This is a genomic window from Neorhizobium sp. JUb45 (genome assembly GCF_004343585.1).
Lineage (GTDB): Bacteria > Pseudomonadota > Alphaproteobacteria > Rhizobiales > Rhizobiaceae > Neorhizobium.
Genome location: NZ_SLYW01000002.1, coordinates 731,104 through 787,337, shown reverse-complemented (window position 1 = coordinate 787,337; position 56,234 = coordinate 731,104). Strand labels below are relative to the sequence as shown.

General features: G+C 59.7%; 56 protein-coding genes and 4 tRNA genes (2 of these 60 only partly in view). 29 read left to right on the top strand and 31 right to left on the bottom strand.

Annotation, left to right across the window (positions count from 1 at the left end):
- The 11 genes from rpoB to EDF70_RS10550 form a co-directional block, all read right to left on the bottom strand.
- Positions 1-2,505, bottom strand: partial view of a DNA-directed RNA polymerase subunit beta gene (rpoB, locus tag EDF70_RS10605; protein WP_132273287.1) — the 5' portion only. It extends 1,632 nt beyond the left edge of the window; the window shows 2,505 of its 4,137 coding nt (coding positions 1-2,505); its start codon is at positions 2,503-2,505; its stop codon lies off the left edge, out of view.
- 246 nt (positions 2,506-2,751) lie between these two features.
- The gene (gene rplL, locus EDF70_RS10600) at positions 2,752-3,123 is read right to left on the bottom strand and encodes a 50S ribosomal protein L7/L12 (RefSeq protein WP_132273286.1); all 372 of its coding nucleotides are present in this window, start codon (positions 3,121-3,123) and stop codon (positions 2,752-2,754) included.
- A 54-nt stretch (positions 3,124-3,177) separates the two neighbouring features.
- Positions 3,178-3,696 carry a 50S ribosomal protein L10 gene (gene rplJ / locus EDF70_RS10595; RefSeq protein ID WP_132273751.1) on the bottom strand — a complete coding sequence of 173 codons (519 nt, stop codon included), beginning with the start codon at positions 3,694-3,696 and terminating at the stop codon, positions 3,178-3,180.
- A gap of 360 nt (positions 3,697-4,056) precedes the next feature.
- Positions 4,057-4,749: a 50S ribosomal protein L1 gene (rplA, locus tag EDF70_RS10590; protein WP_132273285.1), complete on the bottom strand. Its 693-nt coding sequence runs from the start codon at positions 4,747-4,749 to the stop codon at positions 4,057-4,059.
- 1 nt (position 4,750) lies between these two features.
- The gene (rplK, locus tag EDF70_RS10585; RefSeq protein WP_112730803.1) at positions 4,751-5,182 is read right to left on the bottom strand and encodes a 50S ribosomal protein L11; all 432 of its coding nucleotides are present in this window, start codon (positions 5,180-5,182) and stop codon (positions 4,751-4,753) included.
- 181 nt (positions 5,183-5,363) lie between these two features.
- Complete coding sequence (gene nusG / locus EDF70_RS10580) at positions 5,364-5,894, bottom strand: transcription termination/antitermination protein NusG (protein WP_132273284.1); 531 nt, start codon at positions 5,892-5,894, stop codon at positions 5,364-5,366.
- Positions 5,895-5,909: 15 nt separating this feature from the next.
- A complete protein-coding gene (secE, locus tag EDF70_RS10575) occupies positions 5,910-6,110 on the bottom strand; it encodes a preprotein translocase subunit SecE (RefSeq protein ID WP_132273283.1) in 201 nt (66 codons plus the stop codon).
- 197 nt (positions 6,111-6,307) lie between these two features.
- Positions 6,308-6,383 (bottom strand) — tRNA-Trp (locus tag EDF70_RS10570).
- A gap of 499 nt (positions 6,384-6,882) precedes the next feature.
- Positions 6,883-8,058, bottom strand: a complete 1,176-nt coding sequence (tuf, locus tag EDF70_RS10560) for an elongation factor Tu (RefSeq protein ID WP_132273282.1) — start codon at positions 8,056-8,058, stop codon at positions 6,883-6,885.
- Positions 8,059-8,407: 349 nt separating this feature from the next.
- Positions 8,408-8,481 (bottom strand) — tRNA-Gly (locus tag EDF70_RS10555).
- 28 nt (positions 8,482-8,509) lie between these two features.
- Positions 8,510-8,594 (bottom strand) — tRNA-Tyr (locus EDF70_RS10550).
- 256 nt (positions 8,595-8,850) lie between these two features.
- On the opposite strand from EDF70_RS10550, the gene EDF70_RS10545 reads away from it, so the two are divergent.
- A complete protein-coding gene (locus tag EDF70_RS10545) occupies positions 8,851-9,732 on the top strand; it encodes an RNA methyltransferase (protein WP_132273281.1) in 882 nt (293 codons plus the stop codon).
- 7 nt (positions 9,733-9,739) lie between these two features.
- Here the strand turns inward: EDF70_RS10545 and EDF70_RS10540 are convergent, their stop codons facing one another.
- On the bottom strand, positions 9,740-10,156 hold the full coding sequence (locus EDF70_RS10540) for a response regulator (RefSeq protein WP_132273280.1): 417 nt from the start codon (positions 10,154-10,156) through the stop codon (positions 9,740-9,742).
- A 167-nt stretch (positions 10,157-10,323) separates the two neighbouring features.
- Between EDF70_RS10540 and EDF70_RS10535 the strand changes: the two genes are divergently transcribed.
- On the top strand, positions 10,324-12,393 hold the full coding sequence (locus EDF70_RS10535; protein ID WP_132273279.1) for an ATP-dependent helicase: 2,070 nt from the start codon (positions 10,324-10,326) through the stop codon (positions 12,391-12,393).
- 177 nt (positions 12,394-12,570) lie between these two features.
- On the opposite strand, the gene EDF70_RS10530 is transcribed toward EDF70_RS10535, so the two are convergent.
- Together EDF70_RS10530 and EDF70_RS10525 are read right to left on the bottom strand one after the other, a co-directional pair.
- Positions 12,571-14,616: an NAD(+) synthase gene (locus EDF70_RS10530; RefSeq protein WP_132273278.1), complete on the bottom strand. Its 2,046-nt coding sequence runs from the start codon at positions 14,614-14,616 to the stop codon at positions 12,571-12,573.
- Positions 14,617-14,632: 16 nt separating this feature from the next.
- Complete coding sequence (locus EDF70_RS10525) at positions 14,633-14,893, bottom strand: hypothetical protein (protein WP_132273277.1); 261 nt, start codon at positions 14,891-14,893, stop codon at positions 14,633-14,635.
- On the opposite strand from EDF70_RS10525, the gene EDF70_RS10520 reads away from it, so the two are divergent.
- Both EDF70_RS10520 and EDF70_RS10515 read left to right on the top strand, forming a co-directional pair.
- Positions 14,867-14,942: transfer RNA gene (locus EDF70_RS10520), tRNA-Thr, on the top strand. The genes EDF70_RS10525 and EDF70_RS10520 overlap by 27 nt on opposite strands.
- Positions 14,943-15,200: 258 nt before the next feature.
- Positions 15,201-15,971 carry an NAD kinase gene (locus EDF70_RS10515; RefSeq protein WP_132273276.1) on the top strand — a complete coding sequence of 257 codons (771 nt, stop codon included), beginning with the start codon at positions 15,201-15,203 and terminating at the stop codon, positions 15,969-15,971.
- 73 nt (positions 15,972-16,044) lie between these two features.
- Here EDF70_RS10515 and prfB read toward each other — a convergent pair.
- From prfB to EDF70_RS10500, 3 genes are all read right to left on the bottom strand, one after another.
- Positions 16,045-17,176, bottom strand: a protein-coding gene (gene prfB / locus EDF70_RS10510) for a peptide chain release factor 2 (RefSeq protein ID WP_132273275.1) whose coding sequence is annotated in 2 segments (ribosomal slippage) — positions 16,045-17,106 and positions 17,108-17,176 — 1,131 coding nt in all. Because the reading frame shifts where the segments join, the coding sequence is not laid out codon by codon here.
- A 106-nt stretch (positions 17,177-17,282) separates the two neighbouring features.
- The gene (locus EDF70_RS10505; protein ID WP_132273274.1) at positions 17,283-19,742 is read right to left on the bottom strand and encodes a penicillin-binding protein 1A; all 2,460 of its coding nucleotides are present in this window, start codon (positions 19,740-19,742) and stop codon (positions 17,283-17,285) included.
- 295 nt (positions 19,743-20,037) lie between these two features.
- Positions 20,038-21,315 carry an N-acetylmuramoyl-L-alanine amidase gene (locus tag EDF70_RS10500; RefSeq protein ID WP_245519112.1) on the bottom strand — a complete coding sequence of 426 codons (1,278 nt, stop codon included), beginning with the start codon at positions 21,313-21,315 and terminating at the stop codon, positions 20,038-20,040.
- Positions 21,316-22,082: 767 nt separating this feature from the next.
- Between EDF70_RS10500 and EDF70_RS10495 the strand changes: the two genes are divergently transcribed.
- The 6 genes from EDF70_RS10495 (at position 22,083) to aat (ending at position 29,064) form a co-directional block, all read left to right on the top strand.
- On the top strand, positions 22,083-25,052 hold the full coding sequence (locus tag EDF70_RS10495; RefSeq protein WP_132273273.1) for a ribonuclease E/G: 2,970 nt from the start codon (positions 22,083-22,085) through the stop codon (positions 25,050-25,052).
- Between the two features lie 165 nt (positions 25,053-25,217).
- On the top strand, positions 25,218-26,006 hold the full coding sequence (locus tag EDF70_RS10490; RefSeq protein WP_132273272.1) for a DsbA family protein: 789 nt from the start codon (positions 25,218-25,220) through the stop codon (positions 26,004-26,006).
- Positions 26,007-26,138: 132 nt separating this feature from the next.
- The gene (gene aroQ / locus EDF70_RS10485; RefSeq protein WP_132273271.1) at positions 26,139-26,576 is read left to right on the top strand and encodes a type II 3-dehydroquinate dehydratase; all 438 of its coding nucleotides are present in this window, start codon (positions 26,139-26,141) and stop codon (positions 26,574-26,576) included.
- 28 nt (positions 26,577-26,604) lie between these two features.
- Complete coding sequence (gene accB, locus EDF70_RS10480) at positions 26,605-27,072, top strand: acetyl-CoA carboxylase biotin carboxyl carrier protein (protein ID WP_132273270.1); 468 nt, start codon at positions 26,605-26,607, stop codon at positions 27,070-27,072.
- A 16-nt stretch (positions 27,073-27,088) separates the two neighbouring features.
- Positions 27,089-28,441: an acetyl-CoA carboxylase biotin carboxylase subunit gene (accC, locus tag EDF70_RS10475; RefSeq protein WP_132273269.1), complete on the top strand. Its 1,353-nt coding sequence runs from the start codon at positions 27,089-27,091 to the stop codon at positions 28,439-28,441.
- Positions 28,442-28,446: 5 nt separating this feature from the next.
- Positions 28,447-29,064 carry a leucyl/phenylalanyl-tRNA--protein transferase gene (aat, locus tag EDF70_RS10470; protein WP_132273268.1) on the top strand — a complete coding sequence of 206 codons (618 nt, stop codon included), beginning with the start codon at positions 28,447-28,449 and terminating at the stop codon, positions 29,062-29,064.
- Positions 29,065-29,094: 30 nt separating this feature from the next.
- Here aat and EDF70_RS10465 read toward each other — a convergent pair whose 3' ends face one another.
- The 5 genes from EDF70_RS10465 to gatB form a co-directional block, all read right to left on the bottom strand.
- A complete protein-coding gene (locus tag EDF70_RS10465) occupies positions 29,095-29,511 on the bottom strand; it encodes a DUF2155 domain-containing protein (RefSeq protein WP_132273747.1) in 417 nt (138 codons plus the stop codon).
- 156 nt (positions 29,512-29,667) lie between these two features.
- On the bottom strand, positions 29,668-30,066 hold the full coding sequence (locus EDF70_RS10460) for an NADH:ubiquinone oxidoreductase subunit NDUFA12 (RefSeq protein WP_132273267.1): 399 nt from the start codon (positions 30,064-30,066) through the stop codon (positions 29,668-29,670).
- Between the two features lie 96 nt (positions 30,067-30,162).
- Positions 30,163-30,630 (bottom strand): GNAT family N-acetyltransferase, encoded by a 468-nt coding sequence (locus EDF70_RS10455; protein ID WP_132273266.1) that lies wholly within the window; start codon positions 30,628-30,630, stop codon positions 30,163-30,165.
- Between the two features lie 35 nt (positions 30,631-30,665).
- Positions 30,666-31,169: a GNAT family N-acetyltransferase gene (locus EDF70_RS10450; RefSeq protein ID WP_132273265.1), complete on the bottom strand. Its 504-nt coding sequence runs from the start codon at positions 31,167-31,169 to the stop codon at positions 30,666-30,668.
- A 6-nt stretch (positions 31,170-31,175) separates the two neighbouring features.
- Positions 31,176-32,678 carry an Asp-tRNA(Asn)/Glu-tRNA(Gln) amidotransferase subunit GatB gene (gene gatB, locus EDF70_RS10445; protein WP_132273264.1) on the bottom strand — a complete coding sequence of 501 codons (1,503 nt, stop codon included), beginning with the start codon at positions 32,676-32,678 and terminating at the stop codon, positions 31,176-31,178.
- 143 nt (positions 32,679-32,821) lie between these two features.
- On the opposite strand from gatB, the gene EDF70_RS10440 reads away from it, so the two are divergent.
- A complete protein-coding gene (locus tag EDF70_RS10440; protein WP_132273263.1) occupies positions 32,822-33,139 on the top strand; it encodes a DUF1294 domain-containing protein in 318 nt (105 codons plus the stop codon).
- Here the strand turns inward: EDF70_RS10440 and EDF70_RS10435 are convergent, their stop codons facing one another.
- A complete protein-coding gene (locus tag EDF70_RS10435; RefSeq protein WP_132273262.1) occupies positions 33,140-33,649 on the bottom strand; it encodes a GNAT family N-acetyltransferase in 510 nt (169 codons plus the stop codon).
- Between the two features lie 273 nt (positions 33,650-33,922).
- On the opposite strand from EDF70_RS10435, the gene EDF70_RS10430 reads away from it, so the two are divergent.
- The 3 genes from EDF70_RS10430 to EDF70_RS10420 all read left to right on the top strand — a co-directional run bounded on the left by EDF70_RS10430 (position 33,923) and on the right by EDF70_RS10420 (position 34,728).
- Positions 33,923-34,180 carry a YjhX family toxin gene (locus EDF70_RS10430; protein WP_132273261.1) on the top strand — a complete coding sequence of 86 codons (258 nt, stop codon included), beginning with the start codon at positions 33,923-33,925 and terminating at the stop codon, positions 34,178-34,180.
- A 73-nt stretch (positions 34,181-34,253) separates the two neighbouring features.
- Entirely contained in the window at positions 34,254-34,448 is a 195-nt protein-coding gene (locus EDF70_RS10425; RefSeq protein WP_132273260.1) for a hypothetical protein, read from the top strand.
- Entirely contained in the window at positions 34,432-34,728 is a 297-nt protein-coding gene (locus EDF70_RS10420) for a type II toxin-antitoxin system RelE/ParE family toxin (RefSeq protein ID WP_348639718.1), read from the top strand. The genes EDF70_RS10425 and EDF70_RS10420 overlap by 17 nt, the downstream gene beginning before the upstream one ends.
- A gap of 4 nt (positions 34,729-34,732) precedes the next feature.
- Here the strand turns inward: EDF70_RS10420 and EDF70_RS10415 are convergent, their stop codons facing one another.
- From EDF70_RS10415 to gatC, 3 genes are all read right to left on the bottom strand, one after another.
- On the bottom strand, positions 34,733-35,005 hold the full coding sequence (locus tag EDF70_RS10415; protein WP_132273743.1) for a hypothetical protein: 273 nt from the start codon (positions 35,003-35,005) through the stop codon (positions 34,733-34,735).
- A gap of 82 nt (positions 35,006-35,087) precedes the next feature.
- A complete protein-coding gene (gene gatA, locus EDF70_RS10410; protein ID WP_132273259.1) occupies positions 35,088-36,569 on the bottom strand; it encodes an Asp-tRNA(Asn)/Glu-tRNA(Gln) amidotransferase subunit GatA in 1,482 nt (493 codons plus the stop codon).
- A gap of 62 nt (positions 36,570-36,631) precedes the next feature.
- A complete protein-coding gene (gatC, locus tag EDF70_RS10405; RefSeq protein ID WP_132273258.1) occupies positions 36,632-36,919 on the bottom strand; it encodes an Asp-tRNA(Asn)/Glu-tRNA(Gln) amidotransferase subunit GatC in 288 nt (95 codons plus the stop codon).
- A 256-nt stretch (positions 36,920-37,175) separates the two neighbouring features.
- Between gatC and EDF70_RS10400 the strand changes: the two genes are divergently transcribed.
- Complete coding sequence (locus EDF70_RS10400; protein WP_132273257.1) at positions 37,176-38,033, top strand: M48 family metallopeptidase; 858 nt, start codon at positions 37,176-37,178, stop codon at positions 38,031-38,033.
- Between the two features lie 53 nt (positions 38,034-38,086).
- Here the strand turns inward: EDF70_RS10400 and EDF70_RS10395 are convergent, their stop codons facing one another.
- Positions 38,087-38,794 (bottom strand): metal-dependent hydrolase, encoded by a 708-nt coding sequence (locus EDF70_RS10395; protein ID WP_132273256.1) that lies wholly within the window; start codon positions 38,792-38,794, stop codon positions 38,087-38,089.
- A 227-nt stretch (positions 38,795-39,021) separates the two neighbouring features.
- Between EDF70_RS10395 and EDF70_RS10390 the strand changes: the two genes are divergently transcribed.
- Positions 39,022-39,327 (top strand): alkylphosphonate utilization protein, encoded by a 306-nt coding sequence (locus EDF70_RS10390; RefSeq protein WP_132273255.1) that lies wholly within the window; start codon positions 39,022-39,024, stop codon positions 39,325-39,327.
- Positions 39,328-39,341: 14 nt separating this feature from the next.
- On the top strand, positions 39,342-39,827 hold the full coding sequence (ruvX, locus tag EDF70_RS10385; protein WP_132273254.1) for a Holliday junction resolvase RuvX: 486 nt from the start codon (positions 39,342-39,344) through the stop codon (positions 39,825-39,827).
- Here the strand turns inward: ruvX and EDF70_RS10380 are convergent.
- Positions 39,773-40,096: a DUF6105 family protein gene (locus EDF70_RS10380; RefSeq protein WP_132273253.1), complete on the bottom strand. Its 324-nt coding sequence runs from the start codon at positions 40,094-40,096 to the stop codon at positions 39,773-39,775. The two genes, ruvX and EDF70_RS10380, sit on opposite strands and share 55 nt — an antisense overlap.
- A 304-nt stretch (positions 40,097-40,400) precedes the next feature.
- The gene (locus EDF70_RS10375; protein ID WP_132273252.1) at positions 40,401-42,053 is read right to left on the bottom strand and encodes an acyl-CoA dehydrogenase family protein; all 1,653 of its coding nucleotides are present in this window, start codon (positions 42,051-42,053) and stop codon (positions 40,401-40,403) included.
- 157 nt (positions 42,054-42,210) lie between these two features.
- Between EDF70_RS10375 and EDF70_RS10370 the strand changes: the two genes are divergently transcribed.
- From EDF70_RS10370 to dprA, 6 genes are all read left to right on the top strand, one after another.
- Entirely contained in the window at positions 42,211-42,477 is a 267-nt protein-coding gene (locus tag EDF70_RS10370; RefSeq protein ID WP_132273251.1) for a type II toxin-antitoxin system ParD family antitoxin, read from the top strand.
- Between the two features lie 5 nt (positions 42,478-42,482).
- Positions 42,483-42,797: a type II toxin-antitoxin system RelE/ParE family toxin gene (locus tag EDF70_RS10365; RefSeq protein ID WP_132273250.1), complete on the top strand. Its 315-nt coding sequence runs from the start codon at positions 42,483-42,485 to the stop codon at positions 42,795-42,797.
- A gap of 74 nt (positions 42,798-42,871) precedes the next feature.
- On the top strand, positions 42,872-43,813 hold the full coding sequence (locus tag EDF70_RS10360; protein ID WP_132273249.1) for an aspartate carbamoyltransferase catalytic subunit: 942 nt from the start codon (positions 42,872-42,874) through the stop codon (positions 43,811-43,813).
- Positions 43,810-45,114, top strand: coding sequence for a dihydroorotase (locus EDF70_RS10355; protein WP_132273248.1), 1,305 nt, complete (start codon positions 43,810-43,812; stop codon positions 45,112-45,114). Before EDF70_RS10360 ends, EDF70_RS10355 begins: the two co-directional genes overlap by 4 nt.
- 12 nt (positions 45,115-45,126) lie before the next feature.
- Entirely contained in the window at positions 45,127-45,744 is a 618-nt protein-coding gene (gene plsY, locus EDF70_RS10350; RefSeq protein ID WP_132273247.1) for a glycerol-3-phosphate 1-O-acyltransferase PlsY, read from the top strand.
- 18 nt (positions 45,745-45,762) lie between these two features.
- Complete coding sequence (gene dprA / locus EDF70_RS10345; protein ID WP_132273246.1) at positions 45,763-46,905, top strand: DNA-processing protein DprA; 1,143 nt, start codon at positions 45,763-45,765, stop codon at positions 46,903-46,905.
- A gap of 51 nt (positions 46,906-46,956) precedes the next feature.
- Here dprA and EDF70_RS10340 read toward each other — a convergent pair whose 3' ends face one another.
- Positions 46,957-47,178: a hypothetical protein gene (locus EDF70_RS10340; RefSeq protein ID WP_132273245.1), complete on the bottom strand. Its 222-nt coding sequence runs from the start codon at positions 47,176-47,178 to the stop codon at positions 46,957-46,959.
- Between the two features lie 261 nt (positions 47,179-47,439).
- Here EDF70_RS10340 and topA point away from each other — a divergent pair, with 261 nt between their 5' ends.
- The 6 genes from topA to rpmG all read left to right on the top strand — a co-directional run bounded on the left by topA (position 47,440) and on the right by rpmG (position 55,121).
- Positions 47,440-50,130 (top strand): type I DNA topoisomerase, encoded by a 2,691-nt coding sequence (topA, locus tag EDF70_RS10335; protein WP_132273244.1) that lies wholly within the window; start codon positions 47,440-47,442, stop codon positions 50,128-50,130.
- A gap of 89 nt (positions 50,131-50,219) precedes the next feature.
- Entirely contained in the window at positions 50,220-52,496 is a 2,277-nt protein-coding gene (gene rnr / locus EDF70_RS10330; protein WP_245519144.1) for a ribonuclease R, read from the top strand.
- 9 nt (positions 52,497-52,505) lie between these two features.
- Positions 52,506-52,979 (top strand): DUF983 domain-containing protein, encoded by a 474-nt coding sequence (locus tag EDF70_RS10325; RefSeq protein WP_132273242.1) that lies wholly within the window; start codon positions 52,506-52,508, stop codon positions 52,977-52,979.
- The gene (locus tag EDF70_RS10320; protein ID WP_165931986.1) at positions 52,976-53,665 is read left to right on the top strand and encodes an NUDIX hydrolase; all 690 of its coding nucleotides are present in this window, start codon (positions 52,976-52,978) and stop codon (positions 53,663-53,665) included. Before EDF70_RS10325 ends, EDF70_RS10320 begins: the two co-directional genes overlap by 4 nt.
- A gap of 10 nt (positions 53,666-53,675) precedes the next feature.
- Positions 53,676-54,860, top strand: coding sequence for an MFS transporter (locus EDF70_RS10315; protein ID WP_132273241.1), 1,185 nt, complete (start codon positions 53,676-53,678; stop codon positions 54,858-54,860).
- A 93-nt stretch (positions 54,861-54,953) separates the two neighbouring features.
- The gene (gene rpmG, locus EDF70_RS10310) at positions 54,954-55,121 is read left to right on the top strand and encodes a 50S ribosomal protein L33 (RefSeq protein ID WP_052637931.1); all 168 of its coding nucleotides are present in this window, start codon (positions 54,954-54,956) and stop codon (positions 55,119-55,121) included.
- A 747-nt stretch (positions 55,122-55,868) separates the two neighbouring features.
- On the opposite strand, the gene EDF70_RS10305 is transcribed toward rpmG, so the two are convergent.
- Positions 55,869-56,234 carry the end of a PleD family two-component system response regulator gene (locus EDF70_RS10305; protein WP_132273240.1) on the bottom strand. The gene runs 1,002 nt beyond the window's last position, so the window shows 366 of its 1,368 coding nt (coding positions 1,003-1,368); its start codon lies off the right edge, out of view; it ends in the stop codon at positions 55,869-55,871.

Sequence of the window (56,234 nt, the reverse complement as noted above, 5' to 3'; positions counted from 1 at the left end):
GTCGTCCGACACGATACGCTCGGAGAGCAGGATCGAGTCTTCGTAGTTGTAACCGTTCCAGGGCATGAACGCGACGAGCGCGTTGCGGCCGAGTGCCAAGTCACCCAGGTCCGTCGACGGACCGTCGGCGATGATGTCGCCCTTGTTCAGAATGTCACCGACGGCGACGAGCGGACGCTGGTTGACGCAGGTGTTCTGGTTCGAACGCTGGAACTTCATCAGGCGGTAGATATCGACGCCGGACTTGCCGGATTCGAGGTCTTCCGTGGCGCGGATAACGATACGTGTCGCGTCGACCTGGTCGACCACGCCGCCACGACGGGCAGCGATGGCAGCACCGGAGTCACGGGCAACGACCGGTTCCATGCCGGTACCGACGAACGGCGCTTCAGCGCGAACGAGCGGAACGGCCTGACGCTGCATGTTCGAGCCCATGAGAGCGCGGTTGGCGTCGTCGTTTTCGAGGAACGGTATCAGAGCCGCGGCAACCGAAACCAGCTGCTTCGGCGAAACGTCCATCAGGTTGATGGTGTCGCGCGGGGACAGCATGACTTCGCCGGCATGACGGCAGACGACGAACTCTTCGACGAACAGGCCGTCCGTGGTCAGCTCGGAGTTTGCCTGGGCAACGTAGTACTTCGCTTCTTCCATTGCGGAGAGATAAACGACGTCCTTCGTGACCTTGCCGTCAACGATCTTGCGGTACGGGCTTTCGATGAAGCCGTACTTGTTGACGCGGGCAAAGGTGGCCAGCGAGTTGATCAGACCGATGTTCGGGCCTTCCGGCGTTTCGATCGGGCAAATACGGCCGTAGTGGGTCGGGTGAACGTCGCGGACTTCGAAGCCTGCGCGCTCGCGGGTCAGACCACCCGGTCCAAGAGCCGAAAGACGGCGCTTGTGGGTGATTTCCGACAGCGGGTTCACCTGGTCCATGAACTGCGACAGCTGCGAGGAACCGAAGAACTCGCGAACGGCGGCAGCTGCCGGCTTCGCGTTGATCAGGTCCTGCGGCATCACGGTGTCGATTTCGATCGAGGACATACGTTCCTTGATCGCGCGTTCCATACGCAGGAGACCCAGACGGTACTGGTTTTCCATGAGCTCGCCGACCGAACGAACACGGCGGTTGCCGAGGTTGTCGATGTCGTCGATTTCGCCCTTGCCGTCGCGCAGCTCGACCAGCATCTTGACCACGGCCAGGATGTCGTCCTTGCGGAGTGTACGAACGGTGTCTTCGACCTGCAGGTCGAGGCGCATGTTCATCTTCACGCGGCCAACGGCGGAGAGGTCGTAACGCTCCGCATCGAAGAACAGCGAGTTGAACATGGCTTCGGCGGAATCCATGGTCGGCGGTTCACCCGGACGCATGACGCGGTAGATATCGAACAGAGCGTCCTGACGGTTCTCGTTCTTGTCGACCGAAATCGTGTTGCGGATGTAGGCGCCGACATTGATATGGTCGATGCCGAGAACCGGGATCTCGTCGAAACCGTTCTTGAGAATGATCCCGAGGGTCTTCTCGTCGATTTCGTCGCCGGCTTCGAGATAGATCTCACCGGTTTCGTAGTTGACGACGTCTTCGGCAAGATAGTTGCCGTACAGATCGTCATTGCTGGCCTTGAGAGCCTTGAGGCCCTTTTCGGTCAGCGTGCGAAGCAGACGCGGGGTCAGCTTCTTGCCGGATTCGACAACGACTTCGCCGGTATCGGCGTCGATCATGTCGGACAGCGTCTTGGCACCCTTGAGGGTTTCCGCGTTGAACGGAATGCGCCAGCCGTCACCGTCGCGTTCGTAGTTCGACTTCGAATAGAAGGTCGACAGGATTTCTTCGCCATCCATGCCGAGGGCCATCAGCAGCGAAGAAACCGGGATCTTGCGACGACGGTCGATACGGGCGTAAACGATGTCCTTGGCGTCGAATTCGATATCGAGCCAGGAACCGCGGTAAGGAATAACGCGAGCAGCGAAGAGCAGCTTGCCGGAAGAATGGCTCTTGCCCTTGTCGTGGTCGAAGAAGACGCCCGGCGAACGGTGCATCTGCGACACGATAACGCGCTCGGTGCCGTTCACGATGAACGTACCGTTATTGGTCATGAGCGGCATGTCGCCCATGTAGACAGACTGTTCCTTGATGTCCTTGATGGACTTCGCGCCTGTATCCTCGTCGATATCGAACACGATGAGGCGCAGCGTCACTTTCAGCGGCGCTGCGTAGGTCAGATCGCGCTGACGGCATTCATCAACGTCGAACTTCGGCGGTTCGAATTCGTAGGACACGAATTCGAGCATCGAGGCACCGGAAAAATCGGTGATCGGGAAGACGGAGCGGAAAACCGCCTGCAGCCCCTCGTCGGGGCGGCCGCCTTGCGGCTCGTCTACCATAAGAAACTGATCGTAGGACGCCTTCTGAACCTCGATGAGGTTCGGCATCTGCGTAACTTCAGGAATTTTTCCGAAAAACTTGCGTACGCGCCTGCGACCGTTGAACGAAAGGGTCTGAGCCATCGTCGCTCCTTCAAAATTGCATCCGGGCCTGCAACGGACGGGTGTCGATGGCCAGTCGATCCCGTCGAACATGGGTGATCTCAAACTCGTCCCACTTCCCAATGCCGCAGGCCGGATTGCCATGGCGGTCTCGGTTCGGGACTATCCTCTTGAGAACCCATTACCCAGGAACCGTTTTTGCGGTTCCTGGGTAATACGTTCCAAAGAAACGGGTGGGGAAGCAAGCTTCCCCACCACATTCCGATATTACTTAACGTCGACCTTAGCGCCGGCGTCTTCGAGCTTCTTCTTGAGGTCAGCAGCTTCAGCCTTCGAAACAGCTTCCTTGACAGCCTTCGGAGCGCCTTCAACGAGGTCCTTGGCTTCCTTCAGGCCGAGACCTGTGATTGCGCGGACTTCCTTGATGACGTTGATCTTGTTTGCGCCGGCATCCGTGAGGATGACGTCAAATTCGGTCTTTTCTTCTTCAGCGGCAGCAGCCGGGCCAGCAGCAGCAGCAACAGCTACCGGAGCAGCGGCGGAAACGCCCCACTTTTCTTCAAGAAGCTTGGAAAGCTCAGCAGCTTCCAGAACGGTCAGAGCCGAGAGGTCGTCTACGATCTTTGCGAGATCAGCCATTTTCATAGTTCCTTATATAGGTTCGAACTTGGTTTTGAACAGCGAAAAACCGCCTTAAGCGGCTTCGTCCTTCTTTGCATAGGCCGCGAACACGCGGGCAAGCTGGCTTGCCGGTGCTGCAACAACCCCTGCGATACGGGTAGCCGGCGTCTGGATCATGCCCAGAAGCTTTGCACGAAGCTCGTCGAGCGAAGGCAGGGTCGCAAGCGACTTGACTGCATCTGCTGTGAGCGTCGTGGAACCCATGGCACCACCGAGAACAACGACCTTGTCGTTGGTCTTGGCAAATTCCATGACGACCTTCGGTGCCGTGATCGGGTCGGCGCTATATGCGATAAGCGTCTGACCCTTGAAGAGATCGATGATCCCTTCCGACTCCGTACCCTGAAGAGCGATCTTGGCCAGGCGGTTCTTCGCGACTTTGACGGTGCCGCCAGCAGCACGCATTTTCGAACGAAAATCGTTCATCTGCGCAACTGTGACACCAGCATAGTGGGCCACGACAACCGAACCGGAAGCCTTGAAGACTTCGTTCAGCTCCGTGACGAATTCGCGTTTTTCCGCTCTTTCCACTGTCTGTCTCCAGTTGACGGGACCGCAATCCTGCAGGCCCCATCGGTTTGCCTTTGCCATTCAGGATCTTCGAAAAGACCATGTCTGGCGTTTGAGGATCCTGCCCCCCTGCTCTACAGTTTGACTGCAGGCACAAGGCATTCCAGGCTCGAACCAACACTTAAGGGGATGCATCACGCATCTCAAAAACCTTGGGTCTTACCAGTCTCATGCAGGTCATACGATTAAGGTTTCGATCTCAAGAGACCTAGACCACCCACAATCTCGGACAGGAGTTCCGGATTTCTCCGGAAATCTCCGGCTCCTTGCGGAACCGGAAATCAGTGCGGCCGGACTGACGAGCAGCCCGGCAAACTTGTCTTAGAGAACCGACGACGGCTCGATGCGAACGCCCGGACCCATGGTCGAGGAGATTGCAACGCGCTTGACGTAGTTGCCCTTGGCGCCAGCCGGCTTGGCCTTGACGACCGCATCGGCGAAAGCCTTGATGTTTTCTTCCAGAGCCTTGGCGTCGAAGGAAGCCTTGCCGATGCCGGCGTGGACGATACCAGCCTTCTCGACGCGGAATTCGACTGCACCGCCCTTGGATGCCTTGACGGCGCCGGCGACGTCCATGGTCACGGTACCGACCTTCGGGTTCGGCATCATGCCACGCGGGCCGAGAACCTTACCGAGACGACCGACCAGCGGCATCATGTCCGGGGTAGCGATGCAACGATCGAAGTCGATCTTGCCGCCCTGAACGATTTCCAGCAGGTCTTCTGCGCCGACGATGTCTGCGCCAGCAGCCTTGGCTTCATCAGCCTTGGCGCCACGTGCGAAGACGGCAACGCGAACGTCGCGGCCGGTGCCGTTCGGCAGGTTGACAACGCCGCGGACCATCTGGTCTGCGTGACGCGGGTCAACGCCGAGGTTCATCGAGATTTCGATGGTTTCGTCGAACTTCGCGATAGCGCGTTCCTTGACAGCCGAGATGGCATCGGAAAGTGCGATCAGCTTGGTCGGATCGATGCCTTCACGGATCTTCTGGAGACGCTTTGCAACTTTTGCCATGTTACGCCACCACTTCCAGGCCCATGGAGCGGGCAGAGCCCTCAACCATCAGCATTGCGCCTTCGATATCGGCTGCGTTGAGATCCTTCATCTTACCTTCGGCGATCGCACGGACCTGAGCCTTGGTGATGGTGCCGGCCTTGCCGCCCTTACCAGGCGTCTTGGAACCGGACGTGATCTTCGCTTCCTTCTTCAGCCAGTAGGTAACCGGCGGCTGCTTCATTGCGAAGGTGAAGGACTTGTCCTGGTAATAGGTGATGACGACCGGGATCGGCATACCCTTTTCCATTTCCTGCGTGGCGGCATTGAACGCCTTGCAGAATTCCATGATGTTGATGCCACGCTGACCAAGCGCCGGGCCGATCGGCGGGGACGGGTTAGCCGATCCTGCCTTGACCTGAAGCTTGAGCTGGCCTGCTACTTTCTTAGCCATTTCTCTGCCTTTCGTTATGGACCGAATGTCGGCCCGATATGCCGACCCGAAGGATCGACGGCTGCGGTTGCGTGGTACGGTCGGGACATCCGGCTAAGACGCCTCCCCTCCCACGCGGTTGCGGCAAACGCCGCGCGAGGCCGACCACATCAAGCGGTCGACCCCAATTCGAAACAAATGTTCAGACCTTCTCGACCTGAGCGTATTCGAGCTCCACCGGAGTGGCGCGACCAAAGATCGAAACTTCGACCTTGAGGCGCGAACGCTCTTCATCGACATCCTGCACCACACCGTTGAACGATGCGAACGGACCGTCGGAAACACGAACCTGTTCACCGATCTCGTAGGAGATCGAGGACTTCGGACGCTCGACACCTTCCTGGACCTGACCTAGGATACGGTCGGCTTCAAAGTCCGGGATCGGAACCGGCTTGTTGTCGGAACCAAGGAAACCGGTGACCTTCGGCGTATTCTTGATCAGGTGATAGGCTTCGTCGGTCAGGTTCGCACGAACCAGAACGTAGCCGGGGAAGAACTTGCGCTCGCTGTCGACCTTGCGGCCGCGACGCACTTCCGTCACCTTCTCTGTCGGCACCAGAATACGTTCGAACAGATGCTCAAGCCCTTTCTGGCGAGCCTTGTTCTCGATATCCTCAGCGACCTTCTTTTCGAAGTTCGAATATGCGTGGACGATGTACCAACGTGCCGCCATCTTCATACCAACCAATCAAACGCCGAAATTCATAACGAAGCCGAGGAGCCAGCCGATAAGCTGGTCAGCGGCGAAAAAGAACAGGGCAGCCACAACAACCATGACCAGGACCATCGCGGTCGAGATCATTGTTTCACGACGCGAAGGCCAGGTGACCTTCTTCGTCTCGGTGCGCACCTGTCGCAGGAACGTAATCGGGTTGGTTTTGGATGCCATAACTGTCCACGCAATTACGGCACGTAAAGCTGATCTTATTCAGCCCCACGCACCGCGTGTCTGTTCTTACCCTACATAGACACCGATTTCAGCTTTCACAAGAGGAAATCGATATCCGATGAAGCCGGACTACCGGCAGACCAATTTTCTTCGGCGACCATGCTGCGAAACAACCGCGCGTATCAACCTCAAGAAAATGGCAGGGGCGGCCGGGCTCGAACCGACGACCTGCGGTTTTGGAGACCGCCGCTCTACCAACTGAGCTACACCCCTAAACCCTTTTTGGACCTGCGCCGAAGCGCTGTCCGTGAAGGACGTGTGCGCTCTTTAAGGCGATGAACCGGAGTTGGCAAGTGGGTTTCTGCAAGAGATGCGACACTTTTATGGATGAACGGTGGAAAGCCCATTCAAGCCGCCGGCTTTTCAGACCCATCACCAAATGCGCATTCACGATTCTGCCCGGTACCGGGCGCATTTTCGAAGGTACAGCGCGCTTCGGGCGGCGTGCCGCAGACCTTGGACAGTTGCTTGAAGCCGACGCAGCGACCATCCGGCCACGATAGCCGGGGCCGCCCTTGCATCCACAGCCCTTGCAGGCCGGCCGCTCCGGACAGCGCGCCTCTGCCGGTACTGGCAGAATCATGGAAGAGGACAGAATCACAATTGCAACAATGAGATACCGAATCAAAGGTGCCCCCTCCCCGACAGAATCACCAACGAAAAAGGCCTCGCCGTTGCCGGCGAGGCCTATCTTATTCAATTCGATCGAGGATTACTCGACGATCGAGGCAACGATGCCGGCGCCGACGGTACGGCCGCCTTCGCGGATAGCGAAGCGCAGCTTTTCTTCCATCGCGATCGGAACGATCAGTTCAACAGCAACCGTGACGTTGTCGCCCGGCATAACCATTTCCGTGCCTTCCGGCAGCGAAACGATACCGGTCACGTCCGTCGTGCGGAAGTAGAACTGCGGACGGTAGTTGGTGAAGAACGGCGTATGACGGCCGCCTTCTTCCTTCGTCAGGATGTAGGCTTCTGCCATGAACTTCTTGTGCGGCTTGACCGAACCCGGCTTGCACAGGATCTGACCACGCTCGACGCCGTCACGCTGTACGCCACGGATCAGCGCGCCAACGTTGTCGCCGGCCTGGCCCTGATCGAGCAGCTTGCGGAACATTTCAACGCCGGTAACCGTCGTCTTGGTCGTGTCGCGGATGCCGACGATTTCGACTTCTTCGCCAACCTTGACGATACCACGCTCGACGCGGCCGGTCACAACCGTACCACGACCCGAGATCGAGAACACGTCTTCGATCGGCATCAGGAACGGCTGGTCGATCGGACGCTCAGGCGTCGGGATGTAGGCGTCGACCTGAGCCATCAGCTCGCGGATCGCGTCTTCACCGATCTTCTTGTCCGAATCGTTCAGAGCGGCCAGAGCCGAACCCTTGACAACCGGAACGTCGTCGCCCGGGAAGTCGTAGGACGACAGAAGTTCGCGAACTTCCATTTCCACGAGTTCCAGCAGCTCTTCGTCGTCGACCTGGTCGACCTTGTTGAGGAACACGACCAGAGCCGGAACGCCAACCTGACGAGCAAGCAGGATGTGCTCGCGGGTCTGCGGCATGGGGCCATCGGCAGCCGAGCAAACCAGGATAGCGCCGTCCATCTGGGCAGCACCGGTGATCATGTTCTTGACGTAGTCGGCGTGGCCGGGGCAGTCGACGTGCGCGTAGTGGCGGTTCGGCGTCTCATACTCGACGTGTGCCGTCGAGATGGTGATGCCGCGTGCCTTTTCTTCCGGTGCAGCGTCGATCTGGTCGTACGCCTTGAACTCGCCGAAATACTTCGTGATCGCTGCCGTCAGAGACGTCTTGCCGTGGTCGACGTGGCCGATCGTGCCGATGTTCACGTGCGGCTTGTTACGCTCAAACTTGCTCTTTGCCATTGATGCTTCCTATAATCTGTAGGGATGATAGATCCGCAGTGAACGGATTTGGTGTCGCCGTTTAAGGCTTTCGCTACGAATGCGCAAGACTTAATTGCTGGGCCCTATTTAGGTGCGCGCTTGCAGAACACCAAGCCCTGCGAAGCGACTGTTTTCCCATTTGCTTATAAAGTGCGGATCACCGGCCACCCGGCTCATCCGCGATCCCCTCACCGGCTCATCGCGAATATGGCGAAGTTCACGGCCAGCAGCAGAACGATCGTGGCTACGAAGCCGCCGACGAAATAAAACATGCGCCGACCAAATGGCTTGGCGCTGTTGAAGACAGGAATATAGAGGAGAGAAAATCTGGAGCGGGTAGCGGGAATCGAACCCGCGTATTCAGCTTGGAAGGCTGCTGCTCTACCATTGAGCTATACCCGCGGGGTCTGGTTCGATCCATGCAACGAAATGGTGGAGGGAGTTGGATTTGAACCAACGTAGGCTGAGCCAACGGATTTACAGTCCGTCCCCTTTAACCACTCGGGCATCCCTCCAGTATTTCGTCTGGATCGAGAACCAAGCTCTTCAGAACGTTCAGCGAAACCGCGTCTCGTTCTGTGCGGCGTATATGACGGGCACTTTCGCTGCTGTCAACACGGGTCAAAACGAAAACTTCAGAAAAAACACAGATTGATATGTCAGGCTGATGAATGTGCCCTCACCCTGTGGATAGAGTGAACGGCGACCAAAGCTCTGCAAACCAGCGGATACGGGGCTTTGCCGGAACCGCGCCTGCCGTTATAAGGCGGCATGAGCAAAAATGATCAAAACGACAAATCCGGGCGTGACAGCCATTACGCCACCCTGCGCCGCAATGTGCGCGATGCCAAACGCGAGCGCGGCGACATTCCGACGCCGGATCCGCGCAAGCGACCGAAACCCGCGCATGAAAACTGGAAGGCGCCGCAGCTGCAGCCTGACCAGGTCTTTCTCTATGGCCTGCACACCGTGCGCGCCGTCATAGACAATCCCGAGCGCAAGATCGTCAAACTGACGGTGACGCAGAACGCCTTCGTGCGTCTCGATATCGGCGAATCCCACGCCCTGCCCTTCCCTGTCGAATTCGTCTCGCCGCAGGATATCGACAAACATCTCGGCCCCGACGCCATTCATCAGGGCGCTATGATCGAGACGAAACCGCTGCCGGTTCGCCGTCTGGAAGCGCTGAAGGAAAGCAATCTCATTCTCGTGCTCGATCAGGTTACCGATCCGCACAATGTCGGCGCCATCATGCGCTCCGCCGTCGCCTTCGAGGCAGGCGCTCTGATCACCACCCAGCGTCACAGCCCGACCGAATCGGGCGTCATGGCCAAGTCGGCCTCCGGCGCGCTGGAAATGATACCCTATATCCAGATCGGCAATCTGGCCGATGCACTGGCCGAGTTGCAGAAACTCGGGTTCCAGACGATTGGTCTCGATTCGGAAGGCCCGGCCCCGCTGGAAGGCACGTTCGCTGCGGGCAAGGTTGCGCTCGTGCTCGGTTCCGAGGGCAAGGGCCTGCGCCAGAAGACGCGCGAAACCGTCGATGCGCTGGCGCGTCTCGACATGCCGGGCGCGATCAAATCGCTCAATGTGTCGAATGCGGCAGCGATCGCGCTTTACGCAGCACGTCAGCATCTGGCCAAGGCGTAATCAACCGTCAGTGCAGCGCCGTCGCCCGCTTGTCGAAACAACGCATGCGTTCGGGCGGCGTCGCATTGCGGCCATCCCGCACCTCGGCGGCGAACTGGATCGAGCCGATCAGTTCGAGATCGAACAGTGGTTTCGAGATGACGCCGAGCGTTCCGGGTATGCCGCTGGCAATTGCCTCTGGGTTGGCGGTCATGAAAATGACTGTCAGCCCGCGTGCCGCAAGCTCCCGGCCGATATCCGGGCCGGTGGCGCCATCCTGCAGGTGAACATCGACAAGGGCGATGTCGGCATCATCGCCGGCATCCAGGGCATCGGCGGTATTGGCCGCAATGCCGGCAACTTCATGACCCAGGGCCAGCACCGCATCTTCGATATGCAATGCGATCAGCAGCTGGTCTTCTACCACGAGAATCCGATGCGGCATGTGGCCCTCTTCGTTTTATGACTGGATATAATGGCGCGCACGCAGTTTTGTTCCACAACCTCTAATATTTGATGCAGGCGTGAACCACCGCCGCCACAACCGTTCGCAAAAATCTGCGCCTGACCAAGAGAATCAGTTAGAAATCACCGCATGATTCGGAAAAGCCCATGAGCCTCGCCTATCTCGAAACACTCAACGACGCTCAGCGTCGCGCAGTCGAGCACGGTGCGACGGCCGCCAAGACCGGCGACAGCGGCCCGCTGCTGGTCATCGCCGGGGCAGGATCCGGCAAGACCAACACGCTGGCGCATCGCGTTGCCCACCTGATCGTCAATGGTGCCGATCCGCGCCGTATCCTGCTGATGACATTTTCCCGACGGGCCGCCTCAGAGATGGGCAAACGCGTCGAGCGCATCTGCGGTCAGGTTCTCGGCGCCAATGCCGGCGTCATGACCGATGCGATGGCCTGGGCCGGCACATTCCACGGCATCGGCGCGCGACTGATGCGCATGTATGCCGAACAGATCGGCCTCGACCCGGATTTCACCATCCACGACCGCGAAGACTCAGCCGACCTGATGAACCTCATCCGGCACGAACTGGGTTTCTCCAAAACGGAAAGCCGGTTTCCGACAAAGGGCACCTGCCTTGCCATCTATTCACGCGTGGTGAATTCGGAAGCAGCACTCGGCGAGGTGCTGAAGACAAATTTTCCATGGTGTGCCGCCTGGGAAGCGCAACTGCGTGACCTGTTCGGCTCCTATGTCGAAGCCAAGCAGGCCCAGAACGTTCTCGATTACGACGATCTTCTGCTCTACTGGGCGCAGACCATGTCCGAGCCGCAGCTGGCCACCGATATCGGCGCGCGTTTCGATCATGTTCTGGTCGATGAATATCAGGACACCAATCGGCTGCAATCGACCATCCTGATGGGCTTGAAACCCGGCGGCCGCGGCCTGACCGTGGTCGGCGACGACGCCCAGTCGATCTATTCGTTTCGCGCCGCCACAATCCGCAACATTCTGGATTTTCCAAAATCCTTCGAACCGCCGGCCGATATCATCACGCTCGACCGCAATTACCGCTCCACGAATACTATCCTGGCCGCCGCCAATGGCGTCATCGATCTGGCCCGCGAACGCTTCACCAAGAACCTGTGGACCGAGAGGCAATCGGCGGAACGGCCTCGCCTCGTCGCCGTGCGCGATGAAAACGAGCAGGCCAATTACATCTGCGAAAAAATTCTGGAGAACCGCGAAACCGGCATGCCCCTGAAAAACCAGGCCGTGCTGTTCCGCTCCTCCAACCATTCCGGCCCGCTGGAAGTGGAACTCACCCGCCGCAACATTCCCTTCGTGAAATTCGGCGGCCTGAAATTTTTGGACAGCGCGCATGTGAAGGACCTGCTGGCCGCACTGCGTTTTGCCCAGAACCCACGTGACCGCGTCGCCGGTTTCCGGCTGATGCAGCTCATCCCCGGTGTCGGCCCGCAGACGGCCGGCAAAATTCTGGATGCCATCGCAACCGATCCCGAGCCACTCGCGGCTTTGCAGGAAATCCCCGCCCCGCCCCGCAGCGGCGAGGACTGGATGCGATTCGTCGAGATGTTATCGTCCGTAAGGCGCGGCGAAGGCTGGCCATCGGAAATCGGCACGGCCCGTAACTGGTACGAACCGCATCTGGAGCGCATCCATGAGGATGCCGAGACCCGCAAGGCCGATCTTCTGCAACTGGAACAGATTGCCTCGGGATATGCCTCACGCGAACGGTTCCTCACCGAACTGACGCTCGACCCGCCCAGCGCCACCAGCGATCAGGCCGGCGTGCCGCTGCTAGACGACGATTACCTGATCCTCTCGACCATCCATTCGGCCAAGGGGCAGGAATGGCGCTCGGTCTTCGTGCTGAACTGCGTCGATGGCTGCATTCCCTCCGATCTCGGTGTCGGCACCAGCGCCGAAGTCGAGGAAGAACGCCGCCTGCTCTACGTGGCGATGACGCGCGCCAAGGACAGCCTCGACCTCATCACCCCGCAACGTTTCTTCACCCACGGCCAGCACTCTCAGGGCGACCGGCATGTCTATGCCGCCCGCACCCGCTTCATTCCGGCAACGTTGCTGCAGTTTTTCGAAACGGCGGCTTGGCCGGTGGTGGAGCCGATGTCGGAAGCGGAAAAGGCGGCCCGCAAGCAGGTGCGCATCGACGTGACGGCGCGTATGCGTGGGATGTGGCGGTAAACGCGGCCTCAGATAAAGAAAGGCCCCCTCTGGCCTGCCGGCCATCTCCCCCACAAGGGGGGAGAAAACTCGCGGCAACCGACTTGCCTCAAACAGATCTCGGCGGTGAGGCTGGGTTAAGCCCTCCCCCTTGTGGGGAGGCTTGGGAGGGGTCTTTTTTCCTCATGTCCTGACGCCTCACCCCTCCGGCACATTCTCCTCCAGTTCTTTCAACCACACCCGAGCATTGCCATCCGACGGCGCGCGCCAGTCGCCACGCGGCGACAGCGAACCACCGGACGTAACCTTCGGGCCGTTCGGCGAGGCCGAGCGCTTGAACTGGCTGATGGTGAAGAAGCGGAACAGAAATGTCTGCATCCATTTCCTGATGGTGGCGAGATCGTATGCGCGGCGCTTTTCATCCGGGAAATGCGAAGGCCATGCGCCGGCGGCCACATCGCTCCAGGCATGATGCGCCAGATAGGCAATCTTCGACGGTTTCAGGCCATACCGCGTCAGGTAATAGAGCGTGAAATCGTGCAGGTCGTAAGGACCGATCTTGTCCTCGGTGCTCTGGATGACGCCGTCCGCGCCCGCCGGCACCAGTTCCGGCGAGATGATCGTGCCGAGCACGCGCTCCAGCGTCGCATTCGCCTCGGCATCAAAACTGCCGCTCTCGATCACCCAGCGGATCAGATGCTGGATCAACGTCTTCGAGACCGAGCCATTGACATTGTAATGGCTCATCTGGTCGCCGACACCATAGGTGGACCAGCCAAGACCGATTTCCGAAAGGTCGCCGGTGCCGAGCACCAGCGCGTTGCGCTGATTGGCGGCGCGGAACAGAAAATCGGTGCGCAGACCCGCCTGCACGTTTTCAAACGTCACATCATAAACCGGCTCGCCGCCCGAAAACGGATGGCCGAGATCTTTCAGAAGCTGCAGCGCCAGCGGCTTGATATCCACCTCTTCCGCCGTAATTCCGATGCTGCGCATCAGCGACCAGGCATTGCCGAGCGTTTCGTCGCCGGTGGCGAAACCCGGCATGGTGAAGCCGAGAATATCGGTGCGCGGCCAGCCCAGTCTGTCAAAGGCGCGCGCCGCCACCAGCAGCGCATGGGTGGAATCCAGCCCGCCGGAAATGCCGATGCAGAGACGCTTGATGCCGGTTGCCCGCAGGCGCTTCATCAGGCCCTGCACCTGAATGTTGAAGGTCTCGTAACAATCCTGATCCAGACGGGCCGGATCGGATGGCACGAAAGGATACCGCGCAACGGATCGCTTCAGGCCGATATTGCCTTCGGGCGCCGCGAACTCGAAACCGACGCGGCGGAATGGCTGGTCTGCCCGCAACACACGCTCGGCCGCATCTTCGAAAGTGACGGTGCGCAGCCGCTCCAGCGCCAGGCGCTCGACATCGATATCGGCAACGCACATCTGCGACGCATCCGGGAACCGTTCGGTTTCGGCCAGCAGATCGCCAAGTTCATAGATGCAGGCCTGCCCGTCCCAGGCGAGATCGGTGGTCGATTCGCCCGGCCCCGCCGCCGAATAGAGATAGGCGGCAATGTTACGCGACGACTGGTTGGCGCAGAGCTGTTTTCGCACATCCGCCTTGCCGACCGTGACATTGCTGGCCGACAGGTTGGTGAGGATGGTCGCGCCTGCCATAGCGCCAAAATCGCTCGGCGGTGCCGGCACCCATACATCCTCGCAGATTTCCACATGGAAAACGAAATCGGCGATGCGGCGGTCCTCGAACAGAAGATCGATGCCGAAGGGCACGACCTGTCCAGCAACCGAAATCTCCTGTCCGCGCACCGTGCGGCCCGAAGCGAACCAGCGTTTTTCGTAGAACTCGCGGTAGTTGGGCAGATGCGCTTTCGGCACCACGCCGAGAATTTGGCCCGCATGAATGACGATGGCGCAATTATAAAGCCGGCCGCGATGGCGAAGCGGCGCCCCCACCAGCAGCACGGGAATGAGCGCGCGGCTCACTTCGACCAGCGTCTTCAGCGCAGTTTCGACGGAATCGAGAAGTGCAGCCTGCCCCAGCAGATCATCGATCGAATAACCGGAGATGCCAAGTTCGGGAAACACCATCAGCGCCACGCCCTGATCATGGCCCTGACGCGCCAGCTCCAGCACCGCCTGTGCATTGAAGGCCGGATCACCGATCTCGCAGGCCGGCGTGGCTGTGGCGACGCGCACAAAACCGTGGGCATAGGCAGAATGAAAATTCATCGGGCACTCCGTCTTCTCAGATGCGCCATAAGTAATGCTGCGGCGCGGCGCGGTCGAGAGCGTTTTGGTGATTCTCGGCAAAGCAGATGGTCATGGTGTCATTGGCGGGTCCGCCCGCCGGATCATCGCGCCTCGTCCGGCGAAAATGCACAGGAATGGCCAAATTATCAGTCGTCAAATCCGCTTCTTGCGCCTTCGCGCCAATTTCCTCTTTACAGCCAATCAAAATATGGTAACTCCCCTCTCCATTGCCCTTGTAGCTCAGTTGGTAGAGCACCTGATTTGTAATCAGGGGGTCACGAGTTCGAACCTTGTCGGGGGCACCACTTTTCGAATTTCCGACTTCCGGCCTTTGCGCTCTGGAAGTCGGAAATCTCGCAAAGCCTTGAATTCACTCTTCCGCTATCGACATCAGTCCCGCCGCCTGCTTCAGGCACGGCAAGGCTATTCTTTTCCACAGTCTTTGACATTTCTGCGTATGCCGCGCCACCAATGGTGCTTGGCTCCGCTCAAGCCGTTCAGCGGCCTTGTCGCCCTCCTCGCTTTTCATGTACCAAGGACGGCCATTGCAGAAGGTGCCGTTGATGTCTCAAAAGAAAAGCCTCGCATTCCTGGCGTCCATCGCGCCCGAGGCGCAGGCCGCGCTCGAAGAACTCACACGCCTTTACGGTCAGACACCGGCGGATGAGGCCGATGTGATCGTGGCGCTCGGCGGTGACGGCTTCATGCTGCAGACGCTGCATGACAGCATCAATTCGGGAAAACGTGTCTATGGCATGAACTGCGGTTCGGTCGGCTTTCTGATGAACGACTACCGTTCTGACAATCTGCACGAACGCGTGTCGGCCTCGGTCGAAAACGCCATACATCCATTGCGCATGACCACCACCAATACCGACGGCACCTCTTCCGTGGCGCTCGCCATCAATGAGGTCTATCTGTTTCGCCAGAGTTATCAGGCCGCAAAACTGCGTGTCGAGATCGACGGCAAGACGCGGCTGGAAGAACTGATCTGCGACGGCCTGATGGTGGCGACCCCTGCCGGCTCCACCGCCTACAATCTGTCCGCCCACGGGCCGATCCTGCCGCTGGAAGCGCCGCTGCTTGCCATGACGCCGGTCAGCGCGTTCCGGCCGCGTCGCTGGCGCGGTGCGCTGCTTCCCAACCGCGTCTGTGTCGATATCCATATCCTCGAAGCCGAAAAACGCCCGGTCAATGCGGTGGCAGACAATACCGAGGTGAAATCGGTACTGCATATCCGCGTCGCCCAGCTGAAGGACATGAAGGCGCATATCCTTTCCGATCCCGATCATTCCTGGTCCGATCGCATTCTGGCGGAACAGTTTGCGGATTGATTTCAAACGAACGACACGAAAAAGGCGGCCTCCGAAGAAGCCGCCTTTTCCATTTCCTGCGATATGACGCCAATCAGTCGATGTCGCCGCCGGCAACGTCCGCCTTGCCGCTGATACGGTGGGCAAGCGCGGCTTCCATGAACGCATTTAGATCGCCGTCGAGCACATCGCCCGGAGCCGTGCTTTCGACACCGGTACGCGTATCCTTGACCAACTGATACGGCTGCAGAACGTAGGAACGGATCTGGTGACCCCAACCGATGTCGCTCTTGGAGGCGGCTTCCGCGTTGGCGGCCGCTTCGCGCTTCATCAATTCGGCTTCGTACATACGGGCGCGCAGCATGTCCCACGCCTTGGCGCGGTTCTTGTGCTGCGAACGTTCCTGCTGGCAGGACACGACGATGCCGGTCGGAATATGAGTGATACGCACGGCCGAGTCGGTGGTGTTGACGTGCTGACCACCCGCACCCGAAGCGCGGTAGGTGTCGATACGGCAATCGCTTTCGTTCACCTCGATATTGATCGAGTCGTCGACGACCGGATAAACCCAGATCGACGAGAAAGACGTGTGGCGACGCGCGTTCGAATCGTAAGGCGAGATACGCACGAGACGATGCACACCCGATTCGGTCTTCAGCCAGCCAAAGGCGTTGTGGCCCTTGACGAGAATGGTCGCCGATTTGATGCCGGCTTCTTCGCCGTCATGCATTTCGAGGATCTCGACCTTGTAACCCTGACGCTCGGCCCAGCGCGTGTACATGCGCAGCAGAATGTTCGCCCAGTCCTGGCTTTCCGTGCCGCCGGCACCGGAATGCACTTCGACATAGGTGTCGTTGCTGTCGGCTTCACCGGACAGCATGGCTTCGACCTGACGGCGGTTTGCCTCGGCACGCAATGCTCGCAGAGCATCCTCGGCGTCCTTGATGATCGCTTCGTCGCCCTCGTCCTCACCCATTTCGATGAGTTCGATATTGTCGTTGAGCTGCTGCTCCAGCGATTTCACGCCGTTGATGCTGTCATCCAGCTGCTGGCGCTCGCGCATCAGCTTCTGGGCTTCCTGGGCATCGTTCCAGAGGTTGGGATCCTCTGACTTGTTGTTCAACCAGTCCAGTCGTCTTACCGCCTGATCCCAGTCAAAGATGCCTCCTCAGCAGGCTTATGGCCTGCTTGATTTCGTCGGTGACGTTGATCATTTCGTTGCGCATATGCGTGCAAACTTCCCGTCTTTTACTTGGAAATGAGGCCTGACATAGAGACGGCGGGCGAGGATGTAAACCCCGCCCGCCGCTTCGAACCTAAGCCATGAATGGATCAGAACAAACCGCCGGCACCCGAGGTGACCGCCTGCTGCGCCTGCGGCGACGTGCGCAGGATTTCCTCGGCCGGCATCGTGTCTTCCATGCCGATCACGCTGAACGTGTCGGACGGGCCGGTGCCGGGTTTGAAGGCTTCGACGATCGTGTCCGGCTCGCCTTCGTTGGCGAACATGCCGGTCTTGCGGTTGACGGCGATGAACTGCATGCCCTGCGGCACCTGGAATTTTCCGGCTTCACGGGTCTTTTCGGCCTTTTCGATAAAGTCCGCGAAGATCGGTGCGGCGAGGCTGCCGCCGGTCGCGCCGCGTCCGAGCGTCGCCGGGTTGTCGAAACCGATATAAAGTCCGGCAACGAGATCCGGCGAGAAGCCGACGAACCATGTGTCCTTGCTGTCGTTGGTCGTGCCGGTCTTGCCGGCGATCGGACGGTCGGCAACATGGATCTTGCCGGCAGCCGAACCACGGATCACCACGCCTTCGAGCATGGACGTCACCTGATAGGCGGTCATCGGGTCGAGAACCTGCTCGCGATTGTCGGCCAGAACAGGCTCTTCCTGATTTGCCCAGCTGTTGGCGTTGCAGCCTTCGCAAGTGCGCTCCTCGTGACGGAAGATCGTCTTGCCGTAACGGTCCTGAATACGGTCGACCAGCGTCGGCTTGATCTGCTTGCCGCCATTGGCGATGACCGAATAGGCCGAAACCATGCGCAGCACGGTGGTTTCGCCGGACCCCAGCGCCATCGGCAGGTAAGGCGCCATCTTGTCGTAGATGCCGAAACGCTCGGCATATTCGGCGACCAGATCCATGCCCATGTCCTGCGCCAGACGAACGGTCATCTGGTTGCGGGATTTTTCGATACCGGTGCGCAGCGTAGAAGGACCACCGCCATCTTCGCCACCATAGTTGGTCGGGCGCCAGACCTGATTGCCGGACACGACCTCGATCGGCGCATCCATGATCACGGAGGCCGGCGTATAACCATTGTCCATGGCGGCCGCATAAACGAACGGCTTGAACGACGAACCGGGCTGGCGCATTGCCTGCGTGGCGCGGTTGAATTCGGACTGGGCGTAGGAGAAGCCGCCGACCATGGCCAGAACGCGGCCGGTATGCGGATCCATCGCCACCAGCGCGCCCTGCACCTTCGGCGGCTGGCGCAGACGGTAGAAGCCCTGCTTGCCGGTAAGCGGCTCAACATAGATGACATCGCCGGCCTTCAGCACACCTTCGGGCGAACGCGCCGTCTTGCGCTCGCCGGCTGCGTCACGATAGGCCCATTTCATGTTTTCGGCGTCGATATGACCGCGCTCGCGCTCATCGACCACCTTGCCGCCGGCTGCCGTTTCAGGCTGCAGGCCGATGTCGACACCGGTGGCCGAAACCGCCGTCACGACAGCAAGCTTCCATTCAGGCACGTCACGCAGCGAGGGCAGCTTGGCCAGTTCCGGGCCCCAGTCGCCGCTGGCGGCAATCTGCTTGACCGGACCATGGAAACCGCGGCGCTCGTCATAATCGACCAGACCACGCTGCAAGGCGGCACGCGCCTGCAGCTGCATATTCGGATCGATGGAGGTGCGCACCGACAGGCCACTCTCGTAAAGGGCCTTGTCGCCATACTTGCCGATGATCTGGCGGCGGACTTCCTCGGCAAAGAAATCGGTACCAAGCAGCGACGGGCCGCTCCGGCGCAGGGTAACGCCCAGCGGATGGGTCTTCGCCTCGGTCGCGTCTTCGACGGTAATGTAGCCATTTTCGGCCATGCGATCGATCACCCAGTTGCGGCGCTCGACGGCGGCCTTCTCGTGGCGGAACGGGTGATAGTTGGCGGGGCCTTTCGGCAACGAGGCGAGATAGGCCGATTCGGCGATCGTCAGCTCGGTCACCGACTTGTCGAAATAGGTGAGTGCTGCGCCGGCAATGCCGTAGGAGTTCATGCCGAAAAAGATCTCGTTCAGATAAAGCTCGAGAATCTTGTCCTTGGAATAGGTCTGCTCGATACGGAAGGAGAGAATGGCTTCCTTGACCTTACGGTCCATCGTCTGGTCGGCAGAAAGAAGGAAGTTTTTCGCGACCTGCTGGGTGATGGTCGAAGCGCCTTCAGGACGACGGCCGGAGCCGATATTCTGCAGGTTATTGACGACGGCACGGCCGAGACCGGTGATATCGACACCCGGATGATTGTAGAAATTCTTGTCTTCGGCCGAAAGAAACGCCGCCTTGACGCGATCCGGCACGGCCTGGATCGGCAGGAACAACCGGCGTTCGCGGGCATATTCCGCCATCAGCGCGCCGTTGCCGGCATGAACGCGGGTGGCGACCGGCGGCTCGTAGGAATTCAGGACTTCATAATCCGGCAGATCGCGGGTCACGCCGACCAGATAAACGGCCGCTGCGGCCGCAACTGCGAGAAAGAGCACGCAGCCCAGTCCGAACATGTATCCAATCAATCTGATCATCAGGCGCTACCGTCTATCATCGTAGGGTGCAAAAAAGCACAATCGCATATTTTCTGGCGTTTTGCACGGAGAGGCCGAGAGTACAAGCCTTTGCGCGCATTCGCGACTTCTGCGCCCTCAAGCATTACGGGCACACTCAAAATCGTCGCTATTCGTATGGCGTCGAATAACCGTTCGAATGTGCGTAAAATAGGGCTTGGCCACGTTAATCCCATGACATCCCGACAGAACAGGCTGTCCGGCGCGCCACATGTTGCAAACTCATCACGATCGCGGCACCGATAAACTTCGTCTATCAGCCGCCGTCCGCCATGGCGCGCCCGCGATATTGCAGAACGGCATCGGCAATCAGCCCGGTCACCTTTTCCCGCCATTTCTCATCCAGCAACAGTTTCTCGTCATCGGCGTTCGACAGAAAGCCCAGCTCCAACAGCACGGAAGGAATGTCGGGCGCGCGCAAAACCTGGAAACCGGCCGAACGACGCGGATTGTTGATAAGCCCCACCTGCCCCTCGAAAGACGTCACAACCCGGTCGGCAAGCGAAATCGAAAAAGCCTGGGTTTCGCGGCGCGTCAGGTCCATCAGGATATCGGCCACCTCGGGCGGTCCATCCTGCAGGCTGTAACCGGCCAGCTGGTCGGAGAGATTTTCGCGCGCCGCAAGGTTTTCCGCCATGCGGTCGGAAGCCTTGTCGGACAGCGTATAGACCGTCGCGCCGCGAATATCCTTTTCGCGCAGCGTGTCGGCATGCAGCGAGATGAACAGGTCGGCCTTGCCCTGGCGCGCGCGCGTCACCCGCTCCGAGAGCGACAGGAAATGATCGTCCTCGCGCGTCAAGAATGCCTTCATGCCGGCCTTGCCATCGAGCTTGGCCTGCAAATCCTGCGCAAAGGCAAGCGTAATGGCTTTTTCCTGAACCTTGCCGTCGGCGCCCGTCGCACCCGCATCAATGCCGCCGTGCCCCGCGTCGATGGCGATCGTAAAAACGTCGTCCTTCGGCTCGATTGTTGAAACCGCGTTGATATCGCCGGGCGCGTCCCATACCTGCTTGCGCACCATCTCGACAAATGCCTTGTCGGTGGTCATCTCGGCGTCGAGCACAAGACGGTAGCCGTGATCGTCGTTTTTCTGCACTTCGGCCATGACGAGCTTGACCGGACGTATGGCAGTCAGCACGAGGCGGGCATTCGCCTCCCCCATCGCGCCATATCGGATATCCTTGAACAGGCCGCGCGCCGTCAGATCCTGGGGCGAAAAACCAAAGGCGGTTGCCGGCAGATCGATGACCACCCGGTCGGGATTGGAAACGTAGTGCACGGAAAAGGTCGGCTTTCCGTCGAAATCCAGCACGACACGGGTGCGGGCATCGTCACCGGCAATGCGGGCGCCGAACGCGAGCAATGGCTGCGCGGCTGGCTGATCGGTCGCTGCGGCCCGCGCCTGAGGCACGCCCACCGCCAAAAACCCGCCGCAAACAACAGCGGCCAGTGAAATCATGGAGGCCAAGCCAGCACGGCGAATCACCGCGCCGCAGCCAAACAATCCGCCAACGCGCGACATGTCAGTTTTCATTCTCGCCGCCAATGCTGCTCCAAACTTCCGAATGAGCGCTCGAAGCGCCTTTCCACAGCCTGCTGATACCACGTCGGGTGTTGCCCTCGATACAGTCAGATCAGCTCTACCAAGAGTGGCAAAATCGATATTCCGCACGATATCTGGAGTTTTTTGTTCGACTTCGATGTTTTTTCGCCGATTCCGCTCGCCGAATGCGAGGGTTGCACCATATTTCACGCGCCTTAGCCCTGTCACGAATCATGATCCATGGCTGTCATATAACAAGGCGTAGGAATTGATCTACAATAAGGCGCGGCCGGCTTTTCCCTTGCCATAGCAACAATTAAAACATAAAAGACAAAGAAGGGTCAAAGTGTTGACGGGATAGGACTGCCACGGGCAGCCAGCCGATAAGGACCTGGCGCCATACACGGGCATACATCCGTCGTCGCTGCACTTTGCCTCTGAAACACTATCCGCACCGGCGGTGGCCGGAACAGTACCCAGTCGCGGGCATCGTATCGCTCGCACGGAGCATATTCATCGGACCCGCATGGGTCTTCACGTATCGTCATTCTCGTCTGGTCTTAGATGTCGCGGCACGTTTTTCAAAACCTGGAGATGCTGAGGGAGCCGAAAGCTCCGCCGGCTATCGGGTTGCGGTCGCCACGGAAGCGCCTTGCGGGAATCATCTTATCCGGCGCAACAACCGCGACGCATGATCGGCCTGCCCTTGCGGCAGGCATCCGTGCCCCTGCGCGCTTGCGCCGAGGAGCACATATTCAATGGCAGACAAAATGCTCATCGACGCGTCTCACGAAGAGGAGACGCGGGTCGTAGTCGTCCGGGGTAACCGGATTGAAGAATTCGACTTCGAATCGCAACACAAGAAGCAGATCCGCGGCAATATCTATCTCGCCAAGGTGACCCGCGTAGAGCCGTCGCTTCAGGCAGCCTTCGTGGATTACGGCGGCAACCGTCACGGTTTCCTCGCTTTTGCTGAGATCCATCCTGATTATTACCAGATCCCGCTGGCTGACCGTCAGGCCCTGAAACAGGCCGAAGCGGAAGAGCAGCAGCGCATCGCCGATGCTGATGCCGTCGATCCGATCGTTGACAACGTTGTCGACCCTGGCCTGCAGGATCAGCCGGATGTCGGCGTGCCGGCAGCTGTGGTCGAGCAGGTTGAAGCCGCGCTCGGCGAAGAACCCGCCGCAGAAGAAGCGCAGCCGGAAGCCGCAGCCGAGGTTGTTGCCGAAGAAAAGCCGAAAAAGCCGCGCCGCAGCCGCGCTCGCAAGAAGGTTGCTGAAGAAGCACCGGCGGATGCAGAAGCCAGCGCTGAAGGCAATGACGACGACAGCACGCCGGGTGAAATGGCTGCCATGGTCGAGACCGATTCGATTTCGGAAGAAGTCGAAACCCGCGGTCGCCGTCGCGACGACGACGATGATGACGACGATGACAATCACGAGAAGGAAGAAATCGAATCCGTCGGCGCTGAAGACGCCATGGAAGAGGTTCCGGATCGCATCCAGCGCAAGCCGCGCAAGCAGTACCGCATTCAGGAAGTCATCAAGCGTCGCCAGATCCTGCTCGTTCAGGTCGCCAAGGAAGAACGCGGTAACAAGGGCGCAGCGCTCACCACCTATCTGTCGCTGGCCGGCCGTTATTCTGTCCTGATGCCGAACACGGCACGTGGCGGCGGCATTTCCCGCAAGATCACCCAGCCGACCGACCGCAAGCGTCTGAAGGAAATCGCACGCGATCTCGAAGTGCCGCAGGGCATGGGCGTGATCCTGCGCACCGCCGGCGCCAACCGCACCCGCGTCGAAATCAAGCGCGACTTCGAATACCTGATGCGCCTGTGGGAAAACGTCCGCACGCTGACGCTGCAGTCGACCGCACCCTGCCTGGTTTACGAAGAAGGTTCGCTGATCAAGCGGTCTATCCGCGACCTGTATAACAAGGACATCAACGAGGTCATCGTTTCCGGCGAAGAAGGCTATCGTGAAGCGAAAGACTTCATGAAGATGCTGATGCCGAGCCATGCCCGCGTCGTTCAGCCTTACCGCGACATGCACCCGATCTTCTCGCGCTCCGGTATCGAAGCGCAGCTCGATCGCATGCTGCAGCCGCAGGTGACCCTGAAGTCCGGTGGCTACCTGATCATCAACCAGACGGAAGCGCTGGTTGCCGTCGACGTCAACTCCGGTCGCTCCACCCGCGAGCACTCGATCGAAGACACTGCTCTGCAGACCAACCTGGAAGCGGCTGAAGAAGTTGCCCGCCAGCTGCGCCTGCGCGACCTTGCAGGCCTGATCGTCATCGACTTCATCGACATGGAAGAAAAGCGCAATAACCGCGCTGTCGAGAAGAAGCTGAAGGATTGCCTGAAAAACGACCGCGCCCGCATCCAGGTCGGCCGCATCTCGCATTTCGGCCTTCTGGAAATGTCGCGCCAGCGCATCCGCGCTTCGGTTCTGGAATCGACGACGCAGGTCTGCTCGCATTGCGGCGGCACCGGCCACGTCCGTTCGCAGTCTTCCGTTGCCCTGCACGTCCTGCGCGGCATCGAAGAGTATCTGCTCAAGAACACCACGCACGACATCACCGTGCGCACCACGCCGGATATCGCGCTCTACCTTCTGAACCACAAGCGTCAGACGGTTATGGATTACGAGAAGCGCTTCGGCGTCTCGATCTTCATCGAATCCGACCACAATGTCGGCGCAACGCATTTTGCCATCGATCGTGGCGAACCGGTGGAAAACCCGGTCAAGATCGAAAGCCTGATGCAGTTTGCGTCCATCCCGGTCGAGGACGAGGATGACGATATCGTCATCGAGGACGAGATCGACGAGGACGAAGAAGATATCGTTGAAGTCACCAGCGCGCCCGCCGCTCCGGCGCAGGCCCGTAATGACGACGACCAGAACGGCCGCAAGCGCAAGCGCCGCCGCCGCCGCCGCAACAAGAACGGCGAACGCAATGGCGATGCGCAGGCGCAGTCTGCCGACGACGACAGCATTTCCGGTGATGCCGATGAAGACGGCGAAGAAGGTGACGACGACGCCACCGAAGGTCAGTCTTCTGCCGACGCAGCCGAAGGTGATGAAGGCGCACGCCGCAAGCGTCGCCGTCGTGGCAAGCGTGGCGGTCGTCGCAACCGCACGGACGAAGACGGCAATGTCGTCGAAGGCTCCGGCGAGGATGATGGCGATAGCGAAGCTGCCGTGATCGCAGCAACCGGCGAACAGTCCGACGATGCAGCAACGGCTGCTGTCGAAACGCAGGTCGCTGAAGCTCCGGTTGCCGAGGTTGAGGCGGAAGCCCCGGCCGACGCCAAGAAGCCGCGCCGCACGCGTCGTGGCAAGGCTGCCGCGTCTCCGGCCGAAGAAGTCGCTGTCGCAGAAGTCGCGGTCGTAGAAACCATCGTCGAAAGCGAACCGGCTCCGGCTGCTCCGAAGGCACGCGCTTCCCGCAAGAAGGCTGCTCCCAAGGCGGATGCCGTTGTCGAAGCTCCGGTCGCAGTGACCGAAGAAGCCAAGCCTGCAGACGTCACGCCTGTTGCAGCCGTTGAGGAAGCGCCTGCAGTGGTCGAAGAAGCCGAACCGGCCAAGCCCGCCCGTGCGAACCGTGGCGACGCAGTGTCCTCTTCCGATCCGGTGATCAAATCCACCGCCCCGGAAAAGCCTGCGGAAGGCGACGACAAGCCGAAGAAAGCCGGCTGGTGGCAGCGCCGCGGCTTTTTCTAAGCCGTAAAAATCAAACATCTGAAACGGCCGCCATCGTGCGGCCGTTTTTGCATCTTCATAGGCCTTTTACGGTACAGGCGGAAACGCGCCGTTTTTGCGGTTTCCACATGGGCGGCGCTGGCTTACTCTTGCCGACCACGAACATTGATTTGAGACAGGACGAAGATGACCATCAAGGCCCCTACTCTCCGCACGACCGTTTTTGCGCTCATGGGTGCCACGGTGCTGGCGACATCAACGCTTATCAGCGTCAAGCCGGCTGCCGCCGAAATGACCGAAGCACAGAAGACGGAAATGGGCGCCTTCGTTCGCGAATACCTGATCGCCAACCCGGAAGTCCTGATCGAGGTCCAGCAGGCCTATGAGAAGAAGCAGTACGAAAGCCGCCTCAGCCAGGCCGGCGCGGGTATTGCCGAAAACAAGGACGCGATCTTCTCCGACAAGAACGACATCGTGCTGGGCAATCCGAAGGGTGACGTCACCGTCGTCGAGTTCTTCGATTACAATTGCGGTTACTGCAAACACGCGCTCGAGGACATGGACGCCATTCTGGAGAAGGACAAGGATGTCCGCTTCGTGTTGAAGGAGTTTCCGATCCTCGGGCCTGAATCCGTTGCCGCGCATCAGGTGGCCAATGCCGTGCGCCTGACCGCACCTGAAAAATATCCGGATTTCCATCGCAAACTGCTCGGCGGCGAGACACGCGCCACGGAAGAGACGGCAATGGAAGTCGCGACCTCGCTGGGTCTCGATGAGGCGAAACTGCGCCAGTCGATGAAGGACCAGCCGAACGACAACAACGTCAAGACGACCTACCGTCTGGCCAACGCGCTCGGCATTACCGGCACGCCCTATTATGTCGTCGGCAATGAAGCGCTGATCGGCGCCCAGGGTGCCGATGCCATCGAGGAGAAGATCGCCAACATCCGCAAGTGCGGCAAGGCAAGCTGCTAATCGCAGCCTGCCGCCGTTTTCGCGCCCCTTGAAAGGCCGGATGCCCGGTTATGCACGGGTTTCATGGCCGGGGGCTTTCCCTTGACGTTTCAGCGGTCTATAGGTGGCCCAGATTTTTCGACGGAACACTTGATGAGCAAGACGATTTTCGTCCTCAATGGGCCCAATCTCAACATGCTTGGAAAGCGTGAACCCGGCATCTATGGCGCCGGCACGCTGAAGGATGTTGAAAACCGTTGTATTGCGGTCGGCAAGGATCTCGGTTTCGACATCGATTTCCGCCAGAGCAATCATGAAGGCGTTCTGATCGACTGGATCCACGAGGCAGGCGAGAAGGCTGCGGGCGTCGCATTTAATGCCGGTGCCTACACACACACTTCGCTCGCTCTCCATGACGCCATCAAGGCCATCACCGTTCCGGTGGTCGAAGTGCATATCTCGAACGTGCATGCCCGCGAGGAAATCCGGCATCATTCGATGATTGCGCCGGCTGCCAAGGGCGTCATCTGCGGCTTCGGCCCGACGAGCTACATTCTCGCGCTGCATGCCTTAAAAGACATAACCAGCTGAAAAAAGACAACTACGTATAGGGTTTGCCATGTCTGAAAAGAAAAGCGGTATCGACAAGGTACTGATCCGCGATCTCGCCAACATCCTCAACGACACCGATCTCACCGAGATCGAAATCGAACAGGACGATATGCGTATCCGCGTTTCGCGTTCCGCTCCGCAATATGTCCAGGCACCGGTCATGGCCGCTGCTCCGGCCGCCGCTCCTGTTGCTGCAGCCCCGGCTGCTGCCGCTGCGCCTGCCGCATCGCCGCGTGACAACAAGAACGCCGTCACTGCCCCGATGGTTGGCACCGTATATCTGTCGCCGGCACCGGGTGCTGCCGCCTTCATCCAAGTCGGCGCCACCGTCAAGGAAGGCCAGACACTCCTGATCATCGAAGCGATGAAGACGATGAACCAGATCCCGTCGCCGCGTTCGGGCGTCGTCAAGGAAATCATCGTCAACGACGCACAGCCCGTCGAATACGGCGAACCGCTCGTCATCGTCGAATAACGCATAGGTCAGCCTGATGGTTTCCAAGGTCCTCATAGCCAATCGCGGCGAAATCGCGCTTCGCGTTCTTCGCGCCTGCAAGGAACTCGGCATCGCGACCGTTGCCGTGCATTCGACGGCCGACAGCGATGCCATGCACGTCCGCCTCGCCGACGAGAGCGTCTGCATCGGCCCGCCGCCGTCGCGTGACAGCTACCTCAACATCCACCAGATCGTCGCCGCCTGCGAGATCACCGGAGCGGACGCTGTCCATCCCGGTTACGGCTTCCTGTCGGAAAATGCCAAGTTCGCCGATATTCTCGACGCGCACGGCATCACCTTCATCGGACCGACCGCCGATCACATCCGCATCATGGGCGACAAGATCACCGCCAAGAAGACGGCGCAGGAACTCGGCATCCCCGTCGTTCCGGGTTCCGATGGCGAAGTTCTGCCGGAAAATGCGCTGGAAGTTGCCCGCAAGATCGGTTTCCCGGTCCTGATCAAGGCGACGGCCGGCGGTGGTGGCCGCGGCATGAAGCTTGCCCAGAGCGAAGCCGATCTGGACGAAGCCGTATCGTCGGCCCGTTCCGAAGCGCTTGCCGCTTTCGGCAACGATGCCGTCTACATGGAAAAGTATCTCGGCAAGCCGCGCCACATCGAAATCCAGGTTCTGGGCGACGGTGAAGGCAATGCGGTGCATCTGGGTGAACGTGACTGCTCGCTGCAGCGCCGCCACCAGAAGGTCTGGGAAGAAGCAAACTCCCCTGCCCTGACGGTCGAGCAGCGCATGAAGATCGGCGAAATCTGCGCGGATGCCATGCGCAAGCTGAAATACCGCGGTGCCGGCACGGTCGAATTCCTCTACGAAAACGGCGAGTTCTATTTCATCGAAATGAACACCCGCCTGCAGGTGGAGCACACGATCACCGAAGCCATCACCGGCATCGACCTGGTGCATGAGCAGATCCACATTGCCTCCGGCAAGGGTCTGTCCGTCACTCAGGAAGACGTGGTGTTTTCCGGCCATGCCATCGAGTGCCGCATCAATGCCGAGGATCCGCGCACGTTCGTGCCGTCGCCCGGCACGATCACCTATTACCACGCACCGGGTGGTCTGGGCGTTCGCGTCGATTCGGGCGCTTATGCCGGCTACAAGATCCCGCCTTTCTATGACAGCATGATCGGCAAGCTGATCGTGCATGGTCGCACCCGCGACGAATGCATGATGCGCCTGCGTCGCGTGCTCGACGAATTTGTCGTCGATGGCATCAAGACGACGATCCCGTTGTTCCAGGATCTGGTCGACAACCCGGATATCGCCGCTGGCGATTACGACATTCACTGGCTGGAAAACTATCTGGCCGGTGGCGCAGACAAGGCGCACTGATCACAATGGCAGGCGGCCGCAGGAGAAAAGATCCGACCATTACCGCGGATATTCTCCTGCGAGCCTATTCCATAGGCCTGTTTCCCATGGCCGATTCGGCAGACGACCCGGAAATCTTCTGGGTCGAGCCTGACCTGAGGGGCATTATCCCCCTCGACACGTTTCACGTCTCGAAAAGCCTTTCCAAAGCCATCCGCAAGGCGCCGTTCGAAATCCGTTTCGACACTGCCTTTGCTGCCGTCATGGACGGCTGCGCCGAAGCCGTCGAGGATCGGCCGAGCACCTGGATCAACTCTACCATCCGCGCGCTCTATACCGAGCTCCACGGCCTCGGACACGCCCATAGCGTCGAAGCGTGGGAAGGTGGCGAACTGGTAGGCGGACTTTACGGCGTTTCGCTGGGAGCGGCCTTCTTCGGCGAGAGCATGTTCTCCCGCCGCACCAATGCATCGAAGATTTGCCTCGTGCATCTGGTCGAGCGTCTGCGCCGCAATGGTTTTCGACTGCTGGACACGCAATTCACCACCGATCACCTCAAGACATTTGGCGCGATCGACGTGCCCAAGGCGGAATATCTGGTGATGCTGCAGGCGGCCGTCGAGCCGCCGCATCTGGCGTTTTGATAATTTTAAAGTGAGTTGCCGGCCGCGCGATCAGTTGCCCGGCGTCGGCGCCGGCACGTCGGACTTGTCCTTGCAGCCCGTCAGCCAGATATCATAGATCGGGTGTTCGACGGCGTTGAGACCGGGGCTGTCGGCAAACATCCAGCCGGTAAAAATGCGGCGGATCTTGCGGTCGAGCGTGATTTCATCGACTTCGACAAAACCGTCGATCTTCTGCGCTTCGGTATCGTCGCGCGAATAACAGACCTTTGGGGTCACCTGAAGCGCACCATATTGTACCGTCTCGTTGACATAGACATCGAACGAGGTGATGCGGCCGGTGATCTTGTCGATGCCGGCAAAGACCGCGACCGGGTTCTCAAGGCGCGCTGCATCCGCCGTTTGCGGCGCGATCAACGGCAAGGCGCCGAACAACACACCGGCCAACAGCTTTTGCGAAAACTTCATCGACAAAGACAATCTCATCAATCTACTCGTGGGACGCCCCCTCTTTTCCGGAGGCATACGCTCACGCGTAGTCAGGGATTATGGCCAAAAGCCGAAGGCAGTGGCCGTTTGCAGACCCGGCACTTGGGCCGGGTCGCGTAGATCAGCCCGACAGGCTCAGTTGCCCGGCGTCCAGGCGTCATAGTCGCCGGTGACGCGCGGACGTTCGCCAGCGCCCGAAAGCGAGCCCTGCGGACGGTAAGCGGCAGCCGAACCGGTCAGGTTGGGCTGATGCGGCTTTTGCCATTCGCGCGGCTTGTAGTCTTCCTTGGTCGGCGGGGTGTCGGTGCGGTAATGCATCCAGCCGTGCCAGCCCGGAGGAATGGCCGAGGCTTCGGCATAACCCTTATAGATCACCCAGCGACGCGGCATGCCCCAGGAGGTCATGGTGCCTTCGTAATAGACATTGCCGAGCTCGTCTTCACCGACGCGCTTGCCGTGTTTCCAGGTGAAGAAGCGCGTCCCGATCGTCTGACCGTTCCACCAGGTAAAAATCTGCAGAAGAAGAGTTTTCATTGTTTCCGTCGGCCTCAAACGAGAGAGGGAATTTCAGGTGTGAGCTTATGCAATCTCAAGCCGCTTATGTCCAGAGATTCCAAACTGGCATCACTTCTATTTCAGCTTCATCTTGAATCCGGCATGGGTCTTTTCGAAGCCATGGCGTTCATAGAAGCGGTGCGCATCACTGCGGGTGGCATTGCTGGTCAGTTGAGCCAGACGGCAATCGCGCCGGCGCGCCTCTTCCACCGCATATTCGACCATCGCCTTGCCTATGCCACGACCGCGCACATCGGGTCGCGTCTGCACGGCTTCAAGGATCATCGTCAGTGAGCCGCGACCGGTCAGCGTGCGGGTAAACAGCAGCTCGAACGTGCCGACCACCTCGCCACCAAGCTCGGCCACAAACAGGTTTTCGTTCTGGGAGGCGTCGATGACATAAAAGGCCTTCAGGTAATCCTCGAAGGCTTCAGGGTCGGTGGTATCGCCATGGCCGCCCTTGTCGTCGGCTGCGAACATCGCGATGATATCCGGCAGATCGGTTTCGCGCGCCCTGCGAATGATCAGGTCCGTTTCGCCCATGACAGTATCCTCCCTCGCCTGCGCATCGCTGCCGGTTATTGCGGCAGCCGCTTTTCCATCACCACGGCCGGCAGACCGGAATTCGGCCCACCGAACTCCTCCATACGATCGACTTCGACAAATCCAAGCCGGCTGTAGAAGGATATGGCGCGTTCGTTCTGGAGGGCCACCTCGACACGCATGATTTCCGCATCGGGAAAGCAGGTTTCGAGTTCGGCGAAGAGATCGCGGCCAACGCCATCGCCCTGCGCGGACGGTTTGACGTAGAGCTGATGCAGCATCACCGTCTTGTCCATCTTGGGATAAGGTGCCGCAAAACCCATGCCACCGATGTCGCGTCCGCTGTCGGCCACCACATACTCACCGCCCTTGCGGCCTATCCGTTCCGTGATGGCGGAAGGCGAGTTCCAAGCCTTCAGCAGCTTTTCCACGGCATCGACACCGTAAAGTCCGTCATAGGTGGCGTGAAAGGTCTCGATCAGGAGCTTGTGCACCTGATCGACGTCCTTTGGGCCAGCGGTTCGAACGAAGTAGACCATCAGGTCTTACTCCTCGATGCCGAGCTTTGCCTTCACCAGCGCCTGAACGGCCTGCGGGTTGGCCTTGCCGCCGGTGGACTTCATCACCTGACCGACGAACCAGCCGGCAAGCGTCGGCTTGGCCTTGACCTTCTCGACCTGATCCGGGTTGGCAGCAATGATTTCGTCCACAGCCTTTTCGATGGCACCGGTGTCAGTCACCTGCTTCATGCCGCGGGCTTCGACGATTTCCGCCGGATCACCACCTTCGGTCAGCACGATTTCGAAGAGGTCCTTCGCGATCTTGCCGGAAATGGTTTCGGACTTGATCAGATCGATAATGCCACCGAGCTGAGCGGGCGAAACCGGAGTCTCTTCAATGTCTTTGCCGATTCTGTTCAAGGCACCCAGCAGGTCGTTGATGACCCAGTTGGCGGCAATCTTGCCATCACGGCCTTCGGCGACGGCTTCGAAATAATCGGCAATCGCCTTTTCCGAAACCAGAACCGAGGCGTCGTAGATCGAAAGGCCGAGTTCAGCGACGAAACGCGCCTTCTTGTCGTCCGGCAGTTCGGTCAGGTCGGCGCGCATCGCGTCGATGAAGGCATCGTCGAATTCCAGCGGCAGCAGGTCCGGGTCGGGGAAATAACGGTAGTCGTGTGCATCTTCCTTCGAGCGCATCGACCGCGTTTCGCCCTTTCCCGGATCGAACAGGCGGGTTTCCTGATCGATCACGCCACCGTCTTCCAGAATTCCGATCTGGCGGCGCGCTTCATATTCGATTGCCTGACCGATGAAGCGGATGGAGTTGACGTTCTTGATTTCGCAACGCGTGCCAAAACCTTCGCCCGGACGGCGTACGGAAACGTTAACGTCGGCGCGCATCGAACCCTCGTCCATGTTGCCGTCGCAGGTGCCGAGGTAACGCACGATCGAGCGCAGCTTGGTCATATAGGCCTTGGCTTCGTCGGACGAACGCATGTCGGGCTTCGACACGATTTCCATCAGCGCCACGCCGGAACGGTTCAGGTCGACGAAGGACATGGTCGGATGCTGGTCATGCATCGACTTGCCGGCATCCTGCTCCAGATGCAGACGCTCGATGCCGATCTCGATATCCTCGAACTGGCCCTGACGGTCCGGACCAAGCGAGATGACGATCTGGCCTTCGCCGACGATCGGGTCCTTGAACTGCGAGATCTGGTAGCCCTGCGGCAGGTCGGGATAGAAATAGTTCTTGCGGTCGAAGATCGAGCGCTTGTTGATCTGCGCCTTGAGACCGAGACCGGTACGCACGGCCTGGCGCACACATTCCTCGTTGATGACCGGCAGCATGCCCGGCATGGCGGCATCGACCAGCGAGACGTTGGCATTGGCCGGCTTGCCGAATTCGGTCGAAGCGCCGGAGAACAATTTCGAATTCGACAGGACCTGCGCATGCACCTCCATGCCGATGATCACTTCCCAATCACCGGTAGCACCGGGAATGAAGCGTTTCGGGTCGGGGGTACGGACGTCGACTAGGGTCATCTTATGCTCGTCAATTGGTCTCTGAGATAGTTTCTGGAGGTAGAGCATATGACGCCAAGGCGCAAGCACATGCCCTCTCCTAGCGGCAAAACAGCATCGAAGAATGCGACAGAAACTTAACCGGCAAAGGTCATCATGCGCAAATGCAACTCGGACAGCCCTTCACTCTCTTCCTGATCTACCTGCTCTTCAACGTCATCGTCTTCTGCGTCTACTGGTGGGACAAGCAGGCGGCGATCGAAGGCGAATGGCGGGTGAGCGAAAACACCCTGCTGACACTCGCATTTCTGGGTGGAAGCCTTGGCGCCGTTTCCGCGCAACGGCTTTTGCGGCACAAGACGCGCAAGGAACCGTTTCGATCAATCCTGATGACAATCGTCGGACTACATGTCGTCATCGCAGCCTTTTGGCTGTTTGCGCCGGCCGGCACGCTGGCGAGACTGCTTACCCTGATGGAATGATCAGAAGCTCGGCCCGTAAGTGCTCGGCTCTTCGATGGCCAACTGTTTGGACAGGCCGACGGACTGAACATCCTGATCGATCTTCGGTGAATAGGCGACCGACAGCCAATTGACGGCATAACCGTTCTTTTCGAAAAACCCGACGGCATCGGTATTACGGGCATGGGTTTCGAGCCTTGCAACGACAAATCCCTGCCGCAGGATTTCCTGCTCGACCTCTTCCAGCAATGCCGTTCCGACGCCCTGCCGCTGATAGGCGGGATCCACCCAGAAATCGGTCACGGTCTCATCCAGCCCTTCACGCGCCGCCCAACCCGCGACTGCGCCATCCAGTTCTGCCACCGTGATTGTCAGCCACGAAGACCGGGTAAAGTTTTCAAAGGCGATTTCGGCATTGGCGTGCATTTCGGCAGTAGCGCCAATCGGCGCCACCGCCTGCTCCCAGGCGCGAACACCGATTTCCCTCAAGATTGCTGTTTCGTCGTCACGCGCATTGCGAATGCTGATCATGGCGGCCCCTGCTACAATGACGAGTAGACCACCGCGATACCCGTTTGGCCAGCGCAACATGTCTTGACGATCCGCAACCCGGCTTGACGGCAGTGGAAAACCTGTAAAAATGCCATCATCGTTCCAGGAGTTTTGATGTCCTCGAAAGAGACCCGGTAAGGGGCCGGCCCGCTTCGCTGCCGCCGGCCCAGACAAAAACGATCCACACCGACGCACATTCGCGCCGGCAACGTTTTTGCATGCCTTCTCAAAGGCATTCCCGGACATCACATCATGGATATTTCCCGCGCCGAACAGCGCATTCTCCACCTGCTTGCCCAGGGCGGACGGATCGAGATTACCCGCGACGACGATCGCAAAATCGAGAAACTGAAACTCATCACCCGCGAGGGCTGGGCCTTCTCCCGCCTCGACCTACCGACCTTTCGCAAGCTGAAGCAGAAAAAGGCAATCCGCTCTGAGGGCGGCAAGCCGTATCGCATCACCGAGAGGGGGCTGGTGCTGGTGCGGGCGGAGCAGGATAATCGGTAGGTAACGATGGCGGGCGCTCTGCCGGCGTCCGCCATTTTCAATACGGCAGTTGGCTGAACTCCGGTTTCAGAGTATGTTCGCCGTCATGAGCGAGTTAAAGGAAGACCTCAGCTTTAAAGAACTGACCGAGCCGCAGGCACCCGCCAGCGACCCGGACTATCTCGCATGGAAAGAACGCAAGATCAGAGCCGCACTGAAGCAGGCCGAAGATCGCTCGTGCATGGTGCCCGCCAAGACCGTGTGGGAGAAATTTGGACTTGAACGTTAATCTCACGCCGCTGGCCATTGCCGACCTGAGACACATTCATCGTCAGATTGCCAAGAATGATCCTATGGCTGCCGATCGCGTCATATCGCGCATTCGGCAGATCATCGAAATCTTTGAAAGTTTTCCATTGATGGGCCGTGTCGGCGACATGGAAAACACGCGTGAATTTGCGATCTCGGGGCTGCCTTATACAATCGTTTACCGCATCATATCCGCCAGCGAACTCGACATTTTGACGATTGTTCACAACAGACAAAATTATCCACCACAGCCCGACTGACGCTTTATGAACTGCCGATAAGCGCCACCCGCATCGCCGCCCATTCTTCCGCAAACGATCCGGCCACAACCGGCTTACCCGCGCGCCGGTACCAGTAACCGGCATTCCATTCGTCGCCTTCGATGCGGTGGCAGAGCGCATGTCCCCAGTCGAATTCCGCCTTGCCTTCATGCGCCTGGCAGAGATCGTGACCGGCTTCCCATTCCGGGCCCATGGCGAAGCCGGCGGCCGCGAGACGATCAAAGGCTTCAACAAGGGTCAGCAGCGAATTCACCAGACATCCTCCCTCAGCACCCCTAAAACAACTTCCCCGACCACAAGGTGATCGGCGACAGTCATTTCCCGAATTTTTAGCCCGCTTACCACCACTTGGCCGGCGTGAACTTGCCGGCTGCCTGTTCGATGACATGGGCGGTGCGGAACAGCGTTTCCTCCTCGAAAGGCTTGCCGATCAGCTGCAGGCCGAGCGGCAGGCCCTTGGCGTCGAGACCGGCCGGAACGGCGATGCCCGGCAGGCCGGCCATGTTCACCGTCACGGTAAAGATGTCGTTGAGGTACATGGCGACCGGATCCGCAGCCAGCGCTTCGTCGGCAATGCCGAAGGCAGACGACGGTGTGGCCGGCGTCAGGATGGCATCGACACCAGCATGGAAAGCCAGTTCGAAATCGCGCTTGATCAGCGTGCGAACTTTTTGCGCCTGCAGGTAATAGGCATCGTAATAACCGGCAGACAGAACATAGGTGCCGATCATGATGCGGCGCTTGACCTCGGTGCCGAAACCGGCGGCGCGGGTCTTTTCGTACATGTCGGCAATGTCCTTGCCGTCGACGCGCAGGCCGTAACGAACGCCGTCATAACGGGCAAGGTTGGACGAGGCTTCTGCCGGTGCGACGATATAATAGGCCGGCAGCGCGTATTTGGTGTGCGGCAGGGTGATGTCGACGATTTCTGCGCCGGCATCCTTCAGATAGGCAATGCCCTTCTGCCACAGCTTTTCGATGTCTTCCGGCATGCCGTCGACACGATATTCCTTCGGAATGCCGATCTTCATGCCCTTGACCGACTGGCCGAGAGCCGCCTCATAATCAGGGATCGGCAGATCGACCGAGGTCGTGTCCTTGGCATCGACCGATGCCATCGACTTCAGAAGGATGGCGGCATCGCGCACGTCGCGGGCAATCGGGCCGGCCTGATCGAGCGAGGAGGCAAACGCAACCGTGCCCCAGCGCGAGCAGCGGCCATAGGTCGGCTTGATGCCGACGGTGCCGGTGAAGGCTGCCGGCTGGCGGATCGAGCCGCCGGTGTCGGTGGCGGTGGCGCCGGCGCACAGATGCGCTGCAACGGCTGCGGCCGAACCGCCGGACGAACCACCCGGAACCAGCTGCTGGTTCGAACCTTCAGCCTTCCACGGGTTGATGACCGGGCCGTAATACGAGGTCTCGTTGGACGAACCCATGGCGAACTCGTCCATGTTCAGCTTGCCGAGCATGACTGCGCCATCGTCCCAGAGGTTCTGGGTGACAGTCGATTCGTACTTCGGCTCAAAGCCATCGAGAATGTGGGAGCAGGCCTGGGTGTGCACGCCTTCGGTGGCGAACAGGTCCTTGATGCCCAGCGGAATGCCTTCCAGCGCGCCGGCCTTGCCGCTCGCGATACGTTCGTCGGACGCCTTTGCCATGGCGCGCGCCTTGTCCGGCGTCACGGTGATATAGGCGTTGATCGTCGCGTTGGCGGCATCGATGGCGCCGAGATAGGCGTCGGTCAGTTCGACGGCAGTGATCGCCTTCGAGGTCAGCTTGTCACGGGCTTCGGCAATGGTCAGGCTGGTGAGTTCTGTCATGGGTGCGGCTTTCGGATGCTTTGGGCTGGCAGGGCAAAGGGACGGAATGCGCGATAAAGCGCTTATTCGACGACCTTCGGCACCAGGAAGAAATTGCGATCGGTTTCCGGGGCATTGGCGACGATATCGTCGGCCTTGTCGCCATCGGTCACGGCATCGGTGCGCTTGCGCATTGCCATCGGCGTCACCGATGTCATCGGCTCTACGCCCGTCACATCGACTTCGGAAAGCTGCTCGACGAAATTGATGATGCCATTCAGCTCGCCGACCATGCGATTGGCCTCCTCTTCGCTGACAGCGAGACGAGCAAGGCGGGCAACCCGCTTGACGGTGGCAAGATCGACGGACATGGCATTCTCCGAGGGAATAAGAAGTTCCCCCGCTATAATGGCCACGCTCGCCCTTCGCAACTGCCTAAGCTTGGCATGACGCTGCAAATCCCCTGATCACGTCATTCCCGGCGGTTTGGCCGGGCAGTCAGATTTGATATTTGCAAATTTTCGTCGCGATTGCGGAATCTACCGTTCACTTTCCCGTTAACGAATGATTAACCCGCCAGTCACTGGGCAGCTGGGTAACATTTTTCGAGTACAGGACGGGTAATACATGGATTTCAAGATTTCAAAAGTTCGGCATCCCAAGGAGAAATTCTACGGAACCTTGATGCTGGCGTTTGGCGTGTTCATCTGGGCGGTGGTTGCTCTCGCCCTCGCCACCATCGCCATCAAGGATAGCGCCCTCATCCTCGTCATATATTTGGCATATGGCCTGATCTTCTGGTTCGTGAGCTACGTCACACGCGCCCTGCTGCGCGCCTATATGATCGGGCACTACGTGATGATCAGCGAACAGCAGTTCCCGCATCTGCACAAGATGGTCCAGGAAGGCGCACAGGCGCTTGGCCTCAAGGACGTACCGCAGGCATTCGTCTACAATTCCAGCGGCGTGATGAATGCCATGGCCCTGACGCTGGTCGGTCGCACCCGTTATATCTGGCTGACGTCGCAGTTGATCGACGCGGACGATGAAGAACAGGTCAAGTTCGTGATTGGCCATGAGCTCGGCCACCATGTTGCAGGCCACCTCGATACGGTTCCGGGCCTCATTCGCCTGCCCGCTTATATGGTGCCGTTCATTTCGCAGGCCTATTCGCGTGGCCGTGAACTCACCTGCGACCGTGTCGGCTATATCGTATCGAACAACCTGCAGGCTTCGCGCACCGCGCTGCAGATGCTCGCCTGCGGCAGCGCCAAGCTGAACGCCCAGATGAACTCTGCCGCGTTCGAAGCACAGGAAAAGATGGTGCCGTCGACTGCCGGCTTTTTCCTGCACATCTTCTCGCTTTATCCGCGCCTGACGCGCCGCGTCGAAGCCGTCGGCCAGTTCGCACAGAAGACTCCGACAGGCACTTTCGCACCGCAGGTCAGCGCGCCTTCCGTGCGCGTCGAACCGCAGATGGCCTGATCATTCGAACAGGCGCCATGCCGGACGAACCGGCATGGCGCAATTCAAAGATATCAGTCGAAGCTCAGAACCGTGCCCGGCTTGGGCACTTCGATATTGGTCTTCATGCCTTCCATGCCCTTCACGAATTTTTCGGGTGTCTGATCGAGCAGACCGAACGTGCCGTAGTGGCAGGGAATAGCATGCTTGAAATCGAAGAAGCGCTGGCAGGCGAGTGCTGCCACCGCGCCGCCCATGGTGAAGCGGTCACCAACCGGCACGATGCCGATATCCGGCGCGTGCAGCTCGTTGATCAGACCCATGTCGGAGAAGATGTCCGTATCGCCCATGTGCAGGATCGAAGGTTCATCCTCGATATGCAGCATCAGGCCATTGGCGCTGCCGAGAGAATGGGCGATGCCGTCCTCTGTCACCTCGGCTGAGGAATGAAGCGCATTCGTCAGTGTAACAGTAAAACCGTCGAATGACACAGTGCCACCCGTGCCGGCCAGTTCGAGCTTGTCGACGCCACGCTTGCTCAGCCAGTCCCCAAGATCGGCATTGCAGAACACCGTTGCACCCGTCTCCTTGGCGAGTGCAATCGTGTCACCGACATGGTCAGCATGACCATGCGTAAGCAGGATCTGGGTTACGCCTTCGGTCGCATCCTTGAGGTTCAGACCCTGAAAACTGGGATTGTGGGTCAGGAAAGGGTCGATAAGGATTTTTGCCTTGGCTGTTTCGAGACGAAAAGCGGCATGGCCGAGCCAGGTGAGCTTCATGGGTAACTCCTTGGAATGTGGGGACTTCAATATAAGGCGGATCGCCTTGGTGACAACATCGCAAACGCGGTTCTACGCCATTACGCCGTCAATGCGACAGACCAGTGGTGGCAGGACCGGACGCGCTCGGTTGCAAGCCCGCCTTGGGTAGGTTAAGCGACCGGAACTGCTGCAATCTCAAATGGCTGCGGGCAAAACTTCATTTTGCATCACGTAAAGGTACCGATATGGCCGGCAATGACGACGAATATGTTTATGATGAAGCGACTGGCGAATGGCTGCCCGCATCGGAAGTGGCTGCCAAGGCCGCCGCACAGAATGCCGTGCACGATGCCGCCGGCAATACTCTGGTCGATGGCGATGCCGTGACGCTGATCAAGGACCTCAAGGTCAAGGGCGCCGGCCAGACGCTGAAACAGGGCACCGTCATCCGCTCGATCCGCCTCACGGACAATCCAGAGGAAATCGATTGCCGGCATGATACGATCAAGGGACTGGTGCTGCGCACCGAATTCGTCCGCAAGAAGAGCTGAACAGGAAACCGGATATGGCAACGCTGACAATCGAGGAACTGGCTTTACAGCTTTCGCCCAATCAGGCGATCGCCGGGCTCGACCTCGGCACCAAGACGATCGGCCTTGCCATGTCGGACCTGGGGCGCCGTTTTGCCTCGCCGCGCACGGTCATCAAGCGGGTGAAATTCACGCAGGATGCGGAAGTGCTGCTGGCATTTGCAGAAAAGGAGAAAGTCGCGGCCTTCGTCATCGGCCTGCCGATGAACATGGATGGTTCCTCCGGACCGCGCGTGCAGGCAACACGCGCCTTCGTGCGTTCGATGTCAGACAAGACCGCCCTGCCCTTTATCTACTGGGATGAGCGGCTATCGACGGTCGCGGCCGAACGGGCCCTTCTGGAAATGGACGTATCGCGCGCCAAGCGGGCCGAACGTATCGATTCGGCCGCCGCCAGCTTCATTCTTCAGGGCGCGCTGGACAGGCTCTTGTCGCTCGGCAGGACCGGCTCCGAAGACTGACGACCGTTCCACCAGGCGGCAATCGCCTTGCGCTTGCGGTATGCGATGATGGCAAACACGATCAGACTGTCGAAAGCGATCGCCCGCGCCACAAGCGGCGGAAGGTCTTCGGCGGGAATACCCAATATCTGACTGTAGACTTCAAACACCAGATCGTGCGTCTGGCGCGTCAGCATGAAGAAGCCAAAGCTGATGTCGTAGTAGGACAGGCCGTACCACGCCCCCAGGAGCAGGACAGGACCTGCCCACAGAATCAGAAACCACTTCATGCGGCACCCCTTGCCATTGTCGCCGGACCAATTTCCAGCGACACCACCCACCGCAACAATGCCATCCCACTGAGCACGACGGTCGGAACCGCGATATCCAGAGCGAGGACCGCGAAAAACGCGACCGCTGAGATTAGCAAATACTTATGGAAATAAGTCGTTCCCATAAAGAGCAAACGCCGCCTTGCGATGGTTAATTTTCTATTAACCCCAACTTAGAGCGCAAGCGGCCGGCCGCAACGAAAACCCCGCCGTATGGTTAACGACGGGGTGAAGCCTGTGGAAAGTCGGGGTTTTGCAAGCGTTAGCTGGCAGCGGGATAAAGCAGATCGACGATGTAGGAAGCGTCGAATCGTGAGTCCAGCATGCCGTAAGTGGAGCGCCAGCCACCGGCGAGACGTGTTTCCACGAAAGCATCGACGATTTTTCCGGCACCGAGCCGTGCAAGTTCGGCAGCGCCGGCGGCCAGCGCCAGTTGCTCGATCAGCAGGCGTGCAGCCCCCTCGTCCCGTTCAGCCAAAGCCATGGCGGCGCGCAGCACTTCCACTGTCTTCTTGCCGGAAGGACCAAGGTCACGCTCAAAACCGCTGATGACAGTCTCGAACAGGTCGCGGCCGCGCGACAAGACGCGCAGAACATCCAGCGCCATGACATTGCCGGAACCTTCCCAGATCGCGTTGACCGGAGCCTCGCGATAATGGCGGGCAATCGGCCGCTCCTCGATGTAACCGTTGCCGCCGAGGCACTCCATCGCCTCGTAGATCAGCGAAGGGGCGATCTTGCAGTTCCAGTATTTGATCACCGGCGTCATGACACGGGCATAGGCAGCGTCCGCGGGTGACGTGCCCGCCTTGTCGAAAGCTTCGGCAAGGCGATAGGCAAGCGCGGTGGCCGCCGCCACATCCAGCGCCATATCGGCCAGAACACGCGTCATCAGCGGTTGGTCGATCAGGTTCTTGCCGAAAGCGCTGCGCCCACGGCAATTGTGCACGGCTTCCGACAGCGAAGCGCGCATGATGCCGGCCGATGCCAGCGCGCAATCAAGGCGGGTCAAGGTCACCATATCGAGGATGGTACGAATGCCGGTACCTGGCTCACCAAGCAGGTAACCGAAAGCGTCGTTGAACTCGACCTCCGACGAGGCGTTCGAACGGTTGCCGATCTTGTCCTTCAGACGCTGAAAGCGCAGGCCGTTCGCCGAACCGTCTTCCAGAAGCCTCGGCACGAGGAAGCACCCCATGCCTTCGCGTGTCTGTGCGAGCATGACAAAGGCGTCGCTCATCGGCGCCGACATGAACCATTTGTGACCGGAAAGGCGATAAACCCCTTCACCGACCCGCTCCGCCGACGAGCGGATGGCACGCACATCAGTGCCCGCCTGCTTTTCGGTCATGCCCATGCCGATCGTCACCGCACTCTTCTGCAAGGCCGGCTTGTTGGTCGAATCATATTTGCGCGACAGGATTTTCGGCGCCCATTCCTTCTGCACACGCGGCGATGCCATGAGTGCTGCAATCGATGCGCTGGTCATGGTCAGAGGGCACAGATGGCCGCATTCCAGCTGCGACGTCAGGTAAAAGCGGGCGGCGCGCGCACGATGGGCAGCACCGCGGGTTTCCGGCACGCTTTCCCATAATGACGAATGCAGACCCGATGACATCGAGCGACGCATCAGCGCATGCCAGGCCGGATGGAACTCGACCTGATCGAGTCGCTCGCCACGCGGCCCGTGGGTACGCAGCGTCGGCGCATTCTCGTTGGCCATGCGCGCCAGATCCTGCGCCTCCGGCGACGTCACATAACGACCAAGCGCATCATATTCCTCGCGCAGGCTGCGATTGAGGCCAGCCGTCAGGTCAACGATCAGCGGATCGGAGCGATAGGCATTGACCCCGCTCCAGAGACCTGGCTGGTTGAGTTCGGCATTTTTTTCTTCGTCGCGAGACATCTCATTCATGAGCCGGTTCTAGCGGAAGTTACATTGCGTGGAAACGGCCATTGCCAATCGATTTTCAGCTTTCAGACAAAAAGCTGCCAATGGCAGAAACTTAATTGGCGGCATTTGCGAAATGGCTGCGTTGACCCTAAAATGACCGGCACTGCGGGAGAGATCCATGAGCGTGCGAAAACTCAGCATAGAACTGCCGGAAGTAATGATCGAAGCGATCGAGCACCGGATTGACGCGGGTCGATACCAGTCGACAAGCGATGTCATGCGCGCGGCTATTGATGCGCTTTTGCGCGAGGAAGAAGCACAGGACACACAACTCGACGCTGTTCGTGAGCAAGTGCGCGCGTCACTGGACGATCCCCGCCCCAATTTGAGCAGTGCCGAGATGCATAAGCATATCGAGAACCTTTACGCCGGCCATCGAGGCTAAGCGCAATGAAGCGTCTGCCGATCCAGTACAGGCCGACGGCAAAAGACGACATCGAAGCAGTATTTATCTACGTACTCGAAACAAGCCAACGCTTTTCCATCGCTCAGCGGTTGGTCGATCGACTGATGGCGCGCTGCGAAAGCATCGGCAACGCGCCTCTCGGCGGTGTCGCTCGTCCGGATCTCGGCAACGGCATTCGGATGGTTCCCTTCGAAAACCGCGCCGTCATTCTCTATCGGGTCGTTGAAGAGACGGTTGAGATTACCAACGTCTTCTTCAAAGGTCGTGACTACCGCGCCATCATCACAAACAAGCCGTAGATAACGGCCGTTCCCGCTTGCGGGCAACTGCCCCACTCTTTATAGACCGCGTGACTGACACGGAGGACGTTTACGTGGTCTTCTTTCCCCATCGCCATCTGCTTGGCATCAAGGGCCTTACCGAACAGGACATCACCATTCTTCTCGACAAGGCCGATGAGGCCGTGAAGATTTCCCGCCAGAGGGAAAAGAAGACGTCCACACTGCGCGGGCTTACCCAGATCAATCTTTTCTTCGAAGCCTCGACGCGGACCCAGTCCTCGTTCGAACTGGCCGGCAAACGCCTCGGCGCCGACGTGATGAACATGTCGGTCGGCAATTCGTCGGTGAAAAAGGGCGAAACCCTGATCGACACCGCGATGACGCTGAACGCCATGCGCCCCGACGTGCTGGTTCTGCGCCATTCATCGGCCGGTGCTGCAGCCCTGCTTGCCCAGAAGGTCGCCTGCTCGGTGGTCAATGCCGGTGATGGCCAGCATGAACACCCGACCCAGGCACTGCTCGACGCGCTGACCATCCGCCGCGCCAAGGGCAAGCTGTCACGCATCATCGTCGCCATATGCGGCGATGTTCTGCATTCGCGCGTGGCCCGCTCCAACATCCTGCTGCTGAATGCCATGGGCGCCCGCGTCCGTGTCGTCGCCCCCTCTACGCTTCTGCCCTCGGGCATTGCTGAGATGGGCGCAGAGGTTTTCCATTCGATGGAAGAAGGCCTCAGGGACGCCGATGTCGTGATGATGCTGCGCCTGCAGCGCGAGCGCATGGCCGGCGCCTTCGTGCCGTCGGTGCGCGAATATTTCCGTTTCTACGGCCTGGATGCCGAAAAGCTGAAAGCCGCAAAGGAAGACGCGCTCGTCATGCATCCCGGCCCGATGAACCGTGGCGTCGAAATCGCCTCGGAAGTGGCCGATGGTCCGCAGAGTGTGATCGAACAACAGGTGGAAATGGGCGTTGCCGTGCGCATGGCCGTCATGGAAACCCTGCTTCTTTCCCAGAACAACGGAGAACGCGCATGACCGCTCCCGTTCTCGACAAACCTCTCGTCATCGAAAACGTCCGCATCATCGATCCGTCGCGTCATCTCGACGAAACCGGCACGATCATCGTCGGCAGTGATGGCCACATTGTCGCCGCCGGTGCCGATGCGCTGAACCAGGGCCGCCCGGACGGCGCCACGGTCCGCGACGGCAAAGGTCTCGTCGCCACACCGGGCCTCGTCGATGCCCGCGTCCATGTCGGCGAACCCGGCACAGAGTATCGCGAAACGATCGAATCCGCATCGCGCGCGGCCGCTGCCGGCGGCGTCACCTCCTTCATCATGATGCCGGACACCGATCCGGTCATCGACGACATCGCGCTGGTCGAATTCGTGCTGAAGACGGCACGCGACAAGGCCATCGTCAACGTGCATCCGGCAGCCGCCCTGACCAAGCGTCTCGAAGGCAAGGAAATGACCGAATTCGGCCTCCTCAAGGAAGCCGGGGCGGTTGCCTTCACCGAAGGGCATCACGGATTGTCGGATACGCTGCTTCTGCGCCGCGCCATGACCTATGCGCGCGAATTCGATGCCGTCATCGCGTTGCAGCCGCGTGAAAAATATCTTGGCAATGGCGTCATGAACGAGGGGCTTTTGGCGAGCTGGCTCGGCCTTTCCGGCGTGCCGAAGGAAGCCGAACTGATCCCGCTGGAGCGCGACCTGCGCATCGCAGCACTCACGCGTGCAAAATACCATGCCTCAAAGCTGTCGGTACCGGAATCGGCAGAGGCCATGCGCGTTGCCCGTAACCGCGGTGCGAACGCCACCTGCGCCGTGTCGATCAATCACCTGACGCTCAACGAAAACGACATCGGCGAGTATCGCACCTTCTTCAAGCTGTCGCCGCCGCTGCGCACGGAAGATGACCGTGTCGCCATGGTCGATGCTCTCGCCAACGGCACAATCGACATCATCGTCTCCTCGCATGATCCGCAGGATGTCGACACCAAGCGTCTGCCCTTTGCCGACGCCGCCGATGGTGCGGTCGGCCTCGAAACCATGGCTTCGGCAGCGCTTCGCCTGCACCATGCCGGACAGGTGCCGCTGATGCGCCTGATCGACGCCATGTCGACACGCCCTGCCCAGATTTTTGGTCTGGACGCCGGCACGTTGAAACCGGGTACCAAGGCCGACATCACACTAATCGATCTCGAAGAGCCTTGGCTGCTGTCGAAGGACATGCTGCTGTCGCGTTCGAAGAATACGCCGTTTGACGACGCCCGCTTCAGCGGTCGGGTGGTTGCCACCTATGTCGGCGGCCGCTGCGTGCATGCACTTTAAGGGGAACGAAGCGTGAGCGAACTCTTCAACTGGCAGATCACCTGGGGCGTGGCCATCGGCGCACTCGCGTTCGGTTATCTGCTCGGCTCCATCCCCTTCGGCCTGCTTCTGACCCGTGCCGCCGGTCTGGGCGATATCCGCTCGATCGGTTCCGGCAATATCGGTGCCACCAACGTTTTGCGCACCGGCAACAAGAAACTTGCGGCCGCAACGCTGCTGCTGGATGCCCTGAAGGCAACAGCCGCGGCGGTCATCGCCTATCTGCTGTTCGGCAAGGATGCCGCAACCCTCGCCGGTTTTGCCGCCTTCATGGGCCATCTCTATCCGGTCTGGCTCGGCTTCAAGGGCGGCAAAGGTGTGGCCACCTATATCGGCACGCTGCTCGGCATCTCGCCCTGGATGGTGCTGGTGTTTGCAGGCGTCTGGTTGTCGATGGCGAAGATCACGAAATACTCCTCGCTGTCCGCTCTGGTTGCAACGCTTGTCATTCCGGTTGTGTTGTGGTTCATAAATGAACCGAGGGTCGCGCTTGTCATGGCCATCATGACGGTGATCTCGTGGTGGAAACACGAGGCAAATATCAGGCGCCTGATTGCAGGTACGGAAAGCAGGATCGGCCAGAAGGGTTAGGCCGGCGAAAGGGTATTAATGCCGGGGGGCAGCGCAGGACGAACGGGAATTGCGCTGACCGACAGGCAAAGGCTCGCCTGGCTTCGGTTGATCCGCAGCGACAATGTCGGCCCCGCCACGTTTCGCGATCTGATCAATCACTTTGGCTCGGCCGAGGCAGCGCTCGAGGCCCTGCCGGAACTGTCCCGGCGTGGTGGCGCGGCACGCTCCGTGCGCATTGCCTCGCACATAGAAGCAGAACGGGAACTGGAAGCAGCATCCCGCAATGGCGCTGTTTTCATCGGCATCGGTGAGCCGGATTATCCGCCGGCACTGCGCCAGATCGAAGGGGCGCCGCCCCTCATCGCCGCCAAGGGCGATCTTTCCGCGGCAACAAGACCATCCGTTGGCATCGTTGGCTCACGCAACGCGTCGATCAGCGGCGCCAAGTTCGCGGCCATGATAGCGCGTGATGCCGGCCGGGCCGGTTACGTCATCACCTCTGGTCTTGCCCGCGGCATAGACACTGCCGCCCACCGCGCCAGTCTCGACACCGGCACGATCGCCGTTCTGGCTGGCGGCCTTGACCGCCCCTACCCGCCCGAAAATCTTGCCCTTCTCGATGACATCACCAAAGGCTGCGGCCTTGCCGTCAGCGAAATGCCGTTCGGCTGGGAACCCCGCGCACGTGACTTTCCCCGTCGCAACCGCCTGATCGCCGGCATTTCGCTGGGGGTCGTGGTGGTCGAAGCGGCGGAACGATCCGGTTCGCTGATCACGGCGCGCATGGCGGCGGATTTCGGCCGACTGGTTTTTGCCGTGCCCGGCTCACCGCTCGATCCGCGCTGCCACGGCACCAACCACCTGCTGAAGGAAGGCGCCACGATCACCACCGGGGTCGAAGACGTCCTTGCTGCCCTTGCCCCACTCTCACAGCTTGATCTCTTCACACCGCCGATCGTCGAGGAACCGGGCAAGGACGCGGGCCACGACATGATGCCGCCGGATGACGACGCCCGCGGAATCATCGTCAATGCGCTCGGCCCGACACCTGTCGAAGTGGACGACATCATCCGCCATACCGGACTGCCCGCCTCCACTGTTTATCTCATCCTGCTGGAACTGGATCTCGCCGGCCGACTCCATCGCCACTCGGGCGGAACGGTTTCGCTCGCCTATTGAGAGGGCAGCAACGATCTGTCGCGCATCGATGCCAAAAATGGTTGCCCACAATCAGGGGCGTCTTTCCGGGTTATTGCGCCTCGTCGGTGACAATGAACGCCGGCCGGCTTGCAGGTCTCCGGCCTCCACGCAAGCCATTTCGATGAGATAACAGAGCATGTCTGCACCTTCCAACTGCGCAACCAGACGCAACTGCCCCAGCATCTCATGGATGTAGGCGATGTTCTGCCGTGATTGCTCTACGCCACTGGCATGTCCAAGCCCTGAAATCATCCCATCCCCTGCTGCCCAACGGCAAGAACCGCCGCCAGGCGCCCGGTTCAACGCTACATTTAATGAAGGATAGGATATTTATTTATAATTGCAACCAACGACAAATATCGCATAAGTTGCATTCCGTTGAGTAAGCTAATTTGGCCGTGCCCTCTTGACCACAGGGCAAACGCCCTCCATGTCGGGAGGTCAGATTTCCGGCCCTGCTGCGATCAACTCGCGGATTTCGAGTGGCCTGCCTCGTTCCAGAGAAAAAGCAAGATGAATGTAGTCGTTGTAGAATCTCCAGCCAAAGCCAAGACAATCAACAAATATCTTGGCCCAGGTTACAAGGTTCTCGCCTCTTTCGGCCACGTGCGGGACCTGCCCGCCAAGGATGGCTCGGTACTTCCCGACCAGGACTTTGAAATGTCCTGGGAGGTGGATCCCGCATCCCAGAAGCGCATGAAAGACATATCCGACGCTGTCAAAGGCTCCGACGCACTGTTTCTCGCGACCGACCCGGATCGCGAAGGTGAAGCTATTTCCTGGCACGTGCTCGACCTTCTGAAAAAGAAGAAGGTGATCGGCGACAAGCCGGTCAAGCGCGTTGTCTTCAACGCCATCACCAAGAAGGCCGTACTTGATGCCATGGCCAACCCGCGTGATATCGACGTGCCGCTGGTGGACGCCTATCTGGCCCGCCGCGCACTCGACTACCTCGTCGGTTTCAACCTCTCGCCGGTTCTGTGGCGCAAGCTGCCGGGTGCCCGTTCGGCTGGCCGCGTGCAGTCGGTGGCACTGCGCCTCGTCTGCGACCGCGAAAACGAGATCGAGCGTTTTGTCGCCGAAGAATACTGGAACCTGTCGGCTCTCCTCAAGACGCCGCGTGGTGACGAATTCGAAGCCCGCCTGACCCAGGCCGACGGCAAGCGTCTGCCGCCGCGTGGTGTCAAGAATGGCGAGGATGCCGCACGCCTCAAGACGTTGCTGGATGGCGCCGCCTATACCGTCGATACGGTCGAGGCAAAGCCGGTCAAGCGCAATCCCGGCCCTCCGTTCACCACCTCGACGCTGCAGCAGGCCGCATCCTCCAATCTCGGGTTCAACGCCTCGCGCACCATGCAGGTGGCGCAGAAGCTGTACGAAGGTTTCGATATCGGCGGCGAGACTGTCGGTCTGATCACCTATATGCGTACCGACGGTGTGCAGATGGCACCGGAAGCCATCGAAGCTGCCCGCAGCGCCATCGTCGACAAGTTCGGCCAGCGTTACCTGCCGGAAAAGGCGCGCCATTATTCCACCAAGGCGAAAAACGCCCAGGAAGCGCACGAAGCCATCCGCCCGACCGACTTCAACCGTTCGCCCGACAAGGTGCGTCAGTATCTCGATGCCGACCAGTTGCGTCTCTACGAATTGGTGTGGAAGCGCGGCATTGCCAGCCAGATGGCGTCTGCCGAAATCGAACGTACCACGGTCGAGATCATCGCAGACAATAACGGCGAGAAGGCTGGCCTTCGCGCCGTGGGTTCCGTCGTCCGCTTTGACGGTTTCCTTGGTGCCTATATGGACCAGAAGGAAGACGGCGAAAAAGGCGAGGACGACGATGAAGATGGTCGTCTGCCGCCGATCAACGCCCGCGAGAAGCTCGACAAGAACAAGGTCAGCTCGACCCAGCATTTCACCGAGCCGCCGCCGCGTTATTCGGAAGCCTCGCTGATCAAGAAGATGGAAGAGCTCGGCATCGGCCGTCCTTCCACCTATGCAGCCACGCTGAAGACGCTGTCCGATCGTGAATATATCGTCGTCGATAAGCGCAAGCTGATCCCGCATTCCAAGGGACGGCTGGTGACGGCGTTCCTCGAAAGCTTCTTCACGAAGTATGTGGAATACGATTTCACTGCCGATCTGGAAGAGAAGCTCGACCGGATTTCGGCTGGCGAACTCGACTGGAAGCAGGTTCTGCGCGAATTCTGGCAGGACTTCTTTGCCCAGATCGAAGACACCAAGGAACTGCGCGTCACCAACGTGCTCGACGCGTTGAACGAGACACTGGCACCGCTGGTCTTCCCGACCCGTGAAGACGGTTCGGACCCACGTATCTGCCAGGTCTGCGGCACAGGCAACCTGTCGCTCAAGCTCGGCAAATACGGCGCTTTCGTCGGCTGCTCGAACTATCCGGAATGCAATTTCACCCGACAGCTTTCCTCTGATGGCGCGGAAGCTGTCGCATCCGGCCTCAACGAGCCGAAGGCGCTTGGCGCCGACCCGATGACCGGTGAAGAGCTGACGCTGCGTTCTGGCCGTTTCGGACCCTATATCCAGCGCGGCGAAGGCAAGGAAGCCAAGCGTTCGTCTCTGCCCAAGGGGTGGAAGCCGGAAGATATCGACCATGAGAAGGCGCTTGCCCTCATCAACCTGCCGCGCGATGTCGGTCAGCACCCGGAAAGCGGAAAGATGATCTCCGCCGGCCTTGGCCGTTACGGACCCTTCCTGCTGCATGATGGCGGCTACGCCAATCTCGAAAGCATCGAGGACGTGTTTTCGATCGGCCTCAACCGCGCCGTGACCGTGATTGCCGAAAAGGTTGCCAAGGGCCCCGGCGGTCGTGGACGCGGCACACCGGCAGCGTTGAAGGATCTCGGCGAGCATCCCGATGGCGGCCCGATCACCGTGCGTGACGGCAAGTATGGTCCCTATGTCAATTGGGGCAAGGTCAATGCCACCCTGCCCAAGGGCAAGGATCCGCAGGCGGTGACGGTAGAAGAAGCGCTTGCGCTGATCGTCGAAAAGGGCGGCAAGACGCCTGCAAAGGGCAAGGCCAAGAAGGCACCCGCGAAAGCCAAGGCTGCTCCGAAGGCCGCCGCCAAGACGGCAGACGGCGAGACCAAGAAAGCCGCTCCAAAGAAGGCTGCGGCCAAAAAAGCGCCGGCGAAAACGGCCGCGACCAAGGCAAAGAAGACAACCACGTGAAGACGCCGCGCGACAGGAACAGGCCGGCTCGTAACGGCGATCAACCGAAAAGCAGGCGCACCGACCGGCGCGCCAATGGCGAAGCGAAGATCGCAGGCGGTGGCTCTGCCATCGTCCATGGTGCCGTTCCGCCGCGCGAAGCGCTGCTGGAATTCATCGCCGAAAACCCGGATCGCGCCTCCAAGCGCGAGATCGCCAAGGCTTTTGGTCTTAAAGGTGAGACCCGCGTCGAACTGAAAGATTTGTTGCGTGATCTCGAAAGTGAAGGATTGCTGAAGAAGGATCGCAAGTCGCTGACACGGCCCGGTGCCCTGCCCCCGGTTACCGTCCTCGACATCACCACGCGTGACAAGGACGGCGAGTTGATTGGCCGCCCGGCGGAATGGCCGGACGATGCAGGGGTTGCTCCTGCTGTGCTGATCCGCCAGGGCTCGGAAAAGCGCGGCAAGGGCAAGGTTGCGATCGCCGGGCTTAACGACCGCATCCTCGCCAAGATATTTCCGAACAAGGACCGCTCGGGTCCGGCTTATACCGCCCGCGTCATCAAGGTCATCGACAAGCGCCAGAATGCATCGCTCGGCGTCATCCGCATGATGGCGGAAGGCGGTGCGCGGCTGATGCCGATCGACCGTCGTGGCGAGGAAATGCAGATTTCCGCAGACGATCTCGCCGATGCCAAGGACGGCGACCTGATCGAGGCCGACATCCTGCGCGGCAACCGTTTTGGCCTGACGCGCGCCAAGGTTCTAAATATCGTCGGTTCTGTCGCCAGCGAAAAGGCGATCTCGATGATCGCCATCTATGCCCACGGCATTCCACACATATTTCCGCAGACTGTCATGGCGGAAGCCGAGGCCGCCACAGCGGCTGACATGTCGAAGCGCGAGGACTGGCGCAAGCTGCCGCTCGTCACCATCGACCCGGCCGATGCCAAGGACCATGACGACGCCGTTTATGCCGAACCGGACACATCGCCGGACAACCCGGATGGCGTCATCGTCACCGTCGCGATCGCCGATGTCTCATGGTATATCCGCACCGGTTCGGAACTCGACCGCGAGGCGCTGAAGCGCGGCAATTCCGTCTATTTCCCCGACCGCGTCGTGCCGATGCTGCCGGAGCGTATTTCCAACGACCTCTGCTCGCTGCGTGAGGGTGAAGACCGCCCGGCTCTGGCCGTGCGCATGACGTTTTCCAAGGAAGGCCGCAAGGCCGGCCACACGTTCCATCGCATCATGATGAAGAGCGCGGCCAAACTCTCCTACCAGCAGGCACAGGCCGCAATCGACGGCAAGCCGGACGACAAGACCGGCCCGCTGCTCGAACCGATCCTGAAGCCGCTGTGGCACGCCTATGAGGTGATGAAGCGCGGTCGCGACCGCCGCCAGCCGCTCGAACTCGACATGCCGGAACGCAAGATCGTTCTGAAATCCGATGGCACGGTCGACAAGGTGATCATCCCGGAACGTCTCGATGCGCACAAACTCATCGAAGAGATGATGATCCAGGCGAACGTTGCCGCCGCCGAAACGCTGGAAAAGAAAAAACAGCCGCTCGTCTACCGCATCCATGATGGTCCGTCGCTCGCCAAGCAGGAAGTGCTGCGCGAGTTTCTGGCAACGCTGTCCATCCCGATGGCCAAGGGCGGCCAGGTGCGCGCCAATTCCTTCAATGGCATTCTCGCCAATGCCGCCGGCACCCCGCATCAGATCATGGTCAACGAGATGGTTCTGCGCTCCCAGAGCCAGGCGATCTACAGCCCCGACAATCTCGGCCATTTCGGCCTCAACCTGATGAAATACGCGCATTTCACCTCGCCGATCCGCCGTTATGCCGATCTGATCGTACATCGCGGCCTCGTCGGCTCGCTCGGTCTCGGCGAAGGCGGCATCACGCCGGCGGAAGAAACGCAGCTGGAAGATGTCGCGGCTGAGATCTCGACCTTCGAGCGCCGGGCCATGGCCGCCGAACGCGACACGATCAACCGCCTCATCGCTCATCACCTGAGCGAGCGTGTCGGACAGGAATTCGAAGGCCGCGTATCGGGTGTCACCAAGTCCGGCCTTTTCGTGTCGCTGCCGACCTATGGCGCCGACGGTTTTGTGCCGATCTCCACGCTCGGCCGCGACTATTTTATCTATGATGAAGCGCATCAGGCTTTGATCGGCGACAAGTCGCGGCTCGGCTATCAGTTGGGCGACCCGGTCGATGTCAAACTGGTCGAGGCCATACCGCTGGCCGGCTCGCTGCGTTTCGAAATGGTCAGCGAAGGCCGCAAGATCGCAGCCGGCACGCGCTCCTTCCACAAGGCAGGCCGGCAGCGGCGCACCGCCCGCGGCAAGACGGGCATGCACCCAAGACGATAGGAACGGATCATGACGGTCAGGGAGGCGGCCAAAGAAACAGCAGGGAGCCAGAAACCGGTTCGCTACGGCGACACCGGTGACGCTGAACGGCCTCTCGGCCGCTCCATCATCCGCGGCCTCAGATGCCGTTGCCCTTCATGCGGCAACGGCCGCCTCTTCGGTGCCTTCCTGAAACCCGTCGACGCCTGCGCAAAATGCGGTGCCGACATGCATCACCACCGTTCCGACGACCTGCCGCCCTATATCGTCATCGTCATCATCGGCCATGTGGCTCTTGGTGGTTTCATGATGACCGACATGGTGTTCGACATGTCTCCCTGGGCGCATCTGGCCATCTGGGCGCCGCTGACGGTACTTTCCGCACTCCTCACCATCCAACCCGTCAAAGGCGGTGTGATAGGCCTGCAATGGGCACTGAGGATGCACGGCTTCGGCGGTGAGCGTGAGGATATCGATCCCGGTCGCGGTGGGCCGCTGGAATGACCGACGTGCCGGAGAAGAGTGTGCCGGCAACCGGCGCACCTTCCACGAGGGCGCCGACAGTCCGCATTCGCCCCAGAGATGCCGCCGCCCTTATTCTGATCGATCGCTCAGGTAGCGCGCCACGCGTGCTGATGGGGCGGCGTGCAAGCGGCCATGTCTTCATGCCGGATGTCTATGTGTTTCCCGGTGGCCGGCGTGATCCGGGCGATCATGCCCGGCCTTACGGCGGCGATCTGCATCCAAACGTGCTTGCAAAACTTCTCGACAATGCGCCATCGGGCAGCAGTCTCAGGCGTGTGCGCGCGCTGGCACTTGCGGCTCTTCGCGAGATGCACGAGGAGACGGGTATCGCACCCGCCACCGCGGCACCGGACCTGTCCCGCCTGCGCTATATTGCCCGCGCCATTACGCCGCCGGGCCATGTCCGCCGCTATGATACCCACTTCTTTCTGGCCTTTTGCGACGAAACCGTCTTCGACCTGACGCATTTGCGCGATACGGACGAGTTGGAGGACTTGCAATGGCTTGACATTGCAGCAATTTCCGGTGTGAAACTCGCCCGCATCACGCAAATGGTGCTGGAAGACGTAAAGAGACTGATGGAAGCGGATAACATCCTCCCCTTCGAAAATCCCGTCCCCTTCTACTCCATGCGTCACGGGCGTTTCGTCCGCAGCCGACTGTAAGGATTGTTGAATGTCGCAGCCGACGACCGACGAGAACGGCCATGTCGAAACGATTCATTGGCCGTCCCTCATCGCTGCAACCGCCGCTATCAGCGCGGTCGGCATCGCCATCGGACTCGGCCTGCCGCTGCTCAGCATCATTCTCGAAAAGCGCGGGATCTCCTCGACGCTGATCGGCCTCAATGCCGCCATGGCCGGCGTCGCCTCGATGGCCGCTGCGCCACTGACGACCAAGCTCGCCCATGACTTCGGCGTCGCCCGCACGATGATGCTGGCCGTCGTCATCGCTGCATTCAGTGCGCTTGGTTTCTATTATGCGCAGGATTTCTGGATGTGGTTCCCGCTGCGCTTCACTTTTCACGGTGCAACGACCACGCTTTTCATCCTCTCGGAATTCTGGATCAACCAGGCGGCACCACCGAAACGCCGCGGGCTCGTGCTCGGCATTTACGCAACCGTGCTGGCCGTCGGCTTTGCGGTCGGCCCGCTGCTGTTTTCCAAGCTCGGCAGCGATGGCGTCCTGCCCTTCCTGGTTGGTGCCATCATCATCCTGCTGGCCCTGATCCCGATCTTCATCGCCCGCAACGAAAGCCCGGTGCTGGACGAGAAGCCGGAACGCCACTTCTTCCATTATATCTTCCTCGTGCCGTCTGCGACCGCGGCCGTGTTCGCCTTTGGCGCCGTATCGGCCGGCGGCCTGTCGCTGTTCCCGATCTACGCGCTGCGTGAAAGCATGCCGGAATCTCAGGCAGCCGTCCTTCTGACCGTGATGGGCGTCGGCAACATGGCCTTCCAGATCCCTTTGGGGCTGATCTCCGACAAGATGCGCGACCGCCGCCCTCTCCTCTTCGGCATGGCCGTCCTCGGGGTCATGGGTGCCCTTTCACTGCCCTTCCTCATCCATGACTGGGTATTGATGGCGATCGTGCTGTTCTTCTGGGGTGGCTGTGTCTCCGGCCTCTATACGGTCGGCCTCGCGCATCTGGGCGCGCGCCTCAGCGGATCGGACCTTGCGGCCGCCAATGCGGCGTTCATATTCTGCTATGCGGTCGGCACGGTAGCGGGTCCACAGGGAATCGGAGCAGCCATGGATGTCGCCGGCAATGACGGTTTTGCATGGGCGCTGGCGGGTTTCTTCGCCTTTTACGTGCTGGTTTCCTTGGCCAGACCGCTTTTCCAGTCGAAACAGAGTTGACTTTTGGCCCGCGATTTGTAATTTCGCGCCAGATTTCGCCGTGGGCTCCGACTGGCCGTCCACGGCTTACATTTTTCCAGAAGGCAGAAAACCATGGCGAAAGCTACGACCATCAAGATCAAGCTGCTGTCGACGGCGGACACGGGTTTCTTCTACGTAACCAAGAAGAACAGCCGTACGTTCACCGACAAGATGAGCAAGACCAAGTACGACCCGATTGCAAAGAAGCACGTCGAGTTCAAGGAAACCAAGATCAAGTAATTGATCCCAAAGGTTTCGGCTTTTAAGGCGCGTCAGCCATTCGGCTTCGCGCCTTTTTTGTTGTCCGGATTCCTGTCCTTCCCCCCTTCCCGGCACGATCTGACCGGCAAGATCTGAAAAGCGCGCAAAGAAAAAGCGCCGCTCCCGAGGGAGACGGCGCTCTTGATTGGGGGTCGATCAGCCTGCAATCACGGCACGAGGAACCGTTTTTAGCATGCCTGCCGATCGACCGACCCCACGACCCAGGAGATGCGGCGGACCTGAGCATCATGGGGTGTCGCTGCTCCCGAAGGAACATCTGCTTGTTGATAGCAAACTCGCGCAATTTCCGCTGAAAAGCAACATAATCTTAACAAGCGGTGCATTTTTGCACCGCTATGGTTAAAAATGACGCGCATTCTTCATCGGCCGCATGAGTTCTACATAAACAAGAAACCATAAAGCCGCAGCATAGGGCGTTTGGTTTCAACAATTTAGCCCGGCTAGGAATAAAAGCATTTTTTAATATGAAATCTTTAGCAAGTACAAATTAACGAATTACACCTGACAACCGACCATATTTTCACAGAGATAAACTCAAATGTGACTATGTGGCGGATTTCTACTTCGAGTTAATCTTTGCAATGCCGCCGATCACGCAGCCAATCAATTTCGCGCCAGACGCCTGTGAACAGCTGCCAGGCCAGCCTACCACGGTCGTTTGCGTTCTTGATCCCCGTCGGACCGACGCCGGACCGATTCGAAAACCTACGCCGCGAAGGCCACGACCCGGTTTCGGCCGCCATTCTTGGCTTCGTAAAGCGCACGATCAGCCTGCTTCAACAACTGGTCCGGCGTCTCGACACCCTGCTCGTTTCCGGCGATCCCCAGCGATGCGGTCACCGTCAGGCTGATGCCAAGACTGCGGATCTGGAAAGGCTGCGTTTCGATCATGGCGCGCAGGCGCTCGGCAATGGTTGCCGCCTGCCCGGCATCGGTATCCGGCATGACGACCACGAATTCCTCGCCGCCATAACGGCAGGCAAGATCGGCGCCGCGTACTGTCGAGCGGATACGCGAGGCAAATTCCTTCAACACCTCGTCGCCGACATCATGGCCGTAGGTGTCGTTGAC

What these genes read in the sequence shown, in the direction of transcription:
- rplL (WP_132273286.1), bottom strand. Translation starts at nt 3,123, where the DNA reads ATGGCTGATCTCGCAAAGATCGTAGACGACCTCTCGGCTCTGACCGTT.
- rplA (WP_132273285.1), bottom strand. Translation starts at nt 4,749, where the DNA reads ATGGCAAAAGTTGCAAAGCGTCTCCAGAAGATCCGTGAAGGCATCGAT.
- rplK (WP_112730803.1), bottom strand. Translation starts at nt 5,182, where the DNA reads ATGGCTAAGAAAGTAGCAGGCCAGCTCAAGCTTCAGGTCAAGGCAGGA.
- nusG (WP_132273284.1), bottom strand. Translation starts at nt 5,894, where the DNA reads ATGGCGGCACGTTGGTACATCGTCCACGCATATTCGAACTTCGAAAAG.
- secE (WP_132273283.1), bottom strand. Translation starts at nt 6,110, where the DNA reads ATGGCATCCAAAACCAACCCGATTACGTTCCTGCGACAGGTGCGCACC.
- tuf (WP_132273282.1), bottom strand. Translation starts at nt 8,058, where the DNA reads ATGGCAAAGAGCAAGTTTGAGCGTAACAAGCCGCACGTGAACATCGGC.
- EDF70_RS10545 (WP_132273281.1), top strand. Translation starts at nt 8,851, where the DNA reads ATGAGCAAAAATGATCAAAACGACAAATCCGGGCGTGACAGCCATTAC.
- EDF70_RS10540 (WP_132273280.1), bottom strand. Translation starts at nt 10,156, where the DNA reads ATGCCGCATCGGATTCTCGTGGTAGAAGACCAGCTGCTGATCGCATTG.
- EDF70_RS10535 (WP_132273279.1), top strand. Translation starts at nt 10,324, where the DNA reads ATGAGCCTCGCCTATCTCGAAACACTCAACGACGCTCAGCGTCGCGCA.
- EDF70_RS10530 (WP_132273278.1), bottom strand. Translation starts at nt 14,616, where the DNA reads ATGAATTTTCATTCTGCCTATGCCCACGGTTTTGTGCGCGTCGCCACA.
- EDF70_RS10515 (WP_132273276.1), top strand. Translation starts at nt 15,201, where the DNA reads ATGTCTCAAAAGAAAAGCCTCGCATTCCTGGCGTCCATCGCGCCCGAG.
- EDF70_RS10505 (WP_132273274.1), bottom strand. Translation starts at nt 19,742, where the DNA reads ATGATCAGATTGATTGGATACATGTTCGGACTGGGCTGCGTGCTCTTT.
- EDF70_RS10500 (WP_245519112.1), bottom strand. Translation starts at nt 21,315, where the DNA reads ATGAAAACTGACATGTCGCGCGTTGGCGGATTGTTTGGCTGCGGCGCG.
- EDF70_RS10495 (WP_132273273.1), top strand. Translation starts at nt 22,083, where the DNA reads ATGGCAGACAAAATGCTCATCGACGCGTCTCACGAAGAGGAGACGCGG.
- EDF70_RS10490 (WP_132273272.1), top strand. Translation starts at nt 25,218, where the DNA reads ATGACCATCAAGGCCCCTACTCTCCGCACGACCGTTTTTGCGCTCATG.
- aroQ (WP_132273271.1), top strand. Translation starts at nt 26,139, where the DNA reads ATGAGCAAGACGATTTTCGTCCTCAATGGGCCCAATCTCAACATGCTT.
- accB (WP_132273270.1), top strand. Translation starts at nt 26,605, where the DNA reads ATGTCTGAAAAGAAAAGCGGTATCGACAAGGTACTGATCCGCGATCTC.
- accC (WP_132273269.1), top strand. Translation starts at nt 27,089, where the DNA reads ATGGTTTCCAAGGTCCTCATAGCCAATCGCGGCGAAATCGCGCTTCGC.
- aat (WP_132273268.1), top strand. Translation starts at nt 28,447, where the DNA reads ATGGCAGGCGGCCGCAGGAGAAAAGATCCGACCATTACCGCGGATATT.
- EDF70_RS10465 (WP_132273747.1), bottom strand. Translation starts at nt 29,511, where the DNA reads ATGAAGTTTTCGCAAAAGCTGTTGGCCGGTGTGTTGTTCGGCGCCTTG.
- EDF70_RS10460 (WP_132273267.1), bottom strand. Translation starts at nt 30,066, where the DNA reads ATGAAAACTCTTCTTCTGCAGATTTTTACCTGGTGGAACGGTCAGACG.
- EDF70_RS10455 (WP_132273266.1), bottom strand. Translation starts at nt 30,630, where the DNA reads ATGGGCGAAACGGACCTGATCATTCGCAGGGCGCGCGAAACCGATCTG.
- EDF70_RS10450 (WP_132273265.1), bottom strand. Translation starts at nt 31,169, where the DNA reads ATGGTCTACTTCGTTCGAACCGCTGGCCCAAAGGACGTCGATCAGGTG.
- gatB (WP_132273264.1), bottom strand. Translation starts at nt 32,678, where the DNA reads ATGACCCTAGTCGACGTCCGTACCCCCGACCCGAAACGCTTCATTCCC.
- EDF70_RS10440 (WP_132273263.1), top strand. Translation starts at nt 32,822, where the DNA reads ATGCAACTCGGACAGCCCTTCACTCTCTTCCTGATCTACCTGCTCTTC.
- EDF70_RS10435 (WP_132273262.1), bottom strand. Translation starts at nt 33,649, where the DNA reads ATGATCAGCATTCGCAATGCGCGTGACGACGAAACAGCAATCTTGAGG.
- EDF70_RS10430 (WP_132273261.1), top strand. Translation starts at nt 33,923, where the DNA reads ATGGATATTTCCCGCGCCGAACAGCGCATTCTCCACCTGCTTGCCCAG.
- EDF70_RS10425 (WP_132273260.1), top strand. Translation starts at nt 34,254, where the DNA reads ATGTTCGCCGTCATGAGCGAGTTAAAGGAAGACCTCAGCTTTAAAGAA.
- gatA (WP_132273259.1), bottom strand. Translation starts at nt 36,569, where the DNA reads ATGACAGAACTCACCAGCCTGACCATTGCCGAAGCCCGTGACAAGCTG.
- gatC (WP_132273258.1), bottom strand. Translation starts at nt 36,919, where the DNA reads ATGTCCGTCGATCTTGCCACCGTCAAGCGGGTTGCCCGCCTTGCTCGT.
- EDF70_RS10400 (WP_132273257.1), top strand. Translation starts at nt 37,176, where the DNA reads ATGGATTTCAAGATTTCAAAAGTTCGGCATCCCAAGGAGAAATTCTAC.
- EDF70_RS10395 (WP_132273256.1), bottom strand. Translation starts at nt 38,794, where the DNA reads ATGAAGCTCACCTGGCTCGGCCATGCCGCTTTTCGTCTCGAAACAGCC.
- EDF70_RS10390 (WP_132273255.1), top strand. Translation starts at nt 39,022, where the DNA reads ATGGCCGGCAATGACGACGAATATGTTTATGATGAAGCGACTGGCGAA.
- ruvX (WP_132273254.1), top strand. Translation starts at nt 39,342, where the DNA reads ATGGCAACGCTGACAATCGAGGAACTGGCTTTACAGCTTTCGCCCAAT.
- EDF70_RS10380 (WP_132273253.1), bottom strand. Translation starts at nt 40,096, where the DNA reads ATGAAGTGGTTTCTGATTCTGTGGGCAGGTCCTGTCCTGCTCCTGGGG.
- EDF70_RS10375 (WP_132273252.1), bottom strand. Translation starts at nt 42,053, where the DNA reads ATGAATGAGATGTCTCGCGACGAAGAAAAAAATGCCGAACTCAACCAG.
- EDF70_RS10370 (WP_132273251.1), top strand. Translation starts at nt 42,211, where the DNA reads ATGAGCGTGCGAAAACTCAGCATAGAACTGCCGGAAGTAATGATCGAA.
- EDF70_RS10365 (WP_132273250.1), top strand. Translation starts at nt 42,483, where the DNA reads ATGAAGCGTCTGCCGATCCAGTACAGGCCGACGGCAAAAGACGACATC.
- EDF70_RS10355 (WP_132273248.1), top strand. Translation starts at nt 43,810, where the DNA reads ATGACCGCTCCCGTTCTCGACAAACCTCTCGTCATCGAAAACGTCCGC.
- dprA (WP_132273246.1), top strand. Translation starts at nt 45,763, where the DNA reads ATGCCGGGGGGCAGCGCAGGACGAACGGGAATTGCGCTGACCGACAGG.
- EDF70_RS10340 (WP_132273245.1), bottom strand. Translation starts at nt 47,178, where the DNA reads ATGATTTCAGGGCTTGGACATGCCAGTGGCGTAGAGCAATCACGGCAG.
- topA (WP_132273244.1), top strand. Translation starts at nt 47,440, where the DNA reads ATGAATGTAGTCGTTGTAGAATCTCCAGCCAAAGCCAAGACAATCAAC.
- EDF70_RS10325 (WP_132273242.1), top strand. Translation starts at nt 52,506, where the DNA reads ATGACGGTCAGGGAGGCGGCCAAAGAAACAGCAGGGAGCCAGAAACCG.
- EDF70_RS10320 (WP_165931986.1), top strand. Translation starts at nt 52,976, where the DNA reads ATGACCGACGTGCCGGAGAAGAGTGTGCCGGCAACCGGCGCACCTTCC.
- EDF70_RS10315 (WP_132273241.1), top strand. Translation starts at nt 53,676, where the DNA reads ATGTCGCAGCCGACGACCGACGAGAACGGCCATGTCGAAACGATTCAT.
- rpmG (WP_052637931.1), top strand. Translation starts at nt 54,954, where the DNA reads ATGGCGAAAGCTACGACCATCAAGATCAAGCTGCTGTCGACGGCGGAC.